General features: G+C 69.1%; 57 protein-coding genes, 2 tRNA genes and 1 other RNA gene (1 of these 60 cut by a window edge). 24 read left to right on the plus strand and 36 right to left on the minus strand.

Annotated elements, in window-relative coordinates; translation table 11 throughout:
- Window positions 1–199: 199 nt before the first annotated feature.
- Complete coding sequence (locus QSK34_RS13920; RefSeq protein ID WP_285584077.1) at window positions 200–1231, minus strand: threonine aldolase family protein; 1032 nt, start codon at window positions 1229–1231, stop codon at window positions 200–202.
- Between the two features lie 387 nt (window positions 1232–1618).
- On the opposite strand from QSK34_RS13920, the gene QSK34_RS13925 reads away from it, so the two are divergent.
- Complete coding sequence (locus tag QSK34_RS13925) at window positions 1619–1951, plus strand: hypothetical protein (protein ID WP_285584079.1); 333 nt, start codon at window positions 1619–1621, stop codon at window positions 1949–1951.
- A gap of 73 nt (window positions 1952–2024) precedes the next feature.
- Here the strand turns inward: QSK34_RS13925 and QSK34_RS13930 are convergent, their stop codons facing one another.
- The 4 genes from QSK34_RS13930 to QSK34_RS13945 all read right to left on the minus strand — a co-directional run bounded on the left by QSK34_RS13930 (window position 2025) and on the right by QSK34_RS13945 (window position 6307).
- Window positions 2025–3200, minus strand: a complete 1176-nt coding sequence (locus QSK34_RS13930) for a zinc-dependent alcohol dehydrogenase (protein ID WP_285584081.1) — start codon at window positions 3198–3200, stop codon at window positions 2025–2027.
- Entirely contained in the window at window positions 3197–3739 is a 543-nt protein-coding gene (locus QSK34_RS13935) for an SRPBCC family protein (protein WP_161480683.1), read from the minus strand. The genes QSK34_RS13930 and QSK34_RS13935 overlap by 4 nt, the downstream gene beginning before the upstream one ends.
- Window positions 3740–3953: 214 nt before the next feature.
- Window positions 3954–4904 carry a D-alanine--D-alanine ligase family protein gene (locus QSK34_RS13940; protein ID WP_161480684.1) on the minus strand — a complete coding sequence of 317 codons (951 nt, stop codon included), beginning with the start codon at window positions 4902–4904 and terminating at the stop codon, window positions 3954–3956.
- A gap of 59 nt (window positions 4905–4963) precedes the next feature.
- On the minus strand, window positions 4964–6307 hold the full coding sequence (locus tag QSK34_RS13945; RefSeq protein WP_161480685.1) for an aminotransferase-like domain-containing protein: 1344 nt from the start codon (window positions 6305–6307) through the stop codon (window positions 4964–4966).
- A 232-nt stretch (window positions 6308–6539) separates the two neighbouring features.
- On the opposite strand from QSK34_RS13945, the gene QSK34_RS13950 reads away from it, so the two are divergent.
- The gene (locus QSK34_RS13950; RefSeq protein ID WP_231515424.1) at window positions 6540–7091 is read left to right on the plus strand and encodes a GNAT family N-acetyltransferase; all 552 of its coding nucleotides are present in this window, start codon (window positions 6540–6542) and stop codon (window positions 7089–7091) included.
- Between the two features lie 61 nt (window positions 7092–7152).
- Here the strand turns inward: QSK34_RS13950 and trxA are convergent, their stop codons facing one another.
- From trxA to QSK34_RS13990, 8 genes are all read right to left on the minus strand, one after another.
- The gene (gene trxA / locus QSK34_RS13955; RefSeq protein ID WP_030452614.1) at window positions 7153–7476 is read right to left on the minus strand and encodes a thioredoxin; all 324 of its coding nucleotides are present in this window, start codon (window positions 7474–7476) and stop codon (window positions 7153–7155) included.
- A gap of 27 nt (window positions 7477–7503) precedes the next feature.
- A complete protein-coding gene (gene trxB, locus QSK34_RS13960) occupies window positions 7504–8433 on the minus strand; it encodes a thioredoxin-disulfide reductase (RefSeq protein WP_030452615.1) in 930 nt (309 codons plus the stop codon).
- Window positions 8434–8548: 115 nt separating this feature from the next.
- Window positions 8549–9403: an RsmA family anti-sigma factor gene (locus QSK34_RS13965; protein WP_285584090.1), complete on the minus strand. Its 855-nt coding sequence runs from the start codon at window positions 9401–9403 to the stop codon at window positions 8549–8551.
- The gene (sigM, locus tag QSK34_RS13970; protein ID WP_161480688.1) at window positions 9393–10037 is read right to left on the minus strand and encodes an RNA polymerase sigma factor SigM; all 645 of its coding nucleotides are present in this window, start codon (window positions 10035–10037) and stop codon (window positions 9393–9395) included. The genes QSK34_RS13965 and sigM overlap by 11 nt, the downstream gene beginning before the upstream one ends.
- Before the next feature lie 96 nt (window positions 10038–10133).
- Window positions 10134–11564 carry a protein kinase family protein gene (locus tag QSK34_RS13975; RefSeq protein ID WP_285584092.1) on the minus strand — a complete coding sequence of 477 codons (1431 nt, stop codon included), beginning with the start codon at window positions 11562–11564 and terminating at the stop codon, window positions 10134–10136.
- Between the two features lie 232 nt (window positions 11565–11796).
- Window positions 11797–13410, minus strand: coding sequence for a murein biosynthesis integral membrane protein MurJ (gene murJ, locus QSK34_RS13980; protein ID WP_285584094.1), 1614 nt, complete (start codon window positions 13408–13410; stop codon window positions 11797–11799).
- Between the two features lie 41 nt (window positions 13411–13451).
- On the minus strand, window positions 13452–15512 hold the full coding sequence (locus QSK34_RS13985) for a DUF6049 family protein (protein WP_285584096.1): 2061 nt from the start codon (window positions 15510–15512) through the stop codon (window positions 13452–13454).
- A gap of 37 nt (window positions 15513–15549) precedes the next feature.
- Window positions 15550–16053: a YbaK/EbsC family protein gene (locus tag QSK34_RS13990; protein WP_030452621.1), complete on the minus strand. Its 504-nt coding sequence runs from the start codon at window positions 16051–16053 to the stop codon at window positions 15550–15552.
- A 114-nt stretch (window positions 16054–16167) separates the two neighbouring features.
- Here QSK34_RS13990 and QSK34_RS13995 point away from each other — a divergent pair, with 114 nt between their 5' ends.
- Together QSK34_RS13995 and QSK34_RS14000 are read left to right on the plus strand one after the other, a co-directional pair.
- Window positions 16168–17583, plus strand: coding sequence for a CCA tRNA nucleotidyltransferase (locus QSK34_RS13995; RefSeq protein ID WP_030452622.1), 1416 nt, complete (start codon window positions 16168–16170; stop codon window positions 17581–17583).
- On the plus strand, window positions 17565–18797 hold the full coding sequence (locus tag QSK34_RS14000) for an adenosylmethionine--8-amino-7-oxononanoate transaminase (protein ID WP_285584100.1): 1233 nt from the start codon (window positions 17565–17567) through the stop codon (window positions 18795–18797). The genes QSK34_RS13995 and QSK34_RS14000 overlap by 19 nt, the downstream gene beginning before the upstream one ends.
- Here QSK34_RS14000 and QSK34_RS14005 read toward each other — a convergent pair.
- A complete protein-coding gene (locus QSK34_RS14005; RefSeq protein ID WP_285584102.1) occupies window positions 18787–20088 on the minus strand; it encodes an MFS transporter in 1302 nt (433 codons plus the stop codon). The two genes, QSK34_RS14000 and QSK34_RS14005, sit on opposite strands and share 11 nt — an antisense overlap.
- A 91-nt stretch (window positions 20089–20179) precedes the next feature.
- Here QSK34_RS14005 and idi point away from each other — a divergent pair, with 91 nt between their 5' ends.
- The gene (gene idi / locus QSK34_RS14010) at window positions 20180–20767 is read left to right on the plus strand and encodes an isopentenyl-diphosphate Delta-isomerase (protein ID WP_030452625.1); all 588 of its coding nucleotides are present in this window, start codon (window positions 20180–20182) and stop codon (window positions 20765–20767) included.
- A gap of 45 nt (window positions 20768–20812) precedes the next feature.
- Here the strand turns inward: idi and QSK34_RS14015 are convergent, their stop codons facing one another.
- Window positions 20813–21892: an inositol-3-phosphate synthase gene (locus QSK34_RS14015; protein ID WP_030452626.1), complete on the minus strand. Its 1080-nt coding sequence runs from the start codon at window positions 21890–21892 to the stop codon at window positions 20813–20815.
- A gap of 21 nt (window positions 21893–21913) precedes the next feature.
- Window positions 21914–22510 (minus strand): PadR family transcriptional regulator, encoded by a 597-nt coding sequence (locus tag QSK34_RS14020; RefSeq protein WP_030452627.1) that lies wholly within the window; start codon window positions 22508–22510, stop codon window positions 21914–21916.
- A 545-nt stretch (window positions 22511–23055) separates the two neighbouring features.
- On the opposite strand from QSK34_RS14020, the gene QSK34_RS14025 reads away from it, so the two are divergent.
- From QSK34_RS14025 to QSK34_RS14035, 3 genes are all read left to right on the plus strand, one after another.
- Window positions 23056–25755, plus strand: coding sequence for a transglycosylase domain-containing protein (locus QSK34_RS14025; RefSeq protein WP_285584107.1), 2700 nt, complete (start codon window positions 23056–23058; stop codon window positions 25753–25755).
- 125 nt (window positions 25756–25880) lie between these two features.
- Entirely contained in the window at window positions 25881–27137 is a 1257-nt protein-coding gene (locus tag QSK34_RS14030) for a glycosyltransferase family 87 protein (protein WP_285584109.1), read from the plus strand.
- A 1-nt stretch (window position 27138) separates the two neighbouring features.
- Complete coding sequence (locus tag QSK34_RS14035) at window positions 27139–28350, plus strand: glycosyltransferase family 87 protein (protein WP_285584111.1); 1212 nt, start codon at window positions 27139–27141, stop codon at window positions 28348–28350.
- Window positions 28351–28387: 37 nt separating this feature from the next.
- Here QSK34_RS14035 and QSK34_RS14040 read toward each other — a convergent pair whose 3' ends face one another.
- Window positions 28388–29158, minus strand: coding sequence for a deoxyribonuclease IV (locus tag QSK34_RS14040; RefSeq protein WP_285584113.1), 771 nt, complete (start codon window positions 29156–29158; stop codon window positions 28388–28390).
- A 97-nt stretch (window positions 29159–29255) separates the two neighbouring features.
- On the opposite strand from QSK34_RS14040, the gene QSK34_RS14045 reads away from it, so the two are divergent.
- Window positions 29256–29504 carry a hypothetical protein gene (locus QSK34_RS14045; RefSeq protein WP_062340939.1) on the plus strand — a complete coding sequence of 83 codons (249 nt, stop codon included), beginning with the start codon at window positions 29256–29258 and terminating at the stop codon, window positions 29502–29504.
- Between the two features lie 50 nt (window positions 29505–29554).
- On the opposite strand, the gene QSK34_RS14050 is transcribed toward QSK34_RS14045, so the two are convergent.
- A complete protein-coding gene (locus tag QSK34_RS14050; RefSeq protein ID WP_285584118.1) occupies window positions 29555–29851 on the minus strand; it encodes a hypothetical protein in 297 nt (98 codons plus the stop codon).
- A gap of 174 nt (window positions 29852–30025) precedes the next feature.
- Here QSK34_RS14050 and rpsF point away from each other — a divergent pair, with 174 nt between their 5' ends.
- The 4 genes from rpsF (at window position 30026) to rplI (ending at window position 31701) form a co-directional block, all read left to right on the plus strand.
- Window positions 30026–30316 carry a 30S ribosomal protein S6 gene (rpsF, locus tag QSK34_RS14055; RefSeq protein ID WP_030452633.1) on the plus strand — a complete coding sequence of 97 codons (291 nt, stop codon included), beginning with the start codon at window positions 30026–30028 and terminating at the stop codon, window positions 30314–30316.
- Window positions 30317–30384: 68 nt separating this feature from the next.
- Complete coding sequence (locus QSK34_RS14060) at window positions 30385–30936, plus strand: single-stranded DNA-binding protein (RefSeq protein WP_285584121.1); 552 nt, start codon at window positions 30385–30387, stop codon at window positions 30934–30936.
- Between the two features lie 63 nt (window positions 30937–30999).
- The gene (gene rpsR / locus QSK34_RS14065; protein WP_030452635.1) at window positions 31000–31236 is read left to right on the plus strand and encodes a 30S ribosomal protein S18; all 237 of its coding nucleotides are present in this window, start codon (window positions 31000–31002) and stop codon (window positions 31234–31236) included.
- Window positions 31237–31254: 18 nt separating this feature from the next.
- Window positions 31255–31701: a 50S ribosomal protein L9 gene (gene rplI, locus QSK34_RS14070; RefSeq protein ID WP_161480697.1), complete on the plus strand. Its 447-nt coding sequence runs from the start codon at window positions 31255–31257 to the stop codon at window positions 31699–31701.
- 181 nt (window positions 31702–31882) lie between these two features.
- Here rplI and QSK34_RS14075 read toward each other — a convergent pair whose 3' ends face one another.
- Window positions 31883–33193 (minus strand): MATE family efflux transporter, encoded by a 1311-nt coding sequence (locus QSK34_RS14075; RefSeq protein WP_285584124.1) that lies wholly within the window; start codon window positions 33191–33193, stop codon window positions 31883–31885.
- A 261-nt stretch (window positions 33194–33454) separates the two neighbouring features.
- Between QSK34_RS14075 and QSK34_RS14080 the strand changes: the two genes are divergently transcribed.
- A complete protein-coding gene (locus QSK34_RS14080; RefSeq protein ID WP_285584126.1) occupies window positions 33455–37291 on the plus strand; it encodes a replicative DNA helicase in 3837 nt (1278 codons plus the stop codon).
- A 16-nt stretch (window positions 37292–37307) separates the two neighbouring features.
- On the opposite strand, the gene QSK34_RS14085 is transcribed toward QSK34_RS14080, so the two are convergent.
- The 6 genes from QSK34_RS14085 to QSK34_RS14110 are packed head-to-tail and all read right to left on the minus strand — an operon-like array spanning window position 37308 to window position 41221.
- Window positions 37308–37520 carry a trypsin-like serine protease gene (locus QSK34_RS14085; RefSeq protein WP_285584128.1) on the minus strand — a complete coding sequence of 71 codons (213 nt, stop codon included), beginning with the start codon at window positions 37518–37520 and terminating at the stop codon, window positions 37308–37310.
- 26 nt (window positions 37521–37546) lie between these two features.
- The gene (locus QSK34_RS14090) at window positions 37547–38275 is read right to left on the minus strand and encodes a metallophosphoesterase (RefSeq protein ID WP_285584130.1); all 729 of its coding nucleotides are present in this window, start codon (window positions 38273–38275) and stop codon (window positions 37547–37549) included.
- Window positions 38276–38284: 9 nt separating this feature from the next.
- Entirely contained in the window at window positions 38285–38719 is a 435-nt protein-coding gene (locus tag QSK34_RS14095) for an SRPBCC family protein (RefSeq protein ID WP_285584132.1), read from the minus strand.
- Window positions 38720–38746: 27 nt separating this feature from the next.
- Window positions 38747–39517, minus strand: a complete 771-nt coding sequence (locus QSK34_RS14100) for a helix-turn-helix domain-containing protein (RefSeq protein WP_285585296.1) — start codon at window positions 39515–39517, stop codon at window positions 38747–38749.
- A 58-nt stretch (window positions 39518–39575) separates the two neighbouring features.
- Window positions 39576–40334, minus strand: coding sequence for an ABC transporter permease (locus QSK34_RS14105; RefSeq protein ID WP_285584134.1), 759 nt, complete (start codon window positions 40332–40334; stop codon window positions 39576–39578).
- A gap of 32 nt (window positions 40335–40366) precedes the next feature.
- Window positions 40367–41221, minus strand: coding sequence for an ABC transporter ATP-binding protein (locus tag QSK34_RS14110; protein WP_285584136.1), 855 nt, complete (start codon window positions 41219–41221; stop codon window positions 40367–40369).
- A 133-nt stretch (window positions 41222–41354) separates the two neighbouring features.
- Here QSK34_RS14110 and QSK34_RS14115 point away from each other — a divergent pair, with 133 nt between their 5' ends.
- The 3 genes from QSK34_RS14115 (at window position 41355) to dnaN (ending at window position 44716) form a co-directional block, all read left to right on the plus strand.
- Window positions 41355–42839 carry a sensor histidine kinase gene (locus QSK34_RS14115; protein WP_285584138.1) on the plus strand — a complete coding sequence of 495 codons (1485 nt, stop codon included), beginning with the start codon at window positions 41355–41357 and terminating at the stop codon, window positions 42837–42839.
- Window positions 42840–42845: 6 nt separating this feature from the next.
- On the plus strand, window positions 42846–43493 hold the full coding sequence (locus QSK34_RS14120) for a response regulator (protein ID WP_161480704.1): 648 nt from the start codon (window positions 42846–42848) through the stop codon (window positions 43491–43493).
- Window positions 43494–43624: 131 nt separating this feature from the next.
- On the plus strand, window positions 43625–44716 hold the full coding sequence (gene dnaN, locus QSK34_RS14125) for a DNA polymerase III subunit beta (RefSeq protein ID WP_161480705.1): 1092 nt from the start codon (window positions 43625–43627) through the stop codon (window positions 44714–44716).
- Here the strand turns inward: dnaN and QSK34_RS14130 are convergent.
- The 6 genes from QSK34_RS14130 to upp all read right to left on the minus strand — a co-directional run bounded on the left by QSK34_RS14130 (window position 44713) and on the right by upp (window position 48731).
- Window positions 44713–45399: a FadR/GntR family transcriptional regulator gene (locus tag QSK34_RS14130; protein ID WP_030452648.1), complete on the minus strand. Its 687-nt coding sequence runs from the start codon at window positions 45397–45399 to the stop codon at window positions 44713–44715. The two genes, dnaN and QSK34_RS14130, sit on opposite strands and share 4 nt — an antisense overlap.
- 161 nt (window positions 45400–45560) lie before the next feature.
- On the minus strand, window positions 45561–46889 hold the full coding sequence (locus QSK34_RS14135) for a helix-turn-helix domain-containing protein (protein ID WP_030452649.1): 1329 nt from the start codon (window positions 46887–46889) through the stop codon (window positions 45561–45563).
- Window positions 46890–47034: 145 nt separating this feature from the next.
- Window positions 47035–47565 carry a PH domain-containing protein gene (locus tag QSK34_RS14140; RefSeq protein WP_030452650.1) on the minus strand — a complete coding sequence of 177 codons (531 nt, stop codon included), beginning with the start codon at window positions 47563–47565 and terminating at the stop codon, window positions 47035–47037.
- Window positions 47562–47729 carry a hypothetical protein gene (locus QSK34_RS14145; protein ID WP_157519910.1) on the minus strand — a complete coding sequence of 56 codons (168 nt, stop codon included), beginning with the start codon at window positions 47727–47729 and terminating at the stop codon, window positions 47562–47564. The genes QSK34_RS14140 and QSK34_RS14145 overlap by 4 nt, the downstream gene beginning before the upstream one ends.
- A gap of 73 nt (window positions 47730–47802) precedes the next feature.
- Complete coding sequence (locus QSK34_RS14150) at window positions 47803–47997, minus strand: three-helix bundle dimerization domain-containing protein (RefSeq protein WP_030452651.1); 195 nt, start codon at window positions 47995–47997, stop codon at window positions 47803–47805.
- A gap of 95 nt (window positions 47998–48092) precedes the next feature.
- Window positions 48093–48731 (minus strand): uracil phosphoribosyltransferase, encoded by a 639-nt coding sequence (upp, locus tag QSK34_RS14155; protein ID WP_285584148.1) that lies wholly within the window; start codon window positions 48729–48731, stop codon window positions 48093–48095.
- A gap of 198 nt (window positions 48732–48929) precedes the next feature.
- On the opposite strand from upp, the gene QSK34_RS14160 reads away from it, so the two are divergent.
- From QSK34_RS14160 to QSK34_RS14175, 4 genes are all read left to right on the plus strand, one after another.
- Window positions 48930–49418 (plus strand): tRNA adenosine deaminase-associated protein, encoded by a 489-nt coding sequence (locus QSK34_RS14160; protein ID WP_030452653.1) that lies wholly within the window; start codon window positions 48930–48932, stop codon window positions 49416–49418.
- Window positions 49419–49435: 17 nt separating this feature from the next.
- Entirely contained in the window at window positions 49436–49918 is a 483-nt protein-coding gene (locus QSK34_RS14165) for a tRNA adenosine deaminase-associated protein (protein ID WP_030452654.1), read from the plus strand.
- Window positions 49919–49939: 21 nt separating this feature from the next.
- Entirely contained in the window at window positions 49940–50374 is a 435-nt protein-coding gene (tadA, locus tag QSK34_RS14170; RefSeq protein ID WP_062346895.1) for a tRNA adenosine(34) deaminase TadA, read from the plus strand.
- Window positions 50375–50398: 24 nt separating this feature from the next.
- Window positions 50399–50486: transfer RNA gene (locus tag QSK34_RS14175), tRNA-Ser, on the plus strand.
- 52 nt (window positions 50487–50538) lie between these two features.
- Here the strand turns inward: QSK34_RS14175 and QSK34_RS14180 are convergent.
- Entirely contained in the window at window positions 50539–50829 is a 291-nt protein-coding gene (locus QSK34_RS14180) for a type II toxin-antitoxin system VapB family antitoxin (protein WP_030452656.1), read from the minus strand.
- A gap of 33 nt (window positions 50830–50862) precedes the next feature.
- Window positions 50863–51720 (minus strand): KPN_02809 family neutral zinc metallopeptidase, encoded by an 858-nt coding sequence (gene ypfJ / locus QSK34_RS14185; RefSeq protein WP_285584159.1) that lies wholly within the window; start codon window positions 51718–51720, stop codon window positions 50863–50865.
- Window positions 51721–51759: 39 nt separating this feature from the next.
- On the opposite strand from ypfJ, the gene QSK34_RS14190 reads away from it, so the two are divergent.
- Window positions 51760–51882: a hypothetical protein gene (locus tag QSK34_RS14190; RefSeq protein ID WP_285584163.1), complete on the plus strand. Its 123-nt coding sequence runs from the start codon at window positions 51760–51762 to the stop codon at window positions 51880–51882.
- A gap of 148 nt (window positions 51883–52030) precedes the next feature.
- On the opposite strand, the gene QSK34_RS14195 is transcribed toward QSK34_RS14190, so the two are convergent.
- Window positions 52031–52119: transfer RNA gene (locus QSK34_RS14195), tRNA-Ser, on the minus strand.
- A gap of 87 nt (window positions 52120–52206) precedes the next feature.
- Between QSK34_RS14195 and ffs the strand changes: the two genes are divergently transcribed.
- An RNA gene (gene ffs / locus QSK34_RS14200) (signal recognition particle sRNA small type) lies at window positions 52207–52304 on the plus strand.
- 31 nt (window positions 52305–52335) lie between these two features.
- Complete coding sequence (locus tag QSK34_RS14205; RefSeq protein ID WP_285584166.1) at window positions 52336–54792, plus strand: DNA polymerase III subunit gamma and tau; 2457 nt, start codon at window positions 52336–52338, stop codon at window positions 54790–54792.
- Here the strand turns inward: QSK34_RS14205 and QSK34_RS14210 are convergent.
- Together QSK34_RS14210 and QSK34_RS14215 are read right to left on the minus strand one after the other, a co-directional pair.
- The gene (locus QSK34_RS14210) at window positions 54789–55253 is read right to left on the minus strand and encodes a hypothetical protein (RefSeq protein ID WP_285584171.1); all 465 of its coding nucleotides are present in this window, start codon (window positions 55251–55253) and stop codon (window positions 54789–54791) included. The genes QSK34_RS14205 and QSK34_RS14210 overlap by 4 nt on opposite strands.
- A gap of 12 nt (window positions 55254–55265) precedes the next feature.
- Window positions 55266–56154, minus strand: partial view of a helix-turn-helix domain-containing protein gene (locus tag QSK34_RS14215; RefSeq protein ID WP_285584173.1) — the 3' portion only. 446 nt of this gene lie beyond the right edge of the window; the window shows 889 of its 1335 coding nt (coding positions 447–1335); its start codon lies off the right edge, out of view — the gene reads right to left on this strand; the stop codon is at window positions 55266–55268.

The following is a 56154-nucleotide window of genomic DNA, read 5'->3' on the forward strand; positions in this document are numbered from 1 at the left end:
GCGGCGCGGAGAGGCGGCGCGGAGAGGCGGCGCGGAGAGGCGGCGCGGAGAGGCGGCGCGGAGAGGCGGCGCGGAGAGGCGGCGCGGAGAGGCGGCGCGGAGAGGCGGCGCGGAGAGGCGGCGCGGAGAGGCGGCGCGGAGAGCGTGGCGAACATCCGGATGGGGCCAGCCGAACTCCAGCCAGCCCCACCGTGATGTTTCACGTGAAACTAAGCGCCTCGTGTGTAGCCGCGATCAGCGCATCGACATCATCCTCAGTCGTGTCGAAGGCGGTCACCCACCGCACGACTCCCCCAGCCCGATCCCAATGCCCGAACGTGAACCTCTCCATCAGGTACACGATCGCCTTCTCCGGCAGCACCGGAAACACTGCGTTCGACTGAACCTCGTACCGGAACTTCACCACCGAAGCCACCCCGTCAGCCAGCCGGTGTGCCATCGCATTGGCGTGCGAGGCGTTCCGCAGCCACAGGTCACCACGCAGCAGGGCGGTGATCTGAGGAGAGACGTACCGCATCTTCGACGCGAGCTGCATGCCCTGCTTACGAAGGAAGAGCGCCCCAGGCGCCAGCTCCGGCCGCAACACGATCAACGCCTCGGCCCCCAAGGCGCCGTTCTTGGTCGCACCATAGCTGAGGACGTCCACGCCGACCGCGGTCGTGATGTCAGCCAGGCCGCAGCCGAGTTCGGCGGCCGCATTGGCCAGCCTGGCTCCGTCCATGTGGAGGAACAGCCCGTTCTCGTGAACGACCTCCGCCAGCACCGCGATCTCTTCTGGCGTGTAGACCGTCCCGCACTCGGTCACCTGGGAGATGGACACCACCCGGGGCTGCGACAGGTGCTCGTTGCCCACCGCGCCGAGCTGGGCGAGCACGTCGCGCGGGCGGAGCTTCCCGTCATCCGTCGCGACGGTGAGCAGCTTCGTCCCGAGAACTCTCTCGGCCGCACCGGCCTCGTTGCCGTTGATGTGCGCGCTGGCCGGGCAGATCACCCCGTCGTAGGGCCGCAGCATCAACCCCAGCCCCACCACGTTGGCACCCGTCCCGTTGAACATGGCGTAACCCTGCGCCTGCTCCCCGAAGACCTCCCGGACGGCGTTCTCCATGTCGGCCGTCCAAGGATCGCTGCCGTAGGGAAGCGTGTCGCCCTCGTTGGCCGCCACGACCGCCGCCATCACCTCGGGATGAACCCCTGCGTGATTGTCACTACCAAAGCTTTTCGCATGAACCACCCGCCAAGCCTAGGTCAGCGCTCACTCACCCCGATCCCCAGGTCAGACCTGACCACGACCACAAGTGCAAAACGGAGTAACACCCTTGGATCTGCCGAAGCAATCAAGCCAACCGGTTGAGCGGTCCACGAGATGGCGATCACATTGCTCGGCCAGAGGACGCGGCAGGGGAGCACAGCATGGAGTTGGCGTGAGAACCGGGCGTGGGGAGATGTGAGCAGTGCTTGGTATGGCAGGCAGGCGTGGAAGCCCATCAAAGGCCCGATATGGAACCCCGGTACGGAGGCCCGGTACGGAGGCCCTGGAGCAACCGCAACGAGGCCGCGTCGGCTGACCGGCCTGCCCGACGACGCGGCCGAGACTATCCTGTCGGCTCCGGGCGGCCCGATGGTGTCGGTGCAGGTCAGGCATCTGGGCGGGGCCATCGCCCGGCCGTCGGACGACCACGGCGCGCACGGCCACATCGCCGAGCCCTACCTGCTCGGCCTGCTCGGGGTCGCCCCGGCCCCGCCGGTGGCCGAGGCGGTCAGGCGGCGGCAGGCGGAGATCTCCCGCGCGCTGGTGCCCCACACGACCGGCCGCAAGCCCTTCACCTACCTCGCGCCCGGCGAGCGGGCGGCGGCGGCGTTCCCGGCCGACACGCTGGCCCGGCTGCGGGAGATCAAGCGGCGGCGCGACCCCCACGGGACCTTCCGCGGCAACTACCCGGTGCTGGCGTAGCGGTCGAGGAGCTCGCGGCTGCGCCGCGTGAGGTGCGACCGCGCTTGCTACGGTGGCAGGTTGCGGGTGGCCGTCAGGGTTTGATAACGACCTTCTCGCAGTTGTCCTGCTTGTTCTTGAAGATCTCGAAGCCGCGTTCCGCCTCCTCGAGCGGCAGCGTGTGCGTGATGATCCGGGTCGGATCCAGCTCTCCCCTCTCGATGCGCCGCAGCAGCGGCTTCATGTAGCGCTGAACGTGGCACTGCCCGGTACGCAGGGTCAGCGACCGGTTCATCCACGCGCCGACCGGGAACTTGTCCACCAGGCCTCCGTAGACGCCGATCACCGACACCACGCCGCCGCTGCGGCACGACATGATCGCTTGGCGCAGCACGTGCGGGCGGTCGGTCTCCAACCGTACGGCCTGCTTGATCTGGTCGTAGGCGGCGATGTGGGCGCTGCCGTGGGTGGCCTCCAGGCCGACGGCGTCGATGCACTTGTCCGGTCCACGGCCGCCGGTCAGTTCGAGCAGCCGGGACCGTACGTCGACCTCCTCGAAGTTCACCGGCGTGTGGCCCGCCCGTTCGGCCATCTCCAGCCGGTAGGGCTCCTTGTCGATGGCGATGACCTTGGCGGCGCCGAGTACCCGGGCGCTGTCCATGGCGAACTGGCCGACCGGGCCGGCCCCCCACACGGCCACCACGTCGCTGGGCTGGATGTCGCACATCTCGGCGCCCATGTAGCCGGTGGGCAGGATGTCGGACAGGAACAGCACCTGCTCGTCGGCCACGTCCGACTCGATCTTCAGCGGGCCGACGTCCGCGAACGGCACCCGGGCGTACTGGGCCTGGCCGCCCGCGAAGCCGCCGGTCAGGTGCGAGTAGCCGAAGATCCCGGCGACCGGGTGGCCGAACAGCTTCTCCGCGATCCCGGCGTTGGGATTGGTGTTCTCGCAGCAGGAGTAGAGCTCGGCGGCGCAGGCGCCGCACGCGCCGCAGGCGATCGGGAACGGCACGACGACCCGGTCCCCGACGCGCAGCCGCCCCGGGTCGACGCCCGGGCCGACTTCGACCACCTCACCCATGAACTCGTGCCCCATGACGTCGCCGTCCTGCATCGTGGGCACGTATCCGTCGACCAGGTGCAGGTCCGAGCCGCAGATCGCGGTGGAGGTGATCCGGACGATGGCATCGCGCTTGTTCAGGATCGTCGGGTCCGGCACGTCACGGACCTCGACCTTGTTGCGGCCCGCCCAGGTGTTCGCCCTCATCGGTCGGCTCCCTTCGTGAGCTCGGATTCCGACAGTGGTTGCGCCGGACGCTGCGGGAACTCCTTGCGGGACTGCTTGCCCCACGGGGCGCCGTCGGACCGGACCACCTCGCCGGTCTCCATGATCTGCTTGAGTCGGCGCAGGTCGTCGTCGAGCTGCTGGTGCGGTTCCTCGCCGAAGTACTTGGCGACCGCTTTGCCGATCGTGCCGCCCGGAATGTCGTACACCAGGACGATGTGCACCTCGGTGCTCACCCCGTCCGGGGCCGGCACGAACCGGACGGTGCCGGCGTTCGGCACGTCGGCGTCGCCGGTCGACCGCCACGCGATCTTTTCGCCGGGCGTCTCGCCGACGATCTCCGCGTCCCACTCGATGTCCTTGCCGAACGGGGCGTTGGCGACCCAATGGCTCGTGCGGTCACCGGTGGTGCGGACCTCCTCGAGGTGTGCCATGAACGTCGGGAGGTTCTCCAGATCACGCCAGAACGCGTAGACCTCCGGTACGGGCTTGCGAATGGTCGTGGTGGCCGTCAGTTCCATGGATTCTCCCCCTGCGGACGCCTCGCACGACCAACAGGGAGCGCCCCCATGATCCCGACGACGACGCCGATGGCAACGACGAGCCGCCGCCGGATGCGCTACCCACGATGGGCGCTGGCCGGCCGAGCGAGATCAGATGTGCCGCGTCGTCCACGAGCCAAGGCGCGGCTTGTTCACGCTGGGCCTACCCCTCGAAATGCCACCCAACCCACAATCACCCCCGGCGAGCCGCGATCTCCAGCAATCCCCGGCAGAGCGCCCCCAGATCCTTACCGGCGGCCTCAGCGGCCATGGGCAGCAGCGAGGTCTCCGTCATCCCAGGAGCCACGTTCACCTCAAGGAACCACGGCTTCCCGTCACCATCGACGATCAGGTCCGTCCGAGACACATCCCGCAGCCCCAACGCCGAGTGCGCCGCCACCGCCATGGCCTCACAGGCCGCCCGCGCCTCATCCCCCAGCCGCGCGGGCGCGAAGAACTCCGTCCGCCCCGCCGTATACCGAGCCGCGTAGTCATAAGCTCCACCGTCAGGCACGATCTCGACCGGAGGCAGCGCCACCGGACCCTCCCCCAGGTCCACCACCGATACGGCCACTTCCACGCCTTCGATGTACGCCTCGATCAGCGCCGTGTCCCCATAGGCGAAACACCCCACCATCGCCGCAGGCAGTTCCTCGGCCGACCGCACGATCGACGCCCCCAGCGCCGACCCCCCACGCGAAGGCTTCACGAAGAGCGGCAGCCCAAGGGAGTCGACGATCCGCGACAGCACCGCGGAAGCCCCCAGGTCATGAAAAGTCTCCTTGGGGAGCGACACGGAGTCCGGCGTGTTCAAGCCCCACGACCGCACCACGGCCTTCGCCGTCGGCTTGTCGAAGGCCACCCGGCAGGCGTCGGGCGCCGCCCCGACGTAAGGCACCCCGAGGAGCTCCAGGACGGTTCTGATGGCGCCGTCTTCCCCCGCGCCGCCGTGCAGGGTCACGAACACGGCGGTCGGCCGGTCGGCGAGCACGGAGGGGACCAGGGAGGAGTCGGTGTCGCGGGTCTCCACGTCGACACCCTGGGCACGCAGGACTTCGGCCACCCGTCGTCCGGACCGGATGGAGACCTCCCGCTCGTAGGACAGTCCTCCTGCCAGTACGAGCACGTGCCCGAGATCGCTCATAGCCCGGCCTTTCTCCGATTCCTGTACGGCTAGCCCGAACAGGCTAGCCGTACAGAGGATCAGGCGAGGTCTGGACCGGGTGTGTCCACCCCGGAGTGACCGCCCCGGGAGCGGGTGCCGAACATCTCGACCGTGCGGAGCTCTTCCTCGATGACGCCGGCGAGCCGCCGGACGCCTTCGCGGATGCGGTCGGGCTGCGGGTAGCAGTACGACAGCCGCATGTGCCTTGATCCCGAGCCGTCGGCGTAGAAGCCCGTGCCGGGGACGAAGGCGACGCGTTTGTCCACAGCCTGGGGAAGCATGGCCTTCGAGTTGAGGCCCTCGGGGAGGGTCATCCACACGAAGAAGCCGCCGGCCGGCTTCGTCCAGGTGCAGCCCTCGGGCATCAGCGTCTCCAGGGCGCCGAGGAGGGCGTCGCGGCGTTCGCGGTAGAGCTCGCGGAAGGTCTTGATCTGCTCGCGCCACGGCTGGGTCGCCAGGTATTGGCCGACGGCCAGCTGGGTGAACGTCGAGTGGGACAACACGGCCGACTCCATGGCCAGCACGAGCTTCTGGCGGATCGCGTGGGGCGCCAGGGCCCAGCCGACCCGGAAGCCCGGGGCCAGGGTCTTGGAGAACGACCCCAGGTAGACCACCCCGTCGGGGTCGTCGGCGCGCAGGGCGCGGAGCGGCTCGCCGTCGAAGCCGAGCATGCCGTAGGGGTTGTCCTCCACGACCAGGATTCCGGCCTTCTGGCAGATCTCCAGGACCTGGCGGCGGCGGACCAGGTTCAGGGTCACGCCGGCCGGGTTCTGGAAGGTCGGGATCGTGTAGAGGAACTTGATGCGCTGGCCGGAGGCCTGGAGCGCGTAGATCGTCTGGGCCAGGGACTCGGGAATGAGGCCCTGGTCGTCCATGGCGATGTGGACGACCTTGGCCTGGTAGGCCGAGAAGGTGCCCAGGGCGCCGACGTAGGACGGACCTTCGGCGAGGACGATGTCGCCGGGGTCGACGAAGATGCGGGTGATCAGATCGAGCGCCTGCTGCGAGCCCACCGTGACGACGACGTCGTCGGCGCCCGCGTCGATGCCCTCCATGCGCATGACCTCGCAGATCTGCTCGCGCAGTGCGGGGTCACCCTGGCCCGAGCCGTACTGGAGCGCTTCGGGACCGCGGCGGTTGACGAGGTCGGCGACCAGTTCGCCGACCACGTCGAGGGGGAGCGCCGTGACGTAGGGCATGCCGCCGGCCAGCGAGACCACTTCGGGACGCGAGGCGACGGCGAACAGAGCTCGGATCTCGGAGGCGACCATCCCGGTAGCTCGTGCGGCGTACCGATCGACGTAGGCATCGATGCGTGACCCGTGGGTCGCGGGTGTCCGACCGTGATCCGTCTCATTCGTCACGGTCCACCTCCGTTTCATAGGCGTTAATTCAGAGGGTAAGGCAGTCGGGTGAACGGACCGCAATCGGTATCAGCATGAGAGAAGCGCCGCGTGCTGCGCGCCGAATTCCAGTTCGGACCGGGAGCACCGGCTACTATTCCAGCAAAACTGCCGGGACCAATGCCGGGAATAGGGGCGTCACGTGTCGCGTCGGCTGGCCAGCATCACGCTCGACAATCTTGATGACCTGCCGCGCAGGTGTCGTAATTGCGTGTTCTGGGAGCTTGACCCCATGGGGGGCGAGCGGGCCGCCCAGGCCGGTGATCCCGGCTTGGAGAAGGAGGCCTGGGTCTCCGCCACGCTGCTGGAATGGGGTTCCTGCGGCAAGATCGCTTATGTCGACGGGGTGGCCGCGGGCTTCGTCCTGTACGCGCCGCCGCTCTACGTGCCGAGATCGGTGGCTTTTCCGACGTCGCCGGTGAGTTCCGACGCCGTTCTGCTGATGACGGCCCACATCATTCCGGAGTTCTCCGGCGGCGGGCTCGGGCGCATGCTCGTGCAGGGTGTGGCGAAAGATCTCACCCGCCGGGGCGTACGCGCCATCGAGGCCTTCGGCGACCTGAAATGGGAGCAGGCGGGGGCGTGTGTGATGCCGGCCGACTATCTGCTGTCGGTGGGCTTCAAGACCGTCCGGCCGCACCTGCGGTTCCCCCGCCTGCGGCTGGAACTGAAGACGGCCGTCTCGTGGCGTGAGGACGTCGAGGTGGCCCTCGAACGGCTCCTCGGCTCCATGAGCCCCGAACGGGCTCTGCGGCCCGTCTGAAACGATCTGAGGGCCGTACAGCCCAAACAGAAAGCCCTCCCCGGAGGGAGGGCTTCCGAAACTAGATCACGCCGTCGAGTTCGCGGAGCAGCATGGCCTTCGGCTTGGCGCCGATGATCTGCTTGACGACCTCGCCGCCCTTGTAGACGTTCATCGTCGGGATCTGCAGGATGCCGTAGTCACGCGCGATGTCGGGGTTCTCGTCGATGTTGAGCTTCACGACGGTCAGCTTGTCGGCGTGCTCGTTCGCGATCTCCTGGAGGATCGGCGCGACCTGGCGGCACGGCCCGCACCACTCGGCCCAGAAGTCGACGATGACCGGCTTGTCGCTCTGCAGGACCTCGGACGCGAAGTCCTTGGTGGTGACGTTCTTGACGGTGCCCACGATGGCTCTCCTTGTGTTGGTTTGAAACTATTCCTGGTCGGTGAGCCAGCGTTCCGCGTCGAGCGACGCGGCGCAGCCCGTGCCCGCCGCGGTGATGGCCTGGCGGTAGGTGTGGTCGACGACGTCGCCACAGGCGAACACGCCGGGGATGTTGGTCTTGGTGGTGGGCGACTCGACCTTGATGTAGCCCTCGTCGTCGAGGTCGATCTGGCCCGCCACGATCGTGCTGCGCGGGTCGTGGCCGATCGCCAGGAACAGGCCGGTCGCGTCGAGGGTCGACTCCTCGCCCGTCTTGACGTTGCGGACCCGCACGCCGGAGACCTTGGCGTCGCCCAGCACGTCGACGACCTCGCTGTCCCAGAGGAAGCGGATCTTCTCGTTGTTGAACGCCCGCTCCTGCATGATCTTGCTGGCGCGCAGCTCGTCGCGGCGGTGCACGACGGTGACCGACCGGGCGAACCGGGTCAGGAAGGTGGCCTCCTCCATGGCGGTGTCGCCGCCGCCGACGACCACGATGTCCTGGTCGCGGAAGAAGAAGCCGTCACACGTGGCACACCACGAGACGCCCTTGCCGGACAGCCGCTTCTCGTTGACCAGGCCGAGCTCGCGGTAGCCGGAGCCGGTGGCCAGGATGACGGCCTTGGCGTAGTAGGTGTCGGTGTAGGTCTTGACGACCTTGGGGTTGGCGTTCAGGTCGACCTCGACGACGTCGTCGGCGACCAGTTCGGCGCCGAACCGCTCGGCCTGCTTGCGCAGGTTGTCCATGAGGTCGGGGCCCATGATGCCGTCGGGGAACCCGGGGAAGTTCTCCACGTCGGTGGTGTTCATGAGGGCGCCGCCGGCGGTCACCGAGCCCTCGAAGACGAGTGGACGTAGATCGGCGCGGGCGGAATAGACGGCCGCCGTGTAGCCGGCCGGGCCCGACCCGATGATGATCACGTTACGGACGTCGCTCAACGCTCTGCCTCTCATTTCCTGTCTGCACGGGCGTCAACAGATCCTAGGCGTCGGCGATTCCCGCCACACATGACGAAGGCCCCGCGGTATTCCACGGGGCCCTGGTCGGTCGGGACTAGTTCCAGGTCGCGAGACCCTCGGGACGCAGACTGTGGCAGTTGGGGCCGACCACGACCACGCGGACCGCGTTGATCGTCTTGTCCTCCCAGAAGGCCATGATGGTGGCGTCCTGGCCGTTGTAGAAGGCCCGGTCGACGGCTATCGGCTGGCGGTCGAGCTCGTTGGCCTTGCGGGCCACACACTTGTCGGTCTGCTCGTCGCTGTTGCTGCCGGTGCCGGGCTCGGGACCGAAGTAGCCGAGCAGCGGCCCGTTGAGCTCGCGCGAGGTGTAGTTGTGCCCGCTGGCCCGGACGGCCCACGCGGACTCCGCCGTCTTCAGCGGCGACTTCTCGGGCGAGACGGCGGGTCCGGCCACGGGCGCCACGGCCCCGCCGTCACCCGATCCGGACGCCACGAGCTGCGTGGCCAGGCCGACCCCGCCGAACACCACGGCGGCAGCGGCGGCGGCCGCGACCGGCATCGCCCACGCGCGGCCACGGCGGGCCTTGGTCCTCTTCCCGGACGCGCCCAGCGGCACCACGGGCGCGATCTCGACCACGGGCTCGGCGGGCTGCTCCCAGGGCGAGTCCCTCATGATCTCGTCCCAGTCGGGCGTCTCGACGAGGCGGAGGCCGCCCCGCTCCGCCTCGGCCTCAAGGGCCCGGTCGATGCGCATCGCCACGCCCAGCGGCATCGCGGTCACCGGGACGGCGGAGAGGAGTTCGCGAACGGCGGCCAGACCGGCGAGGCTCTCCCCGCAGGCGTCGCAGATCGCGAGATGCGACCGGACCTCCAGGGCCGTCGCGTCGTCGAGGAGGCCCTCGGCGAGCTCGGCCAGGATCTCCAGGTCGTAGTGCGTGTCACCCGTCACGAAGTTGTGCTCCCTTCGGGGATGAGACGCGAGTGAGGTCGGATCGGTTCCGCAGATGCGAAAGAATCGGGGCAAGTTTGGCGCGCCCCCGCGCACATCGACTCTTCACCGTTCCGGCCGGAACGTCCAGTACGGCGGCGGCGTCCTCGACCGAGTAGCCCATCATGTCGACGAGCACCAGAGCGGCCCTCTGATCGGCCGGCAGCAGCTTCAGCGCGGCCGTGACCTCGAGAGACACCTCGCGCTCGGCGGTCTGGTCGGGCAGCGGCATGTCGCGCTCGGCGGCCTCGATGAGCTCGTCGTCGGCGACCGGGCGGACCGATTTCCGGCGCATACGGTCAAGACAGGCGTTCACCACGATGCGGTGCAGCCACGTGGTGACGGCGGCGTCGCCCCGGAAGCTCTCGGCCTTGCGGTAGGCGGACACGAAGGCGTCCTGGACCGCGTCGGCGGCTTCGTCGGGGTCGCCGAGCGTCCGGAGCGCGACGGCCCACATGCGGTCGCGGTGGCGCTTGACGATCTCGCTGAACGCCGTGGTGTCGCCCTCGATGTGACGGGTCAGCAAATCGGCATCACTCAGCGCCGGCCGACCGGAGAGGTCGGTCGGTGGGGGAATGTCTGGCGGCGAGGTCACTGGTCTGCCGATCCCGAGGGGTTCACGTGCACGATGGTGCCACCATACTTCCCTCTGGGAACGGCAAAGTGCGTAAACCAGATCAAACCAGCCTGGTCATTCCTTGACGCCCATCAGCTTCACGTCGCGGATCATGGTCCGGAAGCCGTTGTTGTGCGGGGGCAGTTCGGTGAACCAGACGAGCAGGTAGCGGGTGGGCGACGAGCCGTTCAGGTCGAAGGTGACCTTGCCGCTGACGTTCTCGCGGGTGAGGAAGGTCTTCAGGCCGTCGGGCTCGGGAGAGGCGCCGGTACGCAGCTCGACCGTCCCGCCGGAGCCGCCGAAGTCGATCACCGCCTGGGTCAGCCGGGTCTCCTTGCCCAGGTCGAGCAGCAGGCCGACGCCCTCTTTCAGGCGGCCGAAGTCGGGGCCGCCGTAGGTCTCGGAGTGCCAGTCGGTGGTGGCCGAGCCGTCGATGGCCAGGGCGGCCAGCTCGTTGCGCTCCTCGCCGTCGCCGAGCGGGTCGAAGCCGGTCGCCCCGGAGATCTTGACCTCGACGGGCTTGCCGGCGGCCTGGCCCTCTTCACCGGCCGTGGCGCTCGGGGCGGCGGTGGGGACGGCGGGCTCGGTGCCCAGGCTCTTGCCGAGCGTCCAGGCGCCGACGCCGACCACGACCATGGCCAGCAGCACCACGACGGTCAGCACGAACCGCGACAACGCGGGGGAGCGGCGCGGCGCCGGGCGGTGGATCATCGGCGGCATCGGCGGCCGGCCGATGGTGTCGACCGGCTCGGAGCGCAGCTCGACGGCCGGGGGCAGGGTCGAGACCGAGGCGGGGGCCGGGCGGGGCACCTCGGCCAGGGCCTCGGCGACCTCCATCGGGGAGTCCATCGGCTCGACCGACTTGCGCAGCCCGAGGATGCGCGAGGTGATCGTGTCGAGGTAGTTCGGCACGCCCGCGGTGACCTGGCGCGGGGTGCAGTAGTGGTCGTCGTCGACCGGGGCCTCGGGCAGGCCGCAGTCGTCGTCGGGCGAGGGCCAGTGGCCGGTGAGGGCGGCGTACAGGAGACGGCCGAGGCCCTCGGCGTCGGCCTGGGCGCGTTCCTCCTCGGTCAGCCCCTCGGCGGCGTCGAGGATCGCGGCGTCGACGCCGACCCCGAGGACCTTCACGGTGTTCCCGGAGGTCCACATCAGCCGGTTGGGGGTGAGGTTCAGGTGGGCCAGGCCGTGTTCGTGGGCGTGGGCGATGGCCTCGGCGGCCTCGGCGACCAGGGCCGCGCCGCGCTCGGCCTCAAGCGGGCCGGCCGACAGCAGGTCGAGCAGCGACTCGCCGGAGACCCACTCGCTGACGACGTAGGCGACGCCGTCTTCGTCGGCGGCGTCGAAGACCTGGGTGAGCCGGGGGTCGGTGAGCCGGGAGGCGGCCCGTGCGGCGATCACGACCTCGTGCTGACGTTCGAAGTCAGGCGAGAACGTGTGCACGGCCACCGGCCGCGCCAGCACCTCGTCGATGGCCTTCCAGAAGGTGGCCCCGGACGACTCGTTCACCCGGTCTTCCAGCCGGAATCGATCAGCGAGACGGGTTCCGGGTTCGACAGTGGACATACTCACGCCGCCGCTCCCAAGAACGGCAGCCGACTCCGGGTGGATCCGCCCACACCTGCTCGCTTCCGCTCGACCTGCCTCTGTGGCGCACCATGCTAGTGCCGCGCCGGTCTTGCCCGCCTTCCCCTTCGGAGTCGCATCAACCGGACCTTAAGCCCCGTTGGCACGGAAACCGTTAGCGTCCTACCCGTCTCGTCACCATTCCAATGATGGACCGCACTTCCTGGACGCCCAGCCGGTGCGCGAGAGCGAGGTAGACGCCGAGCGCGAGACCACCGCCGACGACGAGCACGACCAGCGAGCTGAGCACGCTCACCTCGGTGATCCGCACGCTCCCCCACAACACCGCCAGCGCCACGAGGGCGGCCGGGATCGCCGCGAGGTACATGCGCATCAGCCCCGAGGCGACGGCCCGCCCGCCGAGTCCGCCGACCCGCCGCGACGCCAGCACCCACGTGAGGACGCACGCCAGAACGTACGTCACTGTGAACGAACCCGCCAAACCCATGACAACCAGCTCGGGCGGGACAGTGAAGTACAAAGTAAGACCGATCGCCGCGTTGACCAGGACGTTCGCCCCCGCGATCACCGCCGGGGTGCGGGTGTCGCCGAAACTGTAGAAAACCCGCAGCAGCAACTGGAAGACCGAGAACGGCACCAGCGCCAGACCGAACACCTGGAGCACGTTGCCGACGTAGATCGCCTGCTCGACCGAGACCGCGCCCCGGCCGAAGATCAGCACCGTCACCGAGGGGCCGAGCACCATCAGCAGCAGCCCGGCGGGCACGATCAGGGCGCTGACGGTCCGCACCCCGCCCGCGAACTCCTGACGGGCCGAGGCGAAGTCCTTGTCGTGCACGAACCGGCTCAGCCGGGGGAGCAGGGCGGTGATCACGGAGACCGCGATGATCCCGTACGGCAGCTGGAAGAGCTGGAAGGCGTAGGAGTAGGGCGTGAGGCCCCGGCCGTGCACGCCCTCCTCCGCGGCGGCGGCGCCGGCTCCGACGGCCAGGTTGGTGGTGATCACGAAGCCGACCTGGTTGATCACCGTGAAGGCCAGCGCGCCCGCGCCGAGCCGGGCCATCTCCCCCAGGCCCGCGTTGCGCAGGTCGAACCTCGGCCGGAACCGCACCCCGGCCCGCAGCAGGGCGACGACCAGCACGAACGCCTGGGCCACGATGCCGGCCGTGGTGCCGAGCCCGAGCAGCACCAGATCGACATGGGTGACCTGGCCGATCTCCGACGGGCCGCCGCTCAGCAGGTAGGCCGCCGCGACGCCGATGACCACGACGTTGTTGAGCACCGGGGCCCACATCGGGGCGGCGAACCGGTCGCGGGCGTTGAGGATGGCCCCGGCCACGGCGCCCACGCCGAAGAAGGCGATCTGGGGGAGGATGAACTGCGCCATCGTCACGGCCGCGGTGACGCCCTCGGGGGGCAGCTTGTCGGCGTACAGGAGCACGAGGGGGCGGGCCAGCACGACAGCGACGATCGCGACGGCGGTGAGGCCGAGGGCGGCGATGGTCAGCAGCCGCTGTTCGTAGGCGGCTCCCCCGTCGGCGTCGGTCTTCTGCCGCCGCACGATCGCCGGCACCACCACGCTGCTCAGCACGCCGGTGATCAGCAGGTCGAGCAGCACGAAGGGGATCGTGTAGGCCACGTTGTAGGCGTCGCCGAGGATCTTCACGCCGATGGCCGAGGCCAGGACGGCGGTCCGGAGGAAACCGGTCACACGGGAGACCAGCGTGCCCGCCGCCATGATCGCGCTCGCGCGCAGCATCCGGCTCATCGATCAGCTCCTTGATCCACCCGGCCTACAGCGAGACGAGGCTACGCCCCCTGGGGCTCCTCCTGCTCCACGGGCATCTGCACGGGCGCCGGGAAGACGGGGTCCTTGCGCTGATGGCGGCGCAGCAGCCGCATGACGACGGCGGCCAGCATGATGGTCACCGCCACGCCGACGATCACCAGGGCGATGCCGGTGTAGCCGGTGGCGGAGATGACGATCTCGGTCGGCTTGCCGTACTTGCGGCCGTCGGCGGTCAGCAGCTGCACGTCGAAGGCGGCCTTGCCGTGGTCGGCGGGCACCACGACGGGGATCTCGTAGGTGCCGGCCTTCCCGGCCTGGACTTCGGCCTGCTTCTCGACGAACACCCCGCCGCGGGCCTCGACCTGGAGCTGGTCGGGATCGCGCGACCTGACCTCGAGGTTGAACTTCACGTTCTCGCGGAGCGTGTTGCGCACCGTCACCAGGATGCGGCCGTTGGTGCCGGCCACCGCGAACGGGTCGTCGGCGCCGACGATGAAGACCCGGTCCATCTGCTTGGTGATCGCCGAGTTGAGCTGCCTGGCGAACGCGGGCGCCTTCTTGCCGCCCCGCCACGACGCCGAGGTCAGCCGCAGCACCGCCCGGTCGTAGGTGCGCTGCCCGCTCGTCGGCAGCGCCATCGCGACCTCGGCGGTCCGGGCCAGCCGGCGGACCCCGCTCATGTACGACTTGGGCAACTCCGCCTGCCGCGCCTGCGGCGGATAGACCAGGTCGCCCACGGAGGCGTTCTTGGCCGGCCTGATCGAGGCCAGCGGCACGTCGCGCACCCACGGCAGCGGCTTGAGCAGCGCGGCCATGAAGGTCGGGTCGGGGTTCCACAGGTGGTTCGACGGCATCGCGATCAGCGGCGCGGCCCGGTTGGCCGTGAGCCCGTTCATCGCGGTCTCGGCGATGTAGCGCTGCCGGGCCGCCACGGTCGCCCCGGCCGCCCGGCCGTCGGTGCCGAGCAGCCCACTGAGCACCGGATCGGCCGTCTGCACGATCACCGGCCCGCTCACCGTGTCGACCACCCCGGCCGAGCCGGCCAGCGCCGCGGTCGCCTGGGGCGGCACCGCGGCCTGGGCCAGCAGCACCGTGTCGACGCCGTTGACGGCCAGCGCGTCGAGGGTGTCGCGGTCGATCACCCCGCCGACCGGCCAGATCGTGGACGTGGTCGCCGACCCCACCTTGAGGAGCTGGTTGGTGGCGAACGAGCCGACCAGGAGCGCCGTGGGGGTGGTCGTGTCGAGCCCGTTGTGGACGATCGCGCCGAGGTCGGCGTCGGCGTAGGGCATCGCCATGACGGGGTTGTCGGCCAGTGCCGACCGCAGGGAGGTCACCCATTCGGCACCCTGGGCCACGGCCTCCTTGGCGGCGCCGTCGAGGTAGTAGGGCCGCGACACCCGCTGGGCGTCGTCGAGCACCGAGCCGTCGACGAACCAGGTGGCGGTCTCGTCGGTCGCGGTGGCCAGCGCGAGCAGGTTGTTGAGGCGGCCGTCGCCGAACAGGTCGTCGTCGACGAACGTCTGGTCGTCGGCCCGCTTCGGCTGCGCGGTCAGCGGAAGGGCCAGCGCGAGCCGGGTCGGCTTCACGGCCGTGCCCTTGGGGACGTACGTGAGGAAGGTGCGCTCGACGCCCACGACCTGCTCGGTGGCGGCGTCGACGGCCTCCACCTCCAGCGGGTAGACGCCAGGCTGGGAGATGCTGAGCTCGGCCGGTGACAGGGAGAGCGTGAACGGCAGCTTGCCCGACCCGTCGACCTGGGTCGCCTGCACCTTCGTCCGCCACGAGTTCGTGAAGACCGTCTGGCCGGTGACGTAGGAGGCGATGTCGGCGCGGGAGGTGAAGGGGCGTCCGGCGGCGTATCTGATCTGGACGCGGACGAAGCTCTGCGGGGTGCCGGTGACGGCGCCGGCGATGGTGATCGTCTGGTCGGGCCGGGTGGGGGACTCGGGGCTGAACTCACTCAGCGTGACCGGGTCGGCCGCACGCGCGGTGGCCGCCGCCGCTGTGGGGGCCGCCGGGATCGCCAGGCCCGCACCGGCGAGCAGAAAGGCGAACAAGACGGGACCGAGGCGACGCACGCCCTGAATGCTATAGGCCCCGGCCATATGGCCGCTGTCAGCTTGCCAGGCCGTGACCGGCGAGCTCCACGGGCTTTCCCGAGGCCAGAGGGAAGAGATGCACAGCGCGTAGTCGCAGCGCTGTCATGCGTTCACCCGTCGCGGTGTGCACGAACACGTCGGGATCGGTGGCGTCGACCAGCCGCCGGTCGATCAGCAGGGTGAGCTTCTCGGGCAGCAGCAGCGGGCACACCAGCCCGGCCGCGTAGTCGGTGACCGCGTTGACCGTGTAGGAGGAGGCGGGCCTGACCCGTTCGGCGCCTAACGCGGCGGCGATCACACTGGGCCGTGGTCTGCGCGCCACCGAGCTGATGACCGCGACGGGTTCGCGGCAACCGCGGGTGGTCACCTCGAACACGGTGACGGTCACGCAGGTCTCGGGCGGGACTCCCAGCACCTCGGGCAGCTCGTCGGCGGAAGTCAGGACGCGCGGAAGCCGTACGATTTCATGGTGGATTTGACGGGCGAGGAGCCAGCGATGGATCGCGAGGGCGTCCTGCATGTGGTCTGCTCCTTTTCGCGGCCCCCGACAGATCTGCACTGAACGTAGCCTGCTGATCGCCATAGGTGTATTAGCCCAGTGGCACCTGTTCCGTAACCGAAGGACCTACCCAGCTTGTCCCCTACAAACCCGATAGAGAACGCTCTGGCCGACCTGCTCCGCCGGATCGAACCCGTCGCCCACGAACTGGGCGACCTGTTCGCCAAACACGGCCACGAGCTGGCCCTCGTGGGCGGGCCGGTGCGCGACGTGCTGCTCGGCCGGTCGGGCGCCGACCTCGACTTCACCACCGACGCACGACCTGAACGCGTTCTGGAGATCGTGCGCGACTGGGGCGACGCCATCTGGACGATCGGCATCGACTTCGGCACGGTCGGCGTACGCAAGGGCGACTGGCAGCTAGAGATCACCACCTACCGCAGCGAGTCGTACGACCCCAAGTCGCGCAAGCCCGAGGTCGTCTACGGCGACACGCTCGAAGCCGACCTGGCCCGGCGTGACTTCGCGGTCAACGCGATGGCCGTCCGGCTGCCGAGCCGGGAGTTCGTCGACCCTCACGGGGGCCTGGGCGACCTGGCCCGCAAGGTGCTGCGCACGCCCGGCACGCCGGAGCAGTCGTTCGACGACGACCCGCTGCGCATGCTGCGCGCGGCCCGGTTCGCCTCGCAGCTCGGGTTCACCGTCGACCCCGACGCGCTCAGGGCGATGACCGAGATGGCCGACCGCATCGAGATCGTCTCGGCCGAGCGCATCCAGGCCGAGCTCGACAAGCTGATCTGCGGCGCCCACCCGCGCGAGGGCCTGAGCATCCTGGTCGAGACGGGCCTGGCCGACCACGTCCTGCCCGAGCTGCCCAAGCTGCGGCTGGAGATCGACGAGCACCACCGTCACAAGGACGTCTACGAGCACACGCTGATCGTGCTCGACCAGGCCATCGCCCAGGAGGTCGGCGGCCCCGACCGGGTGCTGCGCTGGGCCGCGCTGCTCCACGACATCGGCAAGCCCAAGACCCGCAGGAACGAGCCCGGCAACCGGGTCTCCTTCCACCACCACGAGGTCGTCGGCGCCCAGATGGCCAAGCGCCGCCTGACCGCCCTGCGGTTCCCCAAGGAGGTGACCTCCGACGTCGCCCGCCTGGTCGAGCTGCACCTGCGCTTCCACGGCTACGGCACCGGCGAGTGGACCGACAGCGCGGTCCGCCGCTACGTCCGCGACGCCGACCACCTGCTCGACCGGCTCCACAAGCTGACCAGAGCCGACTGCACCACCCGCAACAAGCGCAAGGCCGCCGCCCTGGCCCGCACCTACGACCATCTGGAAGAGCGCATCGCCAAGCTGGCCGAAGAGGAGGAGCTGGCCAAGATCCGGCCCGAGCTCGACGGCAACGAGATCCAGGAGATCCTGGGCATCCCGCCGGGCCCGATGATCGGCAGGGCCTACAAGTTCCTGCTCGACCTGCGGATGGACGAGGGCGTGCTGGGCAAGGACGTCGCCCGCGCCCGCCTGCTGGAGTGGGCGGCCGCGCAGTGAACCTGGCCGGGCTCGACGCCAAGCACGTCTGGCACCCCTACGCGACCGTGCCGCCCGCCGTGCCCACCCACGTGGTGGAGAGCGCCGAAGGGGTGCGCCTCAGGCTCGCCGACGGCCGCGAGGTCATCGACGGCATGTCGTCGTGGTGGGCGGCCATCCACGGCTACCGGGTGCCCGAGATCGACGCCGCGATCACCGGCCAGCTCGGCCGGATGGCCCATGTCATGTTCGGCGGGCTCACCCACGAGCCGGCGATCCTGCTGGCCGAGCGGCTGGCCGCGATGACCGGCTACGAGAAGGTCTTCCTGGCCGACTCGGGCAGCGTCGCGGTCGAGGTCGCGATCAAGATGGCCGTCCAGGCGACCGGGAAGCGCCGGCTGCTGACGGTCAGGGGCGGCTACCACGGCGACACGTTCGGCTGCATGTCGGTCTGCGACCCGGTCAACGGGATGCACCACGTCTTCTCCGGCGCGGTGGCCGAGCAGGTCTTCGCGCCGGTGCCGCCGCTGGGCTACGACGCCCCGGTCGACCCGGCCTACCTCGACGAGGTCGACCGGCTGGCGGGCGATCCCGCGGTCGGCGCGATGATCCTGGAGCCGGTCGTCCAGGGGGCCGGCGGGATGCGGTTCTACAACCCGGCCTACTTGCGGGCGTTCCGGGAGATCTGCGACCGCCACGGCCTGCTGCTGATCGCCGACGAGATCGCCACCGGCTTCGGCCGCTCGGGCGCCCTCTTCGGCTGCGACCACGCCGGGATCAGGGCCGACATCGTCACCGTGGGCAAGGCCCTGACCGGCGGCTACCTCACCATGGCCGCCACCCTCACCACGCCCGAGATCGCCGAGCGCATCGGGCTGCTGATGCACGGGCCGACGTACATGGGCAACCCGCTGGCCGCCGCCGCGGCCGGCGCCTCGCTTGACCTGCTGGCCGCCCGCCCGTGGCGCGCGGAGGTCGCCCTCATCGAGGAGACCCTGCGCAAGGGCCTGGCTCCGGCGCAGGCCTCGGTGGCCGACGTACGCGTCCTCGGCGCCATCGGCGTCGTCGAGTGTCACCGGCCGGTCGACATGAAGAAGGCGCAGGACGCCGCGCTCGACCACGGCGTCTGGCTGCGCCCCTTCGGAAAGCTCGTCTACGCGATGCCGCCCTACGCCTGCACCCAGGCGGAGGTGGCGACCATCGCCGCGGCGATGGTCGCGGCGGCTACGGCTTGACGGTGAGCGGCTCCGCCTGCCGGACGACCGGAAGCACGGCCAGCCGGTAGGCCCCCGCCGCCACCAGGTAGAGCACGGTGATCAGGGTCAGCACGAAGAACGACCGGCCGTCGGGCGGCAGCAGCAGGGCCGAGATCGAGACGCCGGCCACCATCATGCCGTTGAACAGCAGGTCGTAGATCGAGAAGACCCGCCCCCGGTAGGCGTCGGCGATGCCGCGCTGGACGACGACGTCGGTGCAGATCTTGCCGCTCTGGCCCAGCACGCCGGTGACGAATCCGGTGATCAGGAAGCCCCACTGCTGGAACGGCGCGCACAGCAGGAACTCCAGCACCCCGCACACGGCCAGGCTGATCGGGATCCACGTCTCGATGCGAAAGCGCTGGGTCGCCCAGGGCGTCAGGAACGCCGCCGCGAAGTAGCCCAGACCCGAGGTGGCCACCACGCCGCTGAGCGCCATGAGCCCGAGCTCGGCGTCGGTGGTGAAGTAGTAGCGGTAGAGCATCAGCACCATGCCGAGCGACATGCCGTAGAGGACCCGGTGGGCGGCCATGCTCCCGAGGGCCGCAGCGGGGCCGCGCCGATGCGCGATGTAGCGGACGCCGTCGACCAGCCCGCTGAGGACGTGACGCACGGCGTCGCGGGCCTGTGGCCGGTCGGGGTCGAACGACGGCCCGAGCAGTTGCCGGCTCATCTGACGGGCGATCAGCGCGCTGGAGGCGAAGATCACGCCGGAGATGACCAGGATCCCGGCCGTGCCGAGGTGTTCGGGCCCGAAGAGCCACCGGAGCCCGAAGCCGATGCCCGCCCCCACGAACGTCACGACGGTCCCGGAGGTCGGCGTGACCGCGTTCGCGATCATGAGCGTGTCCTTGGGCACGACGTGGGGCAGGGAGGCCCCCAGCGCCGCGAGGAAGAACCGGTTGACGCCGAGCACGCCGAACGCCGTGGCGTAGAAGATCCAGTCGGGGGCCTGCACCGCGACGACGATCGCGGACAGGAACAGCAGGACGGCTCTGACCAGCGGGCCGATGACCAGGATCTGCCGCCGCGACCATCGGTCGATGAACACCCCGGCGAAGGGCCCGATGATCGAGTAGGGCAGCAGAAGCACCGCGAACGCGGCCGCGACGTCGGCGACCGACGTCTGCTTCTCGGGACTGAAGAAGGCGTATCCGGCGACCGCGAGCTGGAAGATCCCGTCGGAGAACTGCGAGACCAGGCGGGTGCCGAAAAGCCGTCGGAAGTCCCTGCCTCGCAGCACGACACGAAGATCTGAGACGTAGGACACGCCCGTCAGCCTACGCGTGGCCCGAGCCTGGGACATCAGGGTCATCCCGGATAGGGCAGAACCGGAACGGAAGAGACCGTAGTCTCATTGCGTGACGAACGATGAACACGTCGTGCTTGTTGACCCGGCGGGCAACGCGGTGGGCACCGCCCCCAAGTCCTCGGTCCACGGCACGCACACCCCCCTGCACATGGCCTTCTCCAGCTACGTCTTCGACGCGTCGGGCAACGTGCTGCTCACCCGCCGCGCCGACCACAAGATCACCTGGCCCGGGGTGCTGACCAACAGCTGCTGTGGTCACCCGCTGCCCGGTGAGGGTCTTCCGTCGGCGGTGATTCGCCGGCTGTCCCATGAGCTTTCGCTGACCGTTTCCTCGGTCGACCTGCTGCTGCCCCGCTTCTCCTACCGCGCGGTCATGCCCGACGGCACGGTCGAGCACGAACTGTGCCCGGTCTACCGCGCCCTGGTGGGCGAGGAGCCGACGGCCAACCCCGACGAGGTCGGCAGCGTCCTGTGGATGCCGTGGAAGGAGTTCTCCGACCGGGTGCTGGCGGGCGAGCTGGAGATCTCGCCGTGGGCGACCGAGCAGCTCCCCCAGCTCGTCGCCCTCGGTCCCGACCCCCTCACGTGGCCGGTGGCCGACCCGGGGGAGCTTCCCGCGGCCGTACGCGACCTGTAGAAAGCCGAGGGGCCCCGGGAAGTCCCGGGGCCCCTCGACTGTGGTCTAGCGCTCGACCTCGCCGCGGATGAACTTCTCCACCGCGTCGCGGGCGTCGTCGTCGGAGTACTGCTCCGGCGGCGACTTCATGAAGTAGGAGGACGCCGACAGGATCGGCCCGCCGATGCCCCTGTCGAGGGCGATCTTGGCGGCCCTGACCGCGTCGATGATGACGCCGGCGGAGTTGGGCGAGTCCCACACCTCGAGCTTGTATTCGAGGTTGAGCGGGGTGTCGCCGAACGAGCGGCCTTCGAGGCGCACATAGGCCCACTTGCGGTCGTCGAGCCACGGCACGTGGTCGGACGGGCCGATGTGCACGTCGGCCTTGGCCATCTCGTGCGGGATCTGCGAGGTGACCGACTGGGTCTTGGAGATCTTCTTCGACTGGAGGCGCTTGCGCTCCAGCATGTTCATGAAGTCCATGTTCCCGCCGAAGTTGAGCTGGTAGGTGCGCAGCAACTCGACCCCGCGGTCTTCGAACAGCTTGGCCATCACGCGGTGGGTGATGGTGGCGCCGACCTGCGACTTGATGTCGTCGCCGACGATCGGCACGCCGGCCTCGGTGAACTTCTCGGCCCACTCGGGGTCGGAGGCGATGAAGACCGGCAGCGCGTTGACGAACGCCACCTTGGCGTCGATGGCGCACTGGGCGTAGAACCGGTCGGCCTCTTCCGAGCCCACCGGCAGGTAGGAGACGAGCACGTCGACGCGGGCGTCCTTGAGCACCTGGACCACGTCGACCGGCTGGTCGTCGGACTCCTGGATGATCTCGCGGTAGTACTCCCCGAGACCGTCGAAGGTGTGCCCACGCTGGACGGTCACGCCGAGCGGCGGCACGTCGCAGATCTGGATGGTGTTGTTCTCGGACGCGACGATCGCCTCCGAGAGGTCACGGCCGACCTTCTTCGCGTCAACGTCGAACGCGGCCACGAACTCGACATCACCGACGTGGTAGTCGCCGAACTGGACGTGCATGAGGCCCGGCACACGGATGGCCGGGTCGGCGTCCTTGTAGTAGTGGACGCCCTGCACCAGTGAGGCGGCGCAGTTCCCCACACCTACGATGGCTACGCGCACCGAACCCATCGCACTCGCTCCTTTGGATCGTTATTCACCGGAATCGGGACGATCGCCCCGTTCTGATTGGTTTTTATCGGCGGCTTGCGCCCGTTCAGTGTTGATCAACTCGTTGAGCCAGCGGACCTCACGTTCCACCGACTCCAGGCCGTGCCGCTGCAGCTCAAGGGTGTAGCTGTCGAGCCGCTCACGGGTCCGGGCCAGGGCCGTGCGGACGTTTTCCATTCGTTCCTCCAGGCGGCTGCGCCGCCCTTCGAGGATCCGCAGGCGCACTTCGGCCTCCGTGTGACGGAAGAATGCGAAGTGGATGCCGAAGCTCTCGTCCTCCCAGGAAGAGGGACCCGCCTGGGTCAGCAACTCCTGGAGCCGTTCCTTGCCCTCGGCGGTGAGCTTGTAGACGATCTTCGATCGGCGGCCGAGGACCACGTCGTCCGGCGGCTCCTCCTCGACGATCAGGCCGTCGGTGAGCAAACCCTTCAAACACGGGTAGAGCGAGCCGTAGGAGAACGCGCGGAACATCCCGAGCAGGGTGTTGAGGCGCTTGCGCAGCTCGTAACCGTGCAGCGGGTTCTCGTGGAGTGAGCCGAGGACGGCGAGCTCCAGGACCCCGCTTCTGGACCCGGTCACTGGAACCACCTCCCGCGCGCTCCGGAGTATTCATGGCTGATGTATCGAGCTGATACATCAGCAGGATACGTCGGCTCGCTATAGCGTGCAACGCGAGGTGCCGTCTACCCGGCGGAGCGGTCAACGGTTGGGCACGATTTGGCAAAGGGACGTAATCTTGCGCACATGTGGTCACAGCGGACGGGAGTGGCAGGAGGGTCGATGCGGCCCGGAACCATGCCCGCACGCTGGGTAAAAGCCCGGTCAGCAAGGGCCCCGATGGCCCATGAATCCGGCGAATACCCCGACGGGGCGCCGGAGACCTGTCAAGGTTGTGACCGGAACCGTCTGGTGGTCTCGTACGTCCTCGGGACAGACGCCGAGTAGACGTCGACGAGCATTCCCACGAACTTTGACGAGGACGCGTGAGTAACAGCAGCTATGGCCCGGGACAGACGGGCGGCCCCGCGGAGGGTGCCGGTCGTGGGCCCCGACCTGGGCGGCGCCGTCGCTCGCCCGAAGAATCGGCTCCCCCTCAGGCGCCGCAGGCACCGCCGCGACAGCCGGTGACCGGTGGCTGGGGCGCGCCACCCGCGCAGCCCCCCGCCTCCCGGCCCGGCCCGCCCGGCCGCCGGCAGGAGGCCGCCTTCGAGGACACCGCCTCCATGGGCGCCGTCCCCCCGCCCGCAGGCCCCCGCCAGCCGGGCCCCGGTCAGCCGGGCACCGGCCAGATGGGTCAGCCCACCCGCATAGGCCGCCCACCAGGCGGGCCGGGTGGACCCGGCGGAAACCTGCCCTTTCCGCAGGGCCCGCGGCCTGCCGCTCCTCCCGGCGCCACGGGCGCCCTCCAGCGCCCCGCCGAGGGTGAGGCGACCCAGATGATGGGCGCGGGCGCCAGTGCCGGTGGCGGTCGCCGCCGCCGGGGCGGTCCGCCCCAGGCCCTGCCCGGAGGCGGGCCCGGCGGCCCCGGCGGTCCGAAGGGGCCCGACGACTTCGACGACGATGACGACGAGCCGCGCCGCCGCACCGGCTGGCGCCGCTTCGTGCCGAGCTGGAAGATCGTCGTGGCCGGTGTCACGGTGGTCGTCGCCGGCGTGTTCGGGATGATCGCGATCGCGTACGCGAACACCCCCGTCCCCGACAAGAACGACGCGCAGGCCGAGGCGCTGGCCCAGGGCTCCACCGTCTACTACTCCGACGGCAAGACCCCGATCGCCCACCTGGGCACCAAGCGCATCATCGTCGACATCTCCAAGATCTCCCCCTTGCTGCAGGACGCGGTCATCGCGATCGAGAACGACACCTTCCGCGAGGACTCGGGCATCTCCATCCCGGCCATGTTCCGGTCGGTGTGGATGACCGCCACCGGCCAGCAGCTCCAGGGCGCCTCGACGATCACCCAGCAGATGGCCCGCAACTACTACGACGGGCTGAGCCAGGACGTCTCGGTCAAGCGAAAGGTCATGGAGATCTTCGTCGCGGTGAAGATCAACAAGACCATGGAGAAGGACGAGATCCTCGAGCAGTACCTGAACACCATCAACTTCGGCCGGGCCTACGGCATCGAGGCCGCCGCGCAGGCCTACTTCGGCAAGAAGATGACCGCCGCCAAGCTCGACGTGAACCAGGCGGCCTACCTGGCGGCCCGGGTGCAGACCCCGAGCTGGTCGGCCGACGAGCCCGCGCTCCAGTCGCGCTTCAAGGACGTCGTCAACGCGATGGCCAAGCTCGACCCGGCCAAGTACGGCAACCTGCCGCAGACCGCCAAGTTCCCCAAGACCATCAAAGACCCCAACCTCAACGAGATGGGCGGTCTGAAGGGCTACATGGTCTCGGTGGCCATGCACGAGCTCAAGGAGCGCGGCGTCAAGGAAGACGCCATCCAGAGCGGCGGCTACAAGATCGTCACGACCTTCGACAAGCGGCTGATGCAGACGGCCCAGAAGGTCGTCAAGAACGTCATGCGCAGCGTGCCCAACAGCCGCGAGGTGCACGCCAGCCTGGCGGCCGTCGACCCGACCAACGGCCGGGTGATCGCCTTCTACGGCGGCGACGACTACGTCAAGGACAACTGGAACGAGCCCTTCGACTCGGCCAAGCAGGCCGCGTCGGCGTTCAAGCCCTACGTGCTGGCCGCCTGGCTCGACGCCGGCTACAGCCTGAACAGCTGGCTGCCCGGCAGCAAGACCGTGCCGGAGGTCATCCCCGGCCAGGCCGTCGGCGGTTTCAAGAACGACCACGGCGGGCCGTCGGCGGTCAACGCGATCACCGCGACCTCGGCCTCGGTCAACACCGCGTACGTCTCGATGGCCTACAAGCTCGACCAGGACGCCGGGAAGATCGGCGAACTCGACCCTGTCAAGCAGATCGTGCTCGACGCCGGGTTCTCCGAAGCCCGTATGACCAAGGACATCGAGGAGCACCACTACCAGTTCTCGATCGGCTCGGCCCCCGTCACCGCGGTGGAGCAGGCCGCCGGCTACTCGATCTTCGCCAACGCCGGCAAGCACGTGAACTACCACGTGATCAAGGGCGTCTACCAGGGCAAGGAGCTCGTCCACCCCGAGCGCAAGTCGGTCAAGCAGGTCATCACGCCCGAGGCCTCCGCCGACGCGGTCGTCGCGCTGGAGGAGGTCCTCAAGTCCGGCACGGCCGGCGGCCAGGGCATCGGCCGCCCAGCCGGCGGCAAGACCGGCACCAACAACGAGGAGAAGGAGGCCTGGTTCGTCGGGTTCACCCCCCAGGTCTCCACCGCCGTCGGCATGTACCGCGAACAGTGCCGCACCAAGTCGGGCAAGGTCGTGCCCCCGGTGAACGCCCGCTGCCCCTGGTGGAAGGGCAAGTCGCCGGAGAAGGGCGACCCCAAGTTCACGATGACCAACCCGTACAGCACCCCCTACGAGGTGTCGCTCGGCTTCGCGGGTGCCAGCTTCCCCACCCGCATCTGGCGGGAGTTCATGCTGGAGGCCCACAAGAACAAGCCGGTCGCGCAGTTCCCGCCCAAGGCCGGGACCGGCGCCCCGCAGGACATCGTGCCCAGCCCGACCCCGACGCCCAAGCCCGAGGAGGAGGTCGTCGAGGAGCCGACCCTTCCGTGGGAGGACGACGGCGGCCCCGGCGAGAGCGAGTGCTTCCCCGGTGCGCCGGAGTGCGAGGTCGACATCCCCGACGCGGGCGGCGAGGTTCCCTTCGATCCGTTCAGCTCGCCGGTGACGCCGACCCAGCCGCAGGCGCCTCCGGCGCAGTCTCGCGAATCCGCCCGATAGACAAGTGACGGGGTGTCGCAGGTACAGTGCGACACCCCGACACCTGATCGAATGGCCTCATGATGACCCGGACGACAGAAGCCCCCGGGCCGCGCGCGGCGGTCGTGAACGGACTCATTCCGTATGTGCCTCTGGGGCTGCTGGCCTCGTTGGGCGCGATCCTGGCCTATTACTGGAAGTCCGCCTGCCGGTTCGGCGGGGCGTGGAACTCCGGGATCGATCAGTACACGAACTTCTGCTACACCGACATCTATCCGCTCTGGTTCGCCCGCGGCCTGAATGAAGGAAAGATCCCTTACATTCAGGGAGACGTCGAATATCCCGTCGGAATCGGCGGGATCATGGAGCTGGTGCGCCGCCTGTCGTTCGGCGACGCGGTCCGCTTCTACGACCTCACCGTGATCATCATGGGCGCCTGCCTGGTGGTCGGCGTCCTGTGCATGGCCGCGCTGGCCGGGCCCACCCGCAAGTGGGACGCCCTCTGGTACGCCCTGGCGCCGGCGGTCATCCTGTCGGCGTACATCAACTGGGACCTGGCCGCCGGAGCGCTCGCGCTCGGCGGGCTGCTCGCCTGGGCCCGCGACCGCCACTACCTCGCCGGGGCGCTGCTGGCCCTGGCGGTGGCGACCAAGTTCTACCCGCTGATGTTCCTCGGGGCGCTGTTCCTGCTGACCGTGCGCACCGCCAAGTGGGCGCCGTTCCTGAAGATGCTGGGCGCGGCGGTCGGCGTGTGGCTGCTGGCCAACGGGCCGATCATGCTGGCCAGCTTCGACGGCTGGAAGCGCTTCTACACCTTCAGCAGCGAGCGCGGCGTCGACTGGGGCGGCCTGTGGTTCTTCTTCCAGAAGTACCAATGGGGCGTGCTGGCCGACGGCGAGCACCTGAACCTGATGGCGATGATCGCGGTGGGCGTGCTCCTGCTCGGCATCGCGATCCTCACCCTCGCGGCCCCCACCCGGCCCCGGCTGATGCAGATCTGCTTCCTGGCGCTGGCCGCGTTCATGGTGACGAACAAGGTCTGGTCGCCCCAGTACGTGTTGTGGCTGATGCCCTTCGCGGTGCTCGCCCGGCCGAAGTGGCCCTCGCTCGCGGTGTGGCAGGTCACCGAGGTCTGGTACTTCTTCGCCATCTGGCTCTACTTCGTCGGCATGGACCCCAACCACTCCGCGCAGGGCATCGGCGACGGGCCCTACTTCCTGGCCGTCTGGGCGCGGGCGCTGGCGGTCATCGCGCTGATGGTGCTGGTCGTGCTCGACATCCTGATGCCCGACCGCGACGTGGTCAGGGTCGCCGGGATCGACGACCAGGCGGGCGGGGTGTTCGACAGGGCGCCTGACCGGTTCGTGCTCTTCCGCCGGGCCACCACGACCGAAGCGAGCTGAGATGCGATACGCCGCCCCGGTGTGGCTGCTGACCCGTGTCCTGCTCTTCCTGGCCGCGATGCAGATCATTCCGGTGGGCTTCCCGATGTCGTTCGAGAACGACATCCGGCTCTACTCCGACTGGTCCGACGTCCTGCTCACCGGGCAGTTCCCGGACAACGACGAGAAGTGGCAGTATCCGCCGTTCGCGGCCATCCCGATGCTGGCGCCGCACCTGCTGCCGTTCTTCGACTACCTGGTGTCGTTCTTCCTCATCGCGATCCTGTGCGACCTGGGGATCCTGCTGCTGATCTGGCGGTTCTGCCGGCGTACCGGCGGCGGTGAAGGAGCGGTCTGGGCGTGGGTGGTCGGGCCGGTCCTGCTGGGGCCGCTGCTGATCGCCCGCTACGACCTGATGGTGGCGATCTTCGCGGTGGCGGCGCTGACGGCGTCCACCGACCCGGCGGTCCGGGGCGCGCTGATCGGCATCGGGTTCTCGATCAAGGTGTGGCCGATCGCGCTGCTGGCCGGGCTGCGCCGCTGGCGTGAGCTGCTCACCGGGAGCGCCTCCGCGGCAGCCGCCACCGTGATCGCCTGCGGCGCGACCGCGCTGGTCATGCCCAACGCGCTCGACTTCCTGACCGCCCAGCAGGAACGCGGCCTCCAGGTGGAGTCGATGGCGGCGACGCCGTTCGTGCTGCTGCGCGCCCTGGGCCTGTGGGACGGCTTCTCCACCTACCAGCACGGCGCGATGGAGCTCGCCGGCACCGGCGTCGACACCGCCATCAGGATCGCCGTGCTGGCCACCCCGGTCGCGGCCGTGCTGCTGGTGGTGTGGTGGTTGCGGGCCCATCCGACCGAGGCCACGTTCTACGACGCGGCGCTGACGACCGTGCTGCTGCTCGTGGTGACCAGCCGGGTGCTCTCACCCCAGTACATGATCTGGCTCATCGGCCTGGCCGCCGTGGTGTTCTCGGTGCCGAAGTCGAGCCAGAAGCCGGTCGCGTGGTTACTGCTGGCGGCCACGCTGCTGACGGGGATCGCCTATCCGTGGGTCGAGGAACACTACTCGTGGAAGGGCGAACTGCCCGGCACCCTCGTGTTGAGCGCCCGCAACCTGCTGCTGCTTATGGCCGCGGTGTTGTCGTTCAGGAGATTGTGGACGAGCACACGGCGCCCCCCGGCCGAAGACGACGCGGGGGAGCGGGAACTGCACACCGTACCCACTTCTTGAGCCCGGGAATCCGCAGACTTTATCCACAGGCTGTGGATTAAAGGTTCTTCCTGAGGAAGGCGATGTCGTCGGCCTGGCCCTCGCCCGGCGTCTCCACCACGATCGGGGCGCCCGCCTGACGGCAGATCTCCAGGATGAGCTCCGGATCGATCTGCCCGTGGCCCAGGTTGGCGTGGCGGTCGGCGCCCGAGTCGAACGCGTCACGCGAGTCGTTGCAGTGCACCAGGTCGATGCGGCCGGTGATCGCCATGACCCGGTCGACGATGCCCTCCAGGTTCTCACCGGCGGCGTGGGCGTGGCAGGTGTCGAGGCAGAACCCGATCTTCTCGGGCTCGCGGGCCTTCGCGGTCACCGCGTCCCACAGACGGGCGATCGTGTCGAGGTGGCGGGTCATGGCGTTGTCGCCCCCGGCCGTGTTCTCGATCAGGACGGGGATCGGGCAGTCCATCCGCTCAAACACCTTGGCCCAGTTGTCGAACCCCTTCTGCGGGTCCTCCCCCTTGTTCAGGTGGCCGCCGTGCACGATCAGCCCGGTCGCGCCGAGCTCGGCGGCGGCCTTGAGCTGGCCCTCCAGCAGCTTGCGGCTGGGGATGCGGATGCGGTTGTTCGTCGTGGCGACGTTGACCAGATAGGGCGCGTGGACGAAGACCTGCACGTCGGACTCGCGGATCGCGTCGGCGCTCGCCGGCATGACCGGGCCCTTGAACCCCTGCGGATCACCGAGGAAGAACTGCACCACCTCGGCCTCACGGGCGGCGGCGTGGGCCAGCGGGTCGTCCTGGTCGACATGAGCTCCGATTCGCACCATGAGACGAGCCTAAGCGAGCCGCGATCGGCCGGAGGCCGATCGCGGCTCGCGCCTGGAATCTGCCCAGAAACAGGCGCTTTCCGATTGCGTTTCGAAGGTGATCGTCCGGGCAGTCGCGATGGCGGTTGACGCGCCCTGCGTCTCGCGCGTCACGACAAAAGGAGACGACATGCGCTACCGGGTCGGGAGTTTCATCCTGCTGATCTACATCCTGGTCGGCATTTACGTGGCGTGGGTCTACGACTACCTCACGCCCGGCATTCTTCGTGACATCGCCGAGGCACTTCTTTCGATCTTCCTGTGGTTCCTGGTCCTGCTCGGCGTCGACCTGCATATCGGTAAATGACGTTCATGAAAAAGGCCGCAGACGTGCTGCGGCCTTTTTTCTTTGGACGTCTAGACGAATCCGCCGTGGGCGATGCCCAGCCCGGCGCCGACGAACGACCCCACGATGCCCATGATGTTGAACACCCGCTGGGGCGTGGTCACCGAGATGAACTGGGAGAACAGCCCAGTAAAGAAGCCGACCGCGCCCAGCCACGACGCGGGCACGTGGAGGACCACGATGAACCCGAAGATGAAGGCGAGGACGCCGATCGTGAACACCGCAAGACACAGGGTGTTCTGCAGCCGATGGGGTCGGCCGTCGGTGTTGAGCGTGAGTTTTCGCGGCTGGCTCGCGATGGGATCCAAGATGTGTGGCATAAGCGCCACCCCCTTCTCCTGCCTTCCACCGTTGATTCCCGGACCGGACCGGACACAACCGCGGCCCTGGTAGCCTTGACAGGCTGCGTCTGCTAAGGACGCGCGTCCTCCTGTCACGGCAAGGCGTCGTGGCCGCAGAGTCCAGAGGAGGTTGGATTCCGCATGCGTCGATACGAGATGATGGTCATCCTCGACCCGTCCCTCGATGAGCGCACCGTGCAGCCCTCACTCGACCAGTTCCTCGCCGTCGTCCGCAACGACGGTGGCACCGTGGAGAAGGTCGAAGTCTGGGGCCGTCGCCGGCTGTCCTACGACATCGACAAGAAGTCCGAGGGCATCTACGCCGTCGTCGACCTCTCTGCCGAGCCGGCCACGGTCAAGGAGCTGGACCGTCAGCTCAACCTGAACGAGGGCATTCTTCGTACGAAGGTGCTGCGTCCCGAACTTCACTGACGTTTTGTCGGAGCCTGGCTTTACGCTGGGCGACTAATACGTCGGCGGGATACGAAAGGCTACGACCGATGGCAGCAGGCGACACCACAATCACCATCGTCGGCAACCTTGTCGACGACCCCGAGCTCCGCTTCACGCCCACGGGGCAGGCGGTGGCCCGGTTCCGCATCGCGTCCACTCCGCGGTTCCTCGACAAGCAGACCAACGAGTGGAAAGACGGCGAGGGCCTGTTCCTCACCTGCAACGTCTGGCGTCAGGCGGCGGAGAACGTCGCCGAGAGCCTCCAGCGCGGCATGCGGGTGATCGTGCAGGGCCGGCTGCGCCAGCGGTCGTACGAAACCAAGGAAGGCGAGAAGCGCACCGTCTACGAGGTCGAGGTCGACGAGGTCGGCCCCTCGCTGCGCAACGCCACCGCCAAGGTCAACAAGACCGCCCGCCAGGGTGGCGGAGGCGGCGGCGGCTTCGGCGGCCCCGCCAACGACCCGTGGGCGACCGCGTCCCCGGCCCCGTCGGGAGGCGGCGGTTTCCAGGGCGGCGGCAACAGCGGTGGCGGCGGCTACGGCGGCGGCCCGCAGGGCGGCGGCTTCGGCGGCGACTTCAGCGACGAACCGCCTTTCTAAATCCATATACAAACACCGAGCGACCATTCCCGCCTCGCGCGGGGCTCTGAAAGGAGCACCACGATGGCCAAGCCGGCACTGCGCAAGCCCAAGAAGAAGGTTTGCCTGTTCTGCCACGACAAGATTTCCTACGTCGACTACAAGGACACGGGCCTGCTGCGGAAGTTCATCTCCGACCGCGGCAAGATCCGCGCCCGCCGGGTGACGGGCAACTGCACCCAGCACCAGCGCGACGTCGCCACCGCGATCAAGAACGCTCGCGAGATGGCGCTGCTGCCCTACACCTCCACCGCGCGCTAAGAAAGGAGCCTTGGGAAAATGAAGCTCATTCTGACCACTGAGGTCTCCGGCCTCGGCGCCCCTGGCGACATCGTCGAGGTCAAGAACGGCTACGGCCGCAACTACCTCATCCCGCGCCAGTACGCGATCCTGTGGACGCGCGGCGCCGAGACCCAGATCGCCTCGATCAAGAAGGCGCGCGACGCCCGCGAGATCCGCGACCTGGGCACCGCCAAGGAGGTCGCCGGCCAGCTCGGCGCCCTGAAGGTCAAGCTGAAGACCAAGGCCGGCGCTTCGGGCCGCCTCTTCGGCTCGATCACCACGGGCGACATCGCCGACGCCGTCAAGGCGGCCGGCGGCCCGACCCTCGACCGCCGTCGCATCGTCATCGACAACGCGATCAAGACCACCGGCACCCACCGGGTCAGCGTCAAGCTGCACCCCGAGGTCGCCGCCGCGGTCGACATCGAGGTCCTGGCTGGCTAGTCCGGCCGCACGAAGCCCCCTCCGGCCCAGGCCGGAGGGGGCTTCGTCGTGTCTCCGCCCGGCCGAGCAGCGCCGGAGTGGTGGTCTCATGCTGGCGGTCGGGTGGAGGGCCTGACCGGGGTGCGCAGGCGGGGAGGACCCTCAGCGCCTGGGCGACGGTCTTCGGGCCCGCCGACGGGGGTCAGCGGGCGCGTGATCTTGGCAGACTTGGCCCTGTCACCAGCCACTTGGAGCCGTATGCCCGGGTGCCCAGCGTGATCAACCGGGCCGCCATCCAGACGCCGATGGCCAGCCACAACCCGGCCAGGCTGCCCGCCGTCAGCGCGAAGGGCAGGAAGGCGATCGTGGTCGCCACCGCCGCCCAGGCCAGGTATCGCTGATCACCGGCGCCGATCAGCACCCCGTCCAGGACGAACACCACCCCCGCCGGCGGCTGCAGGACGGCCGCGATCCAGATGATCGAGGCGAGCGCGGCGGTGACGGAGGGGTCGGCGTCGAACAGGGCGGGCACGAGCGGCCCGGCGGCCAGCAGCGCCAGGCCGAGGACCGCGCCCGAGCCGATGCCCCACAACGTCATCCGCCAGGTCGCCCGCCGGGCCGCCGTCAGCGCGCCCGCGCCGAGCTGACGGCCGATGATGGCCTGCCCGGCGATCGCGATGGCGTCCAGGGCGTAGGCGAGCAGGGTCCAGATCTGGAACATGATCCCGTGGGCGGCCACCTGGGCGGTGCCCATGCGCGCCGCCATCACGGTTGCCACGACGAGCACGACGCGCAGGCACAACGTGCGGATGAGGATGGCGATCCCGGCCAGGCCCGAGGCCTTGATGCCGCAGAGGTCGGGCCGGAGCGACGCGCCCTCCCTGCGGGCGCCCCGCACCACCATGACCAGGTAGGTCACCGCCATGAGCGTCTGCGCGGCGGCGGTGCCGGAGGCCGAACCGGCCAGCCCCCAGTCGAGCCCCAGGACGAACCAGGCGTTCAGCGCCGCGTTGAGCGCGAATCCCCCGACGGAGACGACCAGGGGAGTCAGGGTGTCCTGGAGTCCGCGCAGCACCCCCGTACCGGCGAGGACCAGCAGCATCCCCGGAGCGCCGAGCAGGCTGACGCGCAGGTAGGTCACCGCGTCGCCGACGATTCCCGGTTCGGCCCCCACGAGGCCGACCAGCCAGGGCGCCAGCGGCCAGCAGACCACGACGACGGCCAGCCCGAGTGCCGCCGCCAGCCACAGGCCGTCCATCCCGCCCTGGACGGCCTCCCGCCGCGCTCCCGCCCCGATCCGCCGGGCGACGGCGGCGGTGGTTCCATAGGCGAGGAACACGCACAGGTTGACGATCGTCGCCAGAATCGTGCCCGCGACACTGAGCGCGCCGAGCGCCCCGGTGCCGAGCCGCCCGACGATGGCGTAGTCGGCGAGCAGGAAGAGGGGTTCGGCGACGAGCGCCGCGAACGCGGGGACGGCGAGCCGGAGGATCTCGCGATCGTCGGGGGACATGGAAGTCATTCTGCCGGGGCCAAAAAAACTTCTATCCACAGGGGGTGGATAACATCTCCGCAGCTCACAGGGTTATCCACAAGCGTGTGGAAAGGTTATACACAGGCTAATCCCCAAGCTGCCCACACCCTGGAGGCCTTCGTCCACAGGTTGTCCACAGAGTTATCCACAGGCCTGCGTTGCTGATGGCGTGAGGTGGCGGGAAACTGTCGGAGGCGTCATCTACAACTGGGGGTGGGTGCGAGCGAGGGGGAGGGCCAAGTGAGCGTCGTCGACTTCTCCGGAGGGCCTTCCGAACCGTCCTTCGAACGCACCCCGCCGCACAACATCGAGGCCGAGCAGTCCGTCCTCGGCGGCATGATCCTCTCCAAGGACGCCATCGCCGACGTCGTCGAAGTCCTCCGTGCCGACGACTTCTACCGCCCGGCCCACCAGATCATCTACGAGATCATCACCGACCTCTACGGCCGCGGCGAACCCGCCGACGCCGTCACGGTCTTCAACGACCTGCAGCGACGCGGCGAGGTCGGCCGCGTGGGCGGCGGCGCCTACCTTCACACCCTGACCGCCGTCGTCCCCACCGCCGCCAACGCGGGCTACTACGCGAAGATCGTGCGCGAACAGGCGGTGCTCCGCCGCCTGATCGAGGCTGGCACCCGCATCGTCTCCTACGGCTACGGCGGCCAGAACGAAGAGGTCGACGACCTGGTCGACCGCGCCCAGGCCGAGATCTACAAGGTCACCGAGCGCCGCACGTCCGAAGACTATCTGCCGCTCTCCGAGATCATGCCGGGCGCCCTCGACGAGATCGAGGCCATCGGCAGCCGGGGCGGCCAGATGGTCGGCGTCCCCACGGGCTTCCAGGACCTCGACGCCCTGACCAACGGCCTCCACCCGGGCCAGATGATCGTCGTCGCCGCCCGTCCGGCCATCGGCAAGGCCCTGGCCCTCGACACCCCCCTCCCCACTCCGACCGGCTGGACCACCATGGGCGAGGTCGCCGTGGGAGACCAGTTGATCGGCGCCGACGGCAAGCCGACCACGGTGGTGGCCGCGACCGAGATCCTCGTGGACCGGCCGTGCTACGAGGTCGAGTTCAGCGACGGCACGGTCATCGTCGCCGATGCGCACCACCAGTGGCTGACCAGAACCCGCCGCGACCGGCGCAACGGCCTGCCGGGGTCTGTGGTGACGACCGAGCAGATCGTCGAGACCCTCCGCCACCCGGCGGCCGACCGGCGGCTCAACCACGCGGTGCCGGTCGCCTCGGGAGCGGTTCTTCCCGAGGTTGAGCTGCCGGTGCCGCCCTACACGCTGGGGGTCTGGCTGGGCGACGGCAGCAGCGCCTCGGCCCAGTACACCAGCGCCGACCCCGAGATCGCCCGGCACATCGAGGCCGAGGGCCTGCGTGTGGTCCGGGCCGGAGATTCGTTGCGCTACCGCATCCAGTTCCCCGAGGCCGAGCCCGTCGAGGCCCGGAACTGCGTGGTGTGCGGTGATTCGTTCGTGCCCCGCACGTCGCAGGTGCGCACCTGCGGCCAATCCTGTGGGGGGCGGGTCCGGTTCCTGTCGGCTCCCGTTCCCGAGCCGACCTGTCCCGACTGCGGCAAGCCGTCGACCGGGTTGCGCCAGTGCCAGGCGTGCCGTGACCATCACGGCACCCTGCAGGCGGTGCTGCGCAGCATCGGCGTGCTCAACGACAAGCACATCCCGGCCGTCTACCTGCGGGCGTCCGAGGACCAACGCCGGGCGTTGCTGGCCGGGCTGCTCGACACCGACGGTTATGTCAACAAGACCGGAACCGTCCAGCTCGCGCTGACCAACCGCCGGCTGGCCGAAGGCGCCTGGGAACTGGTGCTCAGCCTCGGCTACAAGGCGACCTGGACCGAGAAGCCGGTGCCGGGCCGCAGCGTGGAGTCGTCGACCAGCTACATCATCACCTTCACGCCCGCCGACCGCGTGTTCCGGCTCGACCGCAAGGCCGTCCGTCAGACCCTTCGCGACCACCCGTCGACGCGGTTGCGATACATCACCGATGTCCGGCCGGTGACCAGTGTGCCCGTGAGGTGTGTGGAGGTCGACAACGACGACCATCTCTACCTCGCCGGTCGCACCTGGATCCCCACCCACAACTCGACCCTGGGCCTCGACTTCGCCCGATCTGCGGCGATCAAGCACAACATGACCACGGCGATCTTCTCCCTGGAAATGTCGCGCAACGAGATCACCATGCGTCTGCTCTCGGCCGAGGCCAGGGTCGCCCTCCACGCCATGCGCTCCGGCATGATGAACGACGACGACTGGACCCGCATGGCCCGCCGCATGGGCGAGGTCGCGCAGGCGCCCCTGTTCATCGACGACTCCCCCAACATGTCGATGATGGAGATCCGGGCCAAGTGCCGGCGGCTCAAGCAGCGCAACGACCTCAAGTTCGTGATCGTCGACTACCTCCAGCTGATGAGCTCCCCGAAGAAGACCGAGAGCCGCCAGCAGGAAGTGTCGGAGCTGTCACGTGCGCTGAAGCTGCTGGCGAAGGAGCTGGAGGTCCCGGTCATCGCGATCTCCCAGCTCAACCGTGGTCCCGAGCAGCGAACCGACAAGCGGCCTCAGGTCAGCGACCTTCGCGAGTCGGGCTGTCTCACCGCGGCGAGCCGGATCCTGCGTGCCGACAACGGCCAAGAGATCAGTCTCGGAGAGCTGATCGAGTCGGGGGCCCAGGACATCCCCGTATGGTCGCTCGACGACCGGCTCAAGCTCGTGCCGCGCACCATGACCCATGTCTTCAGCAGCGGCGTCAAGCCGGTGTTCCGCGTTCGGATGACCTCGGGCCGGGAGATCGAGGCAACCGCCAATCATCCCTTCCTCACCTACGACGGCTGGCACGCCCTGGAGACGCTGTCTCCCGGAACGAGAGTCTCGGTGCTCCGGCATGTGCCGCCCCCGCTGGAACTCAAGGCGCTCGACACGGACGAAGTGGTCCTGCTCGCCCACATGATCGGTGATGGTTCGTTCGTCAAGGGGCAGCCGATCCGCTACGCGTCCAAAGACGAGGCCAACCTGGCTGCGGTGACCGAGGCGGCGGCCCGCCGTTTCGGCATCACCGCCGTTCGCGACGAGCATGAGGCGGCTCGGTGCACGAGCCTCCGTCTTCCGGCGCCCTTCCACCTGACCCATGGCAGGCGGAATCCCATCGCGGCATGGCTCGACCAGCTCAATCTGTTCGGTCTGCGCAGCCATGAGAATTTCGTCCCTGATCCGTTGTTCGCCGCGCCGAAGGAGCAGCTCGCCCTGTTCCTCAGACACCTGTGGGCCACCGACGGATGTGTCTGGTGGGACCGGAAGGCCGGGCAGGCGCGGATCTACTACGCCTCCACCAGCCGCAGGCTGATCGACGACGTGGCTCGGTTGTTGCTGCGGTTCAACGTGATGACCAGGATCAAGAGCCACCAGAAGCAGGGACACCGGCCCGGCTACCAGCTTGTGATCTACGGCGCGGAGAACCAGCTCCGGTTCCTCGAGGACATCGGCGTTCATGGTGAACGCCAGGCTCAGGTCCATCGGTGCATGACCGAGTTGCGGCCCAAGATCGGCAACACCAACCTCGACACGGTTCCCGTGGGGGTGTGGGACCGGGTTCGCGACATTCTCGCCGAGCGGCGGATCACTCACCGTGAGTTCGCGTTCGCCACGGGGAGTTCCTCCAACGGAAGCGCTATGTGGCGGGCGGCGCCGAGCCGTGAACGGCTCGGCCGCATCGCGACCGTCCTCGACGACGCCGATCTGGAGATCCTCGCGACCAACGACGTCTTCTGGGATGAGATCGCGAGCATTGAGCCGCTCGGGGAACAGCCCGTCTACGATGCGACTGTGCTCGGCACGCACAACTTCGTCGCCAACGGCATCAACCTGCACAACTCGATCGAGCAGGATGCCGACATGGTCATCCTGCTCCACCGCGAAGACGCCTACGAGCGCGAGTCCCCCCGCGCCGGTGAGGCCGACCTGATCGTGGCCAAGCACCGAAACGGCCCCACCGCGACGGTCACCGTCGCCTTCCAGGGCCACTACTCGCGCTTCGTCGACATGGCCAGCCACTGACCCGTCGTCACAGGGGTCAGGACCTTGCTCCGGTCATCCCCTGGATGTGATTGATCTCGACGTACCAGCCGTACTTGTCGCCCGGCTCGGAGCAACTGACCCCGCTGGAGCTGACGATGCCCTGAGCATGGCCGTCGGCGGTGTAGACGGGGCCGCCGGAGTCGCCGCGATCGGTGCAGGCCGTGTGGCGGGTCAGATTACTATCCGCGAACGACCGGCTGACCGCCATTCGAAAGGCCCGTCGTCTCGGCCTGCTCAGAGAACCACCCGATAGTGGGTGACCAGGTGCTCCCCGTCGTACACGTGCAGCGCGAACCCCGGCGGCTGCTCCGTCGAGACGGGCGGCCCCGATTCGCTCTCGTAAGGCGTCAGCCCCGTGCTGACCACCCCCGGCCCCACCAGCAGCGGCAGCCCGGCGAACGTCGTGGCGGCCGCCGTGTGGGCGTGGCCCGACAGCACCGCCACCACGTTGGAGTGGCGCTCCAGCACCTCGGCCAGTTCGCCCGGGTTCCGCAGCCCGATCCCGTCCACGTAAGGGATGTGCAGCGGCGACGCCTGGTGGTGCATCCCGACGAACGCCTGGCCGGGCGCGGTCGAGAGGGTCTCGTCGAGCCAGGCCAGGGTCGAGGGCTCCAACCGGCCCTCGGCGCGGCCGGGGATGCTCGAGTCGACCAGGACGATGCTGACCGATCCCACCCGCAGCACCTGGTTGACCGGGTCGGAGCCGGAGGAGCCGAGCAGCACCTCGCGGAACGGTTCACGGGAGTCGTGGTTGCCGGGGCAGATGAGCGTCGGGTGCCTGGTCGTCAGGGTCTTGCGGGCGATCTCGTATTCGGCGGGCGCGCCGTTGTCGGCCACGTCGCCGGTCACGATCACGGCGTCGACGGCGAGGCCGTCGATGTGGCGCATGACCCGTTCGGCGCGTTCGGTGGCGCGGGGGCCTCCGTCGATGTGGGGGTCGCTGACGTGGGCCACGACGATCATCTGAACCTCCTAGGCGAGCCGTTCGACGAGGATACGCGCCCGGGCCAGTTGTACCTTGCGGGCCTCGGAGGCGGCGTACCTGATGATCAGAGGGGGCGCCGTCAGGTTGAGGACGTCGTCCACGCGGGTGCCGGTTCCTTCGGCGCTGAGGTCGAATCGGTACGCCATCCGCACCCCGCCCGGGCTCTTCACGTCTCCCCACACGGCGCTGTCATCGGTGAAGAGCTCGACCGCGATGGGGTTGTCCCACTTGATGAACCCGAGGAACCTGAACCGCTCGGTGGCGGTGTATCGGACGACGCCGGGAGTCGACCTGTCCACGTCCTTGACGGCGACCACGATCGGGGAGAGCCCGATGTAGTTCTCCGGGGTCGTCAGGTGGTCGAGGACCACCTTCGGTTCGACGCCGATGTGGAACGTGTTCCGCAACACCTGGTCCGGCACGCTGGGCCTCCGGGGTAGAACGTGATCTTATCTCGCGAATTGTGTCATCACCCGGCGGGTGTGATCGTCGGCGGGAAAGAACGATTCGATGGCCAACTCGGCCACGGTCACGTCAAGGGGCGTGCCGAAGGTCGCCATGATGCTGAAGAAGCGCAGTTCGCCCGCCTCGTGGCGGAGCCGCATCGGGACGAAGATGTCGCCCGGCCCCGGGAACTCGATCTCCGGTTCGGGCTGGTCGCAGGGGTAGTCGCGGAGCTCCTCGTACAGGGAGGTGAGCTCGGGGTCGGCGGTGAAGGCGATCTGGCGGCGCAGGCGGGAGAGCAGGTGGGCCCGCCATTCGCCGTGGTTGACGATGCGCGGGGCCAGGCCCTCCGGGTGGAGGGAGGCGCGGAGCACGTTGGCGGTCAGGTCGGGGTCGATGCCGTCGGCGAGGAGGGCGAGGCCGGCGTTGGCGTCGACGAGGTTCCAGCGCTGGTCGACGACGACCGCCGGGTAGGGCTCGTGGCCGGTGAGGACCTGCCGGATGGCCGCCTGTATGGCGGCCATCCGGGGGTTGGAGAGGGAGGTCTCGCCGTAGACCGGGGCGAAACCGGCCGACAGCAGCAGCCGGTTGCGTTCCCGGAGCGGCAGGTCGAGGCAGTCGGCGATGCGCAGGATCATTTCGCGGCTGGGACGGGCCCGGCCGGTCTCCAGGAAGCTGATGTGCCGGGTGGAGATGTCGGCGGCGACGGACAGGTCGAGCTGGCTGAGCCGGCGGTTCTCCCGCCATCCGCGGAGCAGGGGGCCGACTGAGGTCATCGTCACGTCTCCGAACTTAGGCACTGGCAGGTCATGTGGGCGATTACCCGGCGGGTAATCACGACCAGCGGAAGAACCGGACGGCCGTGACCGCGCCGACCACGCCCCACGCGGCCATCACGACGAGGTGCCGCCACTCCGTGCCGCCCGTGGCCAGCAGGTCGATCATCGCGGCGCCGAAGGCCCCGGACGGCGTGAACTCGGAGATGGTCCGCAACACGCCGGGCATCAGAGCCTGGGGCACCCACATGCCGGCGAAGAAGAGCGAGGGGAAGAAGACCGCCATGCCGAGGCCCTGGACGAGCCGTGAGGTGGGCGCGAGCGCGGCCAGCAGCAGCCCGATGGCGAACGTCGACACCATGCCCAGCAGGAGGGTGCCGGTGAAGGCGAGGGGGGCCTGGGGGAACGGGACGTCGTACACGAGATGGGCCAGGACGAGGATGAGCACGGTGGTCAGCACCGTCATGACGACGTTGAGCACCAGTTGCACGCCGAGGACGGTGCCGGGGTTGACCGGCGTGGTCGACATCCGCTTCAGGATGCCGCGCTCCCGGTAGGTGACCAGCACGGTCGGGAGCAGCGAGAACGCGCAGGTCAGGACCGACAGGATGATCATCACTCCGGGGAGGTGGGTGTCGATCGGCCGTAGCCCGCCGAGTTCGGGGTCGGGCTTCTGGAAGTCGGGGATCGTGCCGCCGAGGATCAGCGTCAGGGCGATGGGGAGGCCGACGGCGAAGAAGATCACGGCGGGCTCGCGCAGGTAGAGCTTGGTCTCGACCGAGGTCAGGCGGCGGACCTGGGGGGTGGTGATGGCCATGTCGGGCAGAGCTCCTTGGGTCGTGGGGGTGGTCATTCGCCGGTGAGGGCGAGGAAGGCGTCGTCCATCGAGCTGGTCTCGGTCTTGAGGTTGCTGATCGCCGATTCGGGCAGGGCCGTGACGACCGCGCGGAGCACGTTCTGGTCCCCGGTCACGGTCACCTGGCCGCCCTCGACGGTCACCGAGTGCACCTCGGGCAGCGACTTGAGGCTCTCCACCGGCATCGTTGACCGGAAGGTGATGCGCTGCACGCCGCCCGTCCGCGAGATCAGGCCCGCCGGGGTGTCGACGGCGAGGACGGTGCCCGCGGCGATGACCGCGACCCGGTCGCAGAGCCGCTCGATCTCTTCCATGAAGTGGCTGACCAGCAGCACGGTCACCCCGCGCTCCCGGATCCGGCTGATCAGGTCCCAGGTCTCGCGCCGGGCCTGCGGGTCGAGGCCGGTGGTGAGCTCGTCCAGGATCGCGATCCTGGGGTTGCCCACGAGGGCGAGCGCGATCGACAGGCGCTGCCGCTGGCCGCCCGACAACTTGGCGAAGCCGACCTTGGGGTCCAGCCCGACCTCGTCGAGCAGTTCGCTCACCGAGGCGGGGTTGGCGTAGAAGGAGGCGTACAGGTCGAGGGCCTCGCCGACGCGGAGCTTGTCGGGCATGGCGCTCTCCTGGAGCTGCACCCCGACCTGCTGCTTGAGGTCGGCCGCGACGTGGATGGTGCCGCCGTCGGGCTTGCGCAGGCCCGCCACGCATTCGACGGTCGTGGTCTTGCCGGCGCCGTTGCGGCCGACGATCCCGTAGATCTCGCCCTCTTCCACGGAGAACGAGACGTCCTTGACGGCGATCTTGTCGCCGTACTGCTTGCGCAGGTTCTGAACCGTGATGATTGCCATGCCGAGAACGCTAGAAATCCGCGAGCTCCGAGGTAATGCATCTGGTGACCCAGCCGGGGTGGAGGAAACCCCACCCCCCTCAGGCGGCTTCGTGCACTCCCCTCGGAAGCCGCCCGCGGTCACACTGGGACGCATGAAGCAGGTCAGGTCGCTCGGTTACGGGCTCGCCATCTCCGCGCTGGTGGCCGTCCAGATCCCGGTCGCGCTGGTGGCGATCCTGGGTGTGCTGGTGTCGACGGTGGCCGGCATGGTGTTCCTGCTGGAGCCGTCGGTACGGCTGATCCGCTTCATGGCCGGCATCGACCGGAACCTGATCCGCCGCTGGGTGGGGGTGGACATCCCCACCCCCTACCGCCCCCGGCCGCCCGCGCTGGTGCGGGCCCGCGACGGCTACTACCACCACAAGGGCAAGCGCTACCGTACGGCGGCCTCGCCGCACATCGACCGGATGCTGGCCTGGGTGATCACCGATCCGGCGACCTGGCGCGAGCTGGTGTGGATCATCCTCGACCCGTGGACCCGGTCGGTGTTGGCCTTCGGCCCGACGTTCCTCATCGGCCTGGGCATCTGGCTGACCTTCGCGGAGGGCCTGTACTGGGGCCTGGCCCTCTCCGTGGCCGCCTTCTTCCTCGCGCCCGCGGCACTGAAGAACTACGCGCTGTACGCCCTGGCCCTGCTCGGCCCCACGGCCAACACCCAGCTCGTCGGGCAGGTCAACAGACTCAACCAGGTCAGGGCCGATCAGCTCGACCTCCAGGCCGCCGAGCTCCGCAGGATCGAACGCGACCTCCACGACGGCGCCCAGGCCCGCATGGTGGCCGTCGGCATGACGATCGGCGCGGCCGAACAACTGCTCGACCATGATCCGGCCGCCGCGAAGGCGTTGCTGGTGAAGGCCAGGGAGTCGTCGGCGACCGCCCTTCAGGAGCTCCGGCAGCTCGTCAGGGGCATCCATCCGCCCGTACTTGCGGAACGGGGTCTCGGCGACGCGATCCGGGCGCTCGCGCTCGACAGCCCGCTGAAGGTGAAGGTCCACGCCGACCTCCTTGAACGGCCGGAGTCGCCGGTCGAGTCGGCGGTGTACTTCGCCGTCAGCGAGTTGCTGGCCAACGCGTCGCGGTACGCGTCCAAGGTGACCATCGACATCAGCCGGCGTGGCCGGGTGCTGCGGGTGACCGTGTCCGACGACGGGCCGGGCGGGGCGAAGGCCGTACCGGGAGGGGGACTGGCCGGCATCGAGCGGCGGCTGGCGGCGTTCGACGGGGTGCTGGCCGTGTCGAGCCCGCCCGGCGGCGGCACCACGGCGACCATCGAGGTGCTCGACGCGCTGCCCGGCGACGCGGACGTCGAACCGGTGAACGCGCTGCCGAAGGGCTGGCGGGGCCTGCTCTACGCGCTCTGCTGGAGCCTGTGCTGGTTGCCGCTGTTCCCGCAGGGTCTGGTGTCGACGTTCATGCTGATCTTCCAGCCGGAGGAGCGGTCGTGGTTCCTGGCCCTGCACATGCCGCCGCCGTTCCAGTGGCCCACGGTCGCGTTCATGATCGCGCTCGGCGCCACGATGCTGGCCACCGGTATCCGGCTGAACCCGACGGCGGGTAAGAACCCGGGCGTATGCTGACCGATCATGAGGGTCGTACTCGCCGAAGACCTCCACCTGCTGCGCGAGGGCCTCGTCCACCTGCTCCGCGCCCATGAGTTCGACGTGGTCGCCGCCGTGGAATCGGGCCCCGAACTGCTGAAGGCCCTGGTCGGCCACCGTCCCGACGTCGCCGTCGTCGATGTACGGCTCCCGCCCACCTTCACCGACGAAGGTCTTCAGGCCGCTCTGGCCGCCCGCAAACAGGTCCCCGGCCTGCCGGTGCTGGTGCTCTCGCAGCACGTCCAGCAGCTCTACGCCCGCGAACTGCTCGCCGACGGCACCGGCGGCATCGGCTACCTGCTGAAAGACCGCGTCTTCAACACCGAGCAGTTCATCGACGCGGTGCGCAGGGTGGCCGGAGGCGGCACCGCGATGGACCCCGACGTGATCGCCAAGCTCATGGTCAGCAACGCCCGCAACGAGCCGATCGCCCGCCTGACCCCCCGCGAACGCGAGGTCCTGGAGCTGATGGCCGAAGGCCGGTCGAACGCCGCGATCGGCCAGCGCCTGTTCCTGAGCGAGAGCGCCGTGGGCAAACACACGGCCAGCATCTTCGGCAAACTCGACCTGGCCCCGAGTGATGACGACAATCGGCGGGTATTGGCGGTTCTGGCATACCTCAATGGGCGATGAAGCGAGATGCGAACGGCGGAAGGCCGGGCGTATCTCGCGCTCGGAATCTGCCCGAATGACACGGCGTCGGATTTTGTCGGTAGTGATGGGTAGCGTGTCGTCACTGCCAGTGGTGAGGTCGGAGGTCAACGGTGAAAGTCCAGGTCAACCGCGATGTGCTGGCTGAGGCCGTGGGCTGGTGCGCCCGCATCCTGCCGACTCGTCCGGCGCTGCCGGTGTTGACGGGCCTGCTCCTCGACGCCTCCGGCGACCTGCGCATCTCCGCTTTCGACTACGACGTGTCGGCCAGGGCCGACGTCGACGCCGCGGTCGCCGAGCCGGGGCAGGTGCTGCTGCCCGGCCGGGTGCTGGCCGAGATCGTCCGCAGCCTGCCCGGCGAGGTCGTCGACATCACCACCAGCGGCAACGAAGCGGTGCTGACCTGCGGCAGCGCCGAGTTCGGGCTGCTGACCATGCCGGCCGACGACTTCCCGACCCTGCCGCCGATGCCTCCGAAGGTCGGCGCGGTCGGGGGCGCCCTGTTCGCCTCGGCGGTGGCTCAGGTCGCGGTGGCCGCCAGCCGTGACAACACGCTGCCGATGCTGACCGCGATCCGCGTCGACACCGACGGCGTCAACATGACGATGGCGGCGACCGACCGCTACCGCATCGCCGCCCGCGACTTCCTGTGGCATCCCGAAGGCGAGGCGACCACCCACGGCGCGATGATCCCGGCCAAGGTCCTGGTCGACGTCGCCAAGTCGCTGCGTGTCGGTGAAGTGAGCGTGTGCCTGGGCGGCAACGTCGCCGGCTTCGAAAGCGCGGGCAAGTCGACGACGGTCCGGCTTCTCGACGACCAGTTCATCGACTACCGCTCACGGCTGAGCGGCGACTGGGGCATCAGGGCCACGGTCGACGTCCAGCCGTTCCTTGAGGCGATCCGCCGGGTGGCCCTGGTCTCCGGGGCCCATTCGGCCGTACGTCTGTCGTTCTCCCAGGGCCAGGTGCTGATCCAGGCCGCGGGCGACGAGATCGGCCGAGGCGCCGAGGTGATGGGGGCCGACCTCGACGGCGACGACATCCTCATCGCCTTCCAGCCCCACTTCCTGCTCGAAGGGCTGGCCGGGGTCGAGACCGAGCAGGCGGTCATCCACCTCGACTCGCCCACCCGCCCGGCGCTGATCTCCGACGCGGGTGACGACCCGGCCTTCCGCTACCTCGTGATGTCGCTGCGGATCAACTAGTCGAGCTCGCCCGTCTCGGTGAGGGCGATCAGGATGTGCTCCATGCAGGCGTGGCCGGCGTGCTCGGCCGCTGTGGCGTCGCCCGAGGCGATCGCCCGGAGAATGCCGTCGTGGGGGATGTAGTTCTGCTCCAGCGAGCCGCCGGCCGCCGCGATGCTCGTGCGCAGCGCCGCCGAGAAGTCGACGTAGAGGTCGATCAGCACCCGGTTGTGGGTGGCCTGCACGACCGCGACGTGGAAGGCCAGGTCGGCCTCGACGAACGCGTCGACGTCGCCCGACGCCCAGGCCTGCTCGCGCCGGGTCAGCGCCGCCTGGATGTTGACGATGTCGCTGTCGCTCCGCCGGGTCGCCGCCAGCCGGGCCGCCTCGACCTCGAGCGCCCGCCTGACTTCCAGGATCTCCAGCTGTTCGGCCGCCCGGAGCCGCCGCGCCATCGCGCCGGACAACTCGCTGACGGCCCTGACGTAGGTGCCGTCGCCCTGACGGCAGTCGAGCAGCCCCGCATGGGTAAGCGCCCGCACGGCTTCACGAACCGTGTTACGCCCCACGCCGAGCTGCTCGGCCAATACGGTCTCGGTCGGGATCTTGGCGTTCAGCTTCCACGACCCCGAAGTGATCTGCTCCTTGAGCTGATCGATCACCTGGTCCACGAGAGACGCCCGCTGCGCCGTACGCAGACTCACAACAGTCCGCCTCCTAAGGGGAAACCAGTCATCCCATGAGTCAATGACTGGTCGACCCTAATTATTCCAGAGCTTCCGGCACAAATCCGGTGCTTGTCTTGAGGCAGATTCGTGAGCGCGAGACGCGGCCGGACGCCGGCCGCCCGCGTCTCGCACCGGGCCTACCGCGTGAGCACCGCCGGCGTGACGACCCCCGGCATGTTCGCGTGGACGCCCACCGCTTCGAGCGCCTTACGATACGCCTTCGACTGATCTTCACGGGAACCGGCCTGGCCCCACAGGTCACCCAGCTCACGCCAGGTGCGGGCCGCCTCGCGGTCGGGCGCGGGCCCGGTCGCGGAGAGTAGCTCCTGCGCCTTGCGCAGCTCAGCGGTCGCGCTTTGGGACCGTGCCAAATGGACTTCCGCGAGCACGAGGTAGGCCGTCGCCGGAATCGTGCCCCGAATGCCGACCAGCTGGTCGAGCGCGCGGTTGGCCAGTTCGGCGGCGCCTTCGGTGTCGCCGGAGCGCAGCCGTACCGAGGACATCACGATCAGGCTGCGGGCGTGGTCGAGGTGTTCGGCCGGGAACGCGCCCAGCACCGAACCGGCGGACGCCGCGAGGGCGTTGGCGCGGTCCAGATCGGCGTCTTCGGGGTGGGTGGCTGTGATCTTCGCCCAGGTCATCGCGATGCGGGCCATGCGGACCGCCATGCGCGACGGCCGTCCGGCCGCGATCGCGTCCTCCGCGAGCTGCACCGCGAGCGCCGAGTCCTCCCCTTCTGCGGCGGTCACGCTGGCCTGCCAGAGCGCGAGGATCTCGGTCGTTCGGTCTTCGACCTGCGGCAGCCCATTGGCCACAAGGACGCGGTCGACGAACGGAAGTCCGGTCTCGGTCTCGGCGAGCGCCGCGGCGAGCTCCACGGCGAGTTCGCCCTGGGTCACCCCGAGCGCCTCGACGCGGCTCAGCGCGTGTGCACCCAGGTCGCGGGCGCGGGCGAGGTCGCCGGCCCGGTGGTAACACCGGCAGAGGGCGACAGTGAGGGGCAGCGCGGCCAGGCGCTCGGGGTGGGCGCCGGCCTCCCGCCGCAGTCGTTCGTATGCTTCGACGGCCCGGCCGATGCGGCCCTGCGCCTCAAGGGCGCGGGCACGGCCGAGACGGGCGTGGGCGGCGAGCATGGCGTTGTCCTCGCCGGCCGCCTTGACGATGTCGCTGAATCGGTCGGCCGCCATGGCCGGGTCGCCGTGGTGCAGCTCGAGTTCGGCGTGCCGGAGGCCAAGCTCGGTGTCGATCCGCTGACGCGGCTCTATTCCGTGAAGGAGGAACTCCGTCGTGCAGCCGAGTCGCTCGGCGAGAAGGCGGGCGACGACGGGGGTCGGCGTTCGCTTCCCGGATTCGATGAGAGAGACGTAGCTGTCGGACAGATCGGGCCCAGCGAGCTGGGCCTGGGACATGCGCCTGCTCAGTCGCAGCGCTCGGACGCGGTCGCCTATGGTTCCCTGACTCGGCATCTGTTCTCTCAGGGCAGGGGATTGGTCAATGGTCCCGCCATGATGGCACGAAGCTGTCGAATCGGGTAACCCTCCCGTCAAGAATCCCGAGGGCGAACTATGTTCGCGCCTCGGGAATCCTCCCTGGAAAGCGGCATTTCGGACGTTAGTCGTCCGAGTCGTCCTTGTTCGGGAAGATCATCTGGCAGACCTCGAGGTAAAGGGTCTCGGGGTACGGAATGTAAGGGACAGTCCGCAACGCCTGGTCTTGACCGGCCGATTCCATGACGAATTCCCCGTAGCCCAGAATCCTGCCCATGAGGTCGCGCTGGAAGCTCATGTCGGTGACCTTGCCGAGGGGCATCATCGCCACCTTGCGGGTGATCAGCCCGGTGGCCAGCATCATGCGCTGGGAGGTGACGACGAAGTAGTCGACCGACCACTCCGCCACCTTCCACACGAATCGGATCAGCAGCAGGAGCCAGGCCCACCAGATGATGACGAGGGCCTGGCCGCCGCTTGCGGGGCCGAGCCACTGGCTGGCGAGCCCGGCGATGATCAGGCCGCCGAAGATCTCGGCGACCGGTCGGAGCAACACGGCCGGATGGCGGCGAACCATGATGACCTGGTGCTCGTGGGGAAGTAAGTAGCGGTTGACGGAGGACGGGGCGGAGTCCCCGTGGGTGACTAGTCTCATGACAGTCGCGCGAAGAATTGGGCGACTGAGTTGGCGCCGTTGACGACCCCGGTGACCGCGCCGGTCACGGTGTCGGCGGCGTCATGCGGCCGCGACAACAGGTAGAAAGCCACCAGAGCAACAGCTCCCCACTTGAGAATCTTCTTGACCTGCACTGCGGTCACCACTCCCACTGAGTCATAGATTACCCAGGCACCTGGTTCGGTAAAGCGCATAAAGCCGGAACTACCGGCCTCGCTATGACTCCGTCGCGGTAGCGAGAACCTGGAGGTGCCGGCGCGCGATGCGCTCCACCAGCCCGGGATAGGCGTGACCCGTCACTTCCACGGCCCCATGGTGGGCGGCCTGAATACAGCGCGTGACAGTAGAGGCCGGGTGAATTCCGGCGAACTCGTCACGGAGCACGGCCTCGACCTGCTCATACTGACTCATGGCTCTCCCTGGTGCGCGCCCCACGTAACACCGAGTGACGCTAAAGAGACGTCGTCACTACTGTACGTACCCGAGCAGTCACCAAGTGTAACTAATCAGGCGACACCGTAGAGCCGGTCTCCGGCGTCGCCGAGGCCGGGGAGGATGTAGCCCTGGTCGTTGAGCCGCTCGTCGAGACCCGCGGTGACGAGCTTGATGGGGTGGCCGGAGTCCTTGAAGACCGAGTCGAGGTGGGCGATGCCCTCAGGGGCCGCCAGGAGACAGAGCGCGGTCACGTCGACGGCGCCGCGGGAGAAGAGGAACTGGATCGCGGCGGCCAGGGTGCCGCCGGTCGCGAGCATCGGGTCGAGCACGAAGCACTGCCGGCCCGACAGGTCGTCGGGCAGCCGGGTGGCGTAGGTGGAGGCCTCAAGGGTCTTCTCGTTGCGGATCATCCCGAGGAAGCCGACCTCGGCCGTGGGGAGCAGCCGCATCATCCCGTCGAGCATGCCGAGGCCCGCCCGCAGGATCGGCACTACCAAAGGTGTGGGACGAGACAGCCGGACGCCCTGGGTGGGAGTGAGGGGCGTCTCCACGGTCACCTCGGTGACGCGCACGTCCCGCGTCGCCTCGTACGCGAGGAGGGTCACCAGTTCGTCGGCCAGCCGCCGGAAGGTCGGCGAGTCGGTCCGCACGTCACGAAGGGTCGTGAGCTTGTGCGAAACGAGCGGGTGGTCAACGACATGGGTCTCCATGGGACAAAAGGTACCGTGAAGCGGAACAGACATCCGAACCCGCCCGGCGGTTTTGATCACAATTTGCGCGACAACCGGACGGGGGTGTCGCGCGTCTGAAACCATTACGGCCGTGATGACAAGCGAGGCGCGGGCGACCGAAGGCCGACCACGGCCCGCGCTCGTGAATCTGCCGCAAGTGACGTCCGTGGAGATCAGATGACAGACGAAGACGTACTTGACTTCGCCATCGTGGTCTACCGCGAAGACGACCACTGGGAGGCCGAAATGCTCCCGGTGGCGCTCACCTCCGACCTCCGGGGCCTGCTCCAGGCGCTCCGCCAGCAGCCGAGCAACGCCGGAACGATTGGCCTGGTCGCCGTGGGGGATGACTTCTTCGTGGCATTACGGGTCTTCGGCGAGCGGGTGAGTGTCTTCCTGTCAGACATCACCGCGTCGTGGGAGTGGCCGCTGGCGCGGCAGGTGCTCGACTTCATCGACGTCCCGGTCCCCGAGGAGGAGGAGCTCGACAGCGTGTTGCCCGCGGGCGACCTGTCGGTCTTCGCCGACCTCGGCCTCGACGAGATGGAGCTGGGCGCCCTGTCGGGCGACCGCGACCTCTACCCCGACGAGGTGTTGTTCAGCATCGCCGCCCGACTCGGATTCCGCGACCCCTTCGAACGCGCCGTAGACGCCATCATCGGCTGAAACCTCGGGACCTCGCCATGCCCACGCGAACCAATCTCTTCGCCGCCGCTTTCCTGCGCACCAACGGCCGATGGTCGGGGGCCGAGGTCGACCTGTCCGAAGCCGAGATCGCCGACGACGTCGGCGACGCCGTCGGTGAGGCCCTCGGCCTGTCCGGCGACGAGCTCGTGCTGCTCTGCGTCGAGGTCGAAGACGAGTGGTTCGCCCTCGTGCGCTACGAGGGCGACCTCGACCCCCGGGTGTTCCTGTCCGACGCCCAGGCCGGGGCGACCGACCCGCTCGGCGAGCTGTTCGCCGAGCTGGCCGGCATCGCGGTCGACAAGGAGACGCCCGACCTCGGGGTCCGCCCCGGCGGCGACTTCGAGCTGCTGACCGACTTCGGGCTGCGCGCCGAGGAGCTGCTGGAGCTCAGCGTCGAGGAGGGCATGCTGCCCGCCGACGTCCTGTCGGTCGTCGCCGAGCGCCTCGCGTTCGGCGACGAGCTCGACCGGCTCAGGTGATCTTTCCTGTACGACCAGGTGATGGGCCTGGCCCTCGCCGAGGCCCTGGAGGCGTCCCGGCGGGGTGAGGTGCCCGTGGGCGCCGTCGTCGTCTCCGGCGACCGGGTGCTGGCGCGGGCCTCGAACGCGCGGGAGTCCTCCGGCGATCCCACGGCGCACGCCGAGATCCTGGCGCTGCGCGCCGCGGCGGCGGCCCTGGGGGAATGGCGGTTGTCGGGGTGCACCCTCGTGGTGACGCTGGAGCCCTGCACGATGTGCGCGGGGGCCGCCGTGCTCTCCCGGGTCGACCGGATCGTCTACGGGGCCGTCGACGAGAAGGGCGGGGCGGTCGGGTCGTTGTGGGACGTGGTGCGCGACCGGCGGCTCAACCATCGGCCGGAGGTGGTCATGGGCGTACGCGAAGAAGAATGTTCTGCACTGCTTTCGGCGTTCTTCGCCGCGAGGCGCGAGCAGTGACCATTCTCCGGTAAGCTGCTCTGCGGTGGTGTCTCCTAGTGGCCGATGGAGCGCGCCTCGAAAGCGCGTGTAGGGCAACCTACCGTGGGTTCAAATCCCACCACCACCGCCACGCATACGAAGACCCGGTGTGATCATCACACCGGGTCTTTTCGTTTTCCGTCTCAGAGCTCGAGCACGCGCGCGTGCAGCACCGACCGCTGGTGGAGCGCCGCCCGCAGGGCCCGGTGGAGCCCGTCTTCCAGGTAGAGCTCGCCCTCCCACTGCACGACGTGCGGGAAGAGGTCACCGTAGAAGGTGGAGTCCTTGGCCAGCAGCGAGTGCAGGTCGAGGTTGGCCTTGGTGGTGATGAGCGCGTCGAGTCTGACCTGGCGGGGCGGAATCTGCGCCCATTCGCGATGTCCGAGACCGTGCTCGGGGTAAGGGCGTTCGTCGCCGACCAACTTAAAGATCACGCTATGTAGTTTATGAGACGAAGGTGGCCCGGGTCAGATCGACCCTGAGAACGTGTCACATCGTGCGGGATCCCCTGATTTATAGCCATTCGTGAACCACGTCACCCGCTGCTCCGAGGTGCCGTGGGTGAACGCGTCGGGGTTCACCTGGCCGCCGCTCTTCCGCTGGATGGAGTCGTCGCCGACCGCCGCGGCGGCGTCGAGCGCCTCCTGGATGTCGGCGTCGGTGAAGGGCTTGGCGAAGAAGCCGGTGTCGACGGCGTTCTTGGCCCAGACCCCCGCGTAACAGTCGGCCTGGAGCTCCACCCTGACCGAACCGCTGTCGGCGCCCTCGCCGCCGCTCTGTTCGAGGGTGCCGGTGAGATTCTGGACGTGGTGGCCGTACTCGTGGGCGATCACGTACGACTGGGCGAACGGGGTGTTCGCCGCGCCGAGCTGGGATTCGAGCTGGTTGAAGAAGCTCAGGTCGAGATAGACGTAGCGGTCGGCCGGGCAGTAGAAGGGCCCGACGGCCGAGTCGGCCGCCCCGCACCCGGTCTGCACGCCCTGCTCGAAGAGCGCCGTCTTGGCGTTCTGGTAGCCGTCGACCTTCGTGGCCCAGTAGTCCTGCAGGCTGTTGACGACACCGACGACCCGGCACTGCTCGTCCTGGTCGGCGTCCGCGCCGGTCTTGCACTTCTCACCGAGGTCACTTGACGGCTGGACGCCGGGGTTCTCCGCGCCTCCCCCGCCGGTGATGTCACCGGGGTTGATGCCGAAGATGAGGGCGACGATCAACGCGATGATGCCGGCCGCGCCACCGCCGACCGCAAGCCCGCCACCGGGGATCCCGCCCCGGCCACGGTTCTCGACCTGAGACGAGTCGAGTTGCGCTTGGTCATCGAAATCCATGGGCGCGCTACTGCCCTTCTGATGAGCGATCATGCGGGGATGACCTCATTGGAAGAGGCCGGGCGGCTGGCCGAACTCGTGGCCGACCTGGACCGGCTGCTGAGCGCCGCCCTCATCCACGGCTGGGGCGGAGGGCCACGGGGGAACCGGGCGGTGAAGTAAGCCGCGTGGCTCGTTGCCCGGCGGGGTGGCGCGGCCGGTTGGCGCCGGTTACGGGGGTGAGCCGGGGCGGTGGGCGGTGCTGACCAGGCGGAGCCGTAACGGAAAAAGAAAGAAGGGGCGGGTCGGCTGTGCGACCTGCCCCTTCTGGTGGCGGAGGATAGGGGATTTGAACCCCTGATCGGTCTCCCGAAACACGATTTCCAATCGTGCGCCCTAGGCCAACTAGGCGAATCCTCCGCCGAGAAGTTTACATGACTTGGCGCATGCGCCGTCCTTCCGTTCGGAGGGCCGGGCGCAGGTGGTTCGGGTGGCGGCTAGACTGTCCTCGGACCCCTCGCGCGGCGTCATCCTGTGAACCTCCCCAGGGCCGGAAGGCAGCAAGGATAAGCGGGCTCTGGCGGGTGTGCGGGGGGTTCTTTGCTTCCGGTTCTGCTCTCCCCGAGGAGACCGTTCATGAGTCTCGCGCTCTACCGCAAATACCGTCCTGGGACGTTTGCAGAGGTCAAAGGGCAGGAGCACGTCACCGAACCGCTCCGCCAGGCCCTCAGAAGCGGGCGCGTGAACCATGCCTACCTGTTCAGCGGCCCTCGTGGATGCGGCAAGACGTCGAGCGCGCGGATCCTCGCCCGGAGCCTCAACTGCGAACAGGGGCCGACTCCCGATCCGTGTGGCGTCTGCGAGTCGTGTGTCGCGCTGGCCCCGACCGGGCCCGGCCACCTCGACGTGATCGAGATCGACGCCGCCTCTCACGGTGGTGTCGACGACGCGCGTGACCTGCGCGAACGGGCTTTCTTCGCGCCCGTGTCGGCGCGGTTCAAGATTTACATCATCGACGAGGCGCACATGGTGACCCGCGAGGGGTTCAACGCGCTGCTGAAACTCGTCGAGGAGCCTCCGCCGCACCTGAAGTTCGTCTTCGCGACCACGGAGCCCGAGAAGGTCATCGGGACGATCAAGTCGCGCACCCACCACTACCCGTTCCGGCTGATGCCTCCGGCGACGCTGAAAGCGCTCATGGAGGAGATCCTCGCGTCGGAGTCGGTGCCCTACGAGCCCGCGGCCCTTCCACTGGTCGTCCGCGCCGGGGCCGGTTCGGCCCGGGACTCCCTGTCGATCCTCGACCAGCTCCTGGCCGGTGCCGACGAGAACGGGATCACCTACTCCCGCGCGGTGTCCCTTCTCGGATACACCGACGGCGACCTCCTCGACGAGATCGTCGGCGCCTTCGCGCGGCGTGACGGCGGGCAGGTGTTCCAGGCGGTCAACCGGGTGATCGAGGGCGGGCACGACCCTCGGCGCTTCGCGACCGACCTGCTGGAGCGGTTCCGCGACCTGGTGATCCTTGCCAACGTGCCGGAGGCGGCGGCCAACGGCCTGCTCGACCGGCCGGCCGACGAGCTGGAGCGCCTGCAAGGGCAGGCGGCCGCGATGGGGCCCGCGGAGCTGACGCGGGCGGGGGAGATCTTCAACGCGGGGCTGACGGAGATGCGCGGGGCGGCGTCGCCTCGGCTCCTTCTGGAGCTGATGTGCGCCCGCATCCTGCTGCCTGCGGCCGAGGGTGGCGAGGCGGCCATGCTCACCCGCTTGGAGCGGTTGGAGCGTGACGGAGCGCCTCGGGCCGGTGTCCAGGCTGCGTCTTATCCGGTGGCTCCGCAGGTGGGAGGCTACGCGGGCGGGCAGTCGGCGGCCCACGGCGGAGGCCTCGGCCAACCTGGCGTTTACCAGGCTCAGGTCCCGCAGCCTGGCATGGGCCACGGCCAGGTTCCGCAGCCTGGCATGAATCAGGGTCAGGTGCCGCAGCCTGGCATGGGCCACGGTCAGGCTCCGCAGCCGGGAATGTCTTCGGGGCAGGCTTCACAACACGGTGTTGATCATGGCCCGGCTTCCCACGGCCACGCCTCGCAGCCCGGCGCTCAGCAGGGCCAGCCTGAGGCGCACCCGGCGGCACAGAACGGCTCGGTGCAGCAGGCGGGCTCTCCTCAGGGCCAGGCCGGGCATGCCGAAAGCCGGCCGGGAGCCGGTGACTCGAAGGCCGCCGACGACTGGCCCGAGACCGTCAAACCCGGTTCGGGCGGACCGGTGCCCAAGCCCGCCGCTCCCCCGGCCGACGACTGGCCCGCCGCCGTCAAGCCCGGCTCCGGTGGCCGGCCCGCCGACGTCCCACCCGCCCAGCAGGCCGAAGCCGCTCACGCCCCTCAGGCCGCCGCCGGGGTGGGTGTGGTGGCCCAGATGTGGCCGCAGGTGCTTGAGGCGGTCAAGAACCGGCAGCGGGTCGCCTGGATGATCCTCAACGCCCAGGGCCGCCTGCTCGGGGCAGAGGGCAACGTGGTGACGGTCGGGTTCGAGAAGCCGGGCGACGTCCAGGGCTTCCTGAAGGGCAAGCGTGACGAGGTCGTCGCCGCCGCCCTCGGTGACGTGCTCGGGGGACGCTGGCGGGTCGACGTCGTGGTAGGCGGCACCGGAGGCGGCCAGGCCGCCCGGCCGAGTCAGCCGTCGCCACCCCCGGCCCCTCCGGTCCAGCCCGCACCGCCGGTGCAGCAGGCCCAGCCCGCGGCACCCCCGCCACCGCCCGCCCGTGAGGCCGCCCCGGCGCCCAGGCAGCCGGAGAAGACCGCCACCGACGAGTCGTGGCCCGACGCGCCCACCGACGAGTTCGAACGTCCGGCCCCGCAGGCGGACTACGAGGCCCCGCCGCCCCGGGCGTCCGCTCCTGCGGCGGCCCGGCAGGCGGCCGCCGCGCCCGCCCGGCAGGCCTGGCCGGACGCGGTGCCCTCGCGGGCGAAGAAGTCGGACGTGGACGACGTCGACCCGGACAACGACGCCGACGTGGACACCGACGGCCTCTCAGGCCTGGCCCTGCTCCAGAAGGAACTGGGCGGGCGGGTCATCCAGGAGATCGACCACTCTTAGCCGCTGATCCCCTGAACCACGTCCATCAGGTCGTCGCCGGTCAGGGGGTTCTCGGTGATGCGGACCGTCAGGGCGACCCCGGGTGAGTCGAGCCAGAAGGCCTCGGTCTCCGTCGCCAGGCCGGGGGTGCCGTCCTTCGAGAACTCCTTCAGGTCCCACGTCTCACGCTCGTCGTATTCGGTCAGGAACTCCCGCAGCGACGGCAGGTCGGTCAGGGCATCGCCGCGCAGCACGGCGACGCGGAGATCGGCCTGGTGGCCGTCGGGCGTCTCCCGTTCCCAGACGCGGGTCGCGAAGGTCACGTCTTCCCACTCGGACTCGAAATCGCTCACCGAGGGCCCGGCGGCCGCCGGGACGTGGGTGATCGCGAAGCCGTCGAGGGTGCCGCCGTCGCGGCCCGCCGAGCCGCCGGCGGGCGCCGACAGGACGAGGAGGCCGGCCATGAGGATCGTGCCGATCATCGAAGGTTCTCCCTAGCAGGAGTGGGTGAGGCGGACCGACGCAGCCGCGTGGCGGTGGTCCTCCGCCGGGACGATCGACATGATGCGCTCCAGGATCGCGACGTCGTCGTGGCCTCCGCTCGTCTGTGCATAACTCCAAAGGTGGGTCGCGTTGCCCTTGCCCAGGATCTCGGACCTCACGCGGGCTTCCAGTTCGTTCCTTTCGCGGCGGATTTCGAAGGACTCCGACCGGGGCAGCAGCGGGCCCTGGTAGCGGTTGACGACCGTGTCGAGGTCGCCTGTGGACAACGCCCGGCGGACCGTCAGGAGGTCGGCGTCGACCTCGCCGACCAGGCGATAGGGCTTCGCGGCCACGGCGCCGGGGAGCTGGGCGCGGAGCCGGTGGATCTCGGCGCGGATGGTCACGGGGTTGCCGTCGTCGCCGTACAGGAGGAAGGAGAGTTGCTCGGCGTTCAGGCCGCGCGGGTGGGTGGCCAGGAGGGTGAGGATCTCGGCGTGGCGCAGGGAGAGGGGCACACGCCGGCCGCTGTATTCGGCGAACGGGGCGCCGCCGAGGAGGGTCAGCGACAACCGGGGCAGGGTGCCGCGCCGGGGATTGACCAGGTAGGAGTCGCCGAGGAACTCGACGTCGCCCACGTGGCCGTCGGGGAGGACGACCCGGCCGCCCTCGGACGGGAGTGAAACACGTTCCCCCTGGAACCGTTCGCCGGCGATGACCCGGCCGCTGCACGAGACGAGCAGGCCCGAGCGGGCGGCGTGGCGGGTGCGGATGCGCTCGTCGCTCTCCCGCATCCGCAGCGCCAGATGGCTCTCGGCGAGCTGGGCGGCGGCGCCGACCAGGGCGACCGTGGCCGGGGGCAGGGATTTGGCGATGCCGCTGATGTCGACGCAGCCCAGCACC

Origin of the sequence: Herbidospora sp. NBRC 101105 (assembly GCF_030269205.1) — a bacterium.
Taxonomy (GTDB): Bacteria; Actinomycetota; Actinomycetes; order Streptosporangiales; family Streptosporangiaceae; genus Herbidospora; species Herbidospora solisilvae.

Bases quoted from the DNA above. Each gene is read 5' to 3' on its own strand.
- QSK34_RS14090 (WP_285584130.1), bottom strand. From the start codon at position 38,275: ATGATCGTCGTGGCCCACGTCAGCGACCCCCACATCGACGGAGGCCCC.
- QSK34_RS14210 (WP_285584171.1), bottom strand. From the start codon at position 55,253: ATGATCGGCACGATCCTCATGGCCGGCCTCCTCGTCCTGTCGGCGCCC.
- QSK34_RS13925 (WP_285584079.1), top strand. From the start codon at position 1,619: ATGGTGTCGGTGCAGGTCAGGCATCTGGGCGGGGCCATCGCCCGGCCG.
- QSK34_RS14160 (WP_030452653.1), top strand. From the start codon at position 48,930: ATGACAGACGAAGACGTACTTGACTTCGCCATCGTGGTCTACCGCGAA.
- upp (WP_285584148.1), bottom strand. From the start codon at position 48,731: ATGGAGACCCATGTCGTTGACCACCCGCTCGTTTCGCACAAGCTCACG.
- QSK34_RS14110 (WP_285584136.1), bottom strand. From the start codon at position 41,221: ATGGCAATCATCACGGTTCAGAACCTGCGCAAGCAGTACGGCGACAAG.
- QSK34_RS13940 (WP_161480684.1), bottom strand. From the start codon at position 4,904: ATGAGCGATCTCGGGCACGTGCTCGTACTGGCAGGAGGACTGTCCTAC.
- rpsR (WP_030452635.1), top strand. From the start codon at position 31,000: ATGGCCAAGCCGGCACTGCGCAAGCCCAAGAAGAAGGTTTGCCTGTTC.
- QSK34_RS14190 (WP_285584163.1), top strand. From the start codon at position 51,760: ATGACCTCATTGGAAGAGGCCGGGCGGCTGGCCGAACTCGTGGCCGAC.
- murJ (WP_285584094.1), bottom strand. From the start codon at position 13,410: ATGAGCCGGATGCTGCGCGCGAGCGCGATCATGGCGGCGGGCACGCTG.
- QSK34_RS14115 (WP_285584138.1), top strand. From the start codon at position 41,355: ATGAAGCAGGTCAGGTCGCTCGGTTACGGGCTCGCCATCTCCGCGCTG.
- QSK34_RS13945 (WP_161480685.1), bottom strand. From the start codon at position 6,307: ATGAAACGGAGGTGGACCGTGACGAATGAGACGGATCACGGTCGGACA.
- QSK34_RS14085 (WP_285584128.1), bottom strand. From the start codon at position 37,520: ATGGCGGTCAGCCGGTCGTTCGCGGATAGTAATCTGACCCGCCACACG.
- QSK34_RS13930 (WP_285584081.1), bottom strand. From the start codon at position 3,200: ATGAGGGCGAACACCTGGGCGGGCCGCAACAAGGTCGAGGTCCGTGAC.
- QSK34_RS14040 (WP_285584113.1), bottom strand. From the start codon at position 29,158: ATGGTGCGAATCGGAGCTCATGTCGACCAGGACGACCCGCTGGCCCAC.
- QSK34_RS14100 (WP_285585296.1), bottom strand. From the start codon at position 39,517: ATGACCTCAGTCGGCCCCCTGCTCCGCGGATGGCGGGAGAACCGCCGG.
- QSK34_RS14150 (WP_030452651.1), bottom strand. From the start codon at position 47,997: ATGAGTCAGTATGAGCAGGTCGAGGCCGTGCTCCGTGACGAGTTCGCC.
- QSK34_RS13990 (WP_030452621.1), bottom strand. From the start codon at position 16,053: ATGCAGGACGCCCTCGCGATCCATCGCTGGCTCCTCGCCCGTCAAATC.
- QSK34_RS14165 (WP_030452654.1), top strand. From the start codon at position 49,436: ATGCCCACGCGAACCAATCTCTTCGCCGCCGCTTTCCTGCGCACCAAC.
- tadA (WP_062346895.1), top strand. From the start codon at position 49,940: ATGGGCCTGGCCCTCGCCGAGGCCCTGGAGGCGTCCCGGCGGGGTGAG.
- QSK34_RS14120 (WP_161480704.1), top strand. From the start codon at position 42,846: ATGAGGGTCGTACTCGCCGAAGACCTCCACCTGCTGCGCGAGGGCCTC.
- QSK34_RS14075 (WP_285584124.1), bottom strand. From the start codon at position 33,193: ATGTCCCCCGACGATCGCGAGATCCTCCGGCTCGCCGTCCCCGCGTTC.
- QSK34_RS13935 (WP_161480683.1), bottom strand. From the start codon at position 3,739: ATGGAACTGACGGCCACCACGACCATTCGCAAGCCCGTACCGGAGGTC.
- QSK34_RS14205 (WP_285584166.1), top strand. From the start codon at position 52,336: ATGAGTCTCGCGCTCTACCGCAAATACCGTCCTGGGACGTTTGCAGAG.
- QSK34_RS14140 (WP_030452650.1), bottom strand. From the start codon at position 47,565: ATGAGACTAGTCACCCACGGGGACTCCGCCCCGTCCTCCGTCAACCGC.
- ypfJ (WP_285584159.1), bottom strand. From the start codon at position 51,720: ATGGATTTCGATGACCAAGCGCAACTCGACTCGTCTCAGGTCGAGAAC.
- rpsF (WP_030452633.1), top strand. From the start codon at position 30,026: ATGCGTCGATACGAGATGATGGTCATCCTCGACCCGTCCCTCGATGAG.
- QSK34_RS14035 (WP_285584111.1), top strand. From the start codon at position 27,139: ATGCGATACGCCGCCCCGGTGTGGCTGCTGACCCGTGTCCTGCTCTTC.
- QSK34_RS14060 (WP_285584121.1), top strand. From the start codon at position 30,385: ATGGCAGCAGGCGACACCACAATCACCATCGTCGGCAACCTTGTCGAC.
- QSK34_RS14015 (WP_030452626.1), bottom strand. From the start codon at position 21,892: ATGGGTTCGGTGCGCGTAGCCATCGTAGGTGTGGGGAACTGCGCCGCC.
- rplI (WP_161480697.1), top strand. From the start codon at position 31,255: ATGAAGCTCATTCTGACCACTGAGGTCTCCGGCCTCGGCGCCCCTGGC.
- QSK34_RS14105 (WP_285584134.1), bottom strand. From the start codon at position 40,334: ATGGCCATCACCACCCCCCAGGTCCGCCGCCTGACCTCGGTCGAGACC.
- QSK34_RS14135 (WP_030452649.1), bottom strand. From the start codon at position 46,889: ATGCCGAGTCAGGGAACCATAGGCGACCGCGTCCGAGCGCTGCGACTG.